General features: G+C 63.2%; 51 protein-coding genes and 1 pseudogene (2 of these 52 cut by a window edge). 23 read left to right on the forward strand and 29 right to left on the reverse strand.

Going from position 1 to position 57233, the window contains the following annotated elements:
• Positions 1–122, reverse strand: partial view of a polysaccharide biosynthesis/export family protein gene (locus tag NKI97_RS17850; protein WP_352448673.1) — the 5' end (the start) only. 1090 nt of this gene lie to the left of the window's left edge; the window shows 122 of its 1212 coding nt (coding positions 1–122); its start codon is at positions 120–122; the stop codon falls past the left edge of the window.
• Between the two features lie 207 nt (positions 123–329).
• A complete protein-coding gene (locus NKI97_RS17855) occupies positions 330–1007 on the reverse strand; it encodes a sugar transferase (RefSeq protein ID WP_352448447.1) in 678 nt (225 codons plus the stop codon).
• A gap of 558 nt (positions 1008–1565) precedes the next feature.
• Between NKI97_RS17855 and NKI97_RS17860 the strand changes: the two genes are divergently transcribed.
• Positions 1566–1886 (forward strand): exopolysaccharide production repressor protein, encoded by a 321-nt coding sequence (locus tag NKI97_RS17860; RefSeq protein WP_352454700.1) that lies wholly within the window; start codon positions 1566–1568, stop codon positions 1884–1886.
• A 43-nt stretch (positions 1887–1929) separates the two neighbouring features.
• Here the strand turns inward: NKI97_RS17860 and NKI97_RS17865 are convergent, their stop codons facing one another.
• Complete coding sequence (locus tag NKI97_RS17865; protein WP_352448448.1) at positions 1930–2070, reverse strand: hypothetical protein; 141 nt, start codon at positions 2068–2070, stop codon at positions 1930–1932.
• A gap of 272 nt (positions 2071–2342) precedes the next feature.
• On the opposite strand from NKI97_RS17865, the gene NKI97_RS17870 reads away from it, so the two are divergent.
• The 7 genes from NKI97_RS17870 to NKI97_RS17900 all read left to right on the forward strand — a co-directional run bounded on the left by NKI97_RS17870 (position 2343) and on the right by NKI97_RS17900 (position 10380).
• Positions 2343–3365 (forward strand): glycosyltransferase family 2 protein, encoded by a 1023-nt coding sequence (locus tag NKI97_RS17870; RefSeq protein WP_352448449.1) that lies wholly within the window; start codon positions 2343–2345, stop codon positions 3363–3365.
• 269 nt (positions 3366–3634) lie between these two features.
• Positions 3635–4036, forward strand: a complete 402-nt coding sequence (locus NKI97_RS17875; protein ID WP_352448450.1) for a hypothetical protein — start codon at positions 3635–3637, stop codon at positions 4034–4036.
• Positions 4037–4168: 132 nt separating this feature from the next.
• Positions 4169–5035, forward strand: coding sequence for an endo-1,3-1,4-beta-glycanase ExoK (gene exoK, locus NKI97_RS17880; protein WP_502904444.1), 867 nt, complete (start codon positions 4169–4171; stop codon positions 5033–5035).
• An 85-nt stretch (positions 5036–5120) separates the two neighbouring features.
• Positions 5121–6452, forward strand: coding sequence for a UDP-glucose dehydrogenase family protein (locus NKI97_RS17885; RefSeq protein WP_352448451.1), 1332 nt, complete (start codon positions 5121–5123; stop codon positions 6450–6452).
• A 31-nt stretch (positions 6453–6483) separates the two neighbouring features.
• Positions 6484–7563 carry a glycosyltransferase gene (locus NKI97_RS17890; RefSeq protein WP_352448452.1) on the forward strand — a complete coding sequence of 360 codons (1080 nt, stop codon included), beginning with the start codon at positions 6484–6486 and terminating at the stop codon, positions 7561–7563.
• A 70-nt stretch (positions 7564–7633) separates the two neighbouring features.
• Positions 7634–8920, forward strand: coding sequence for a glycosyltransferase (locus tag NKI97_RS17895; protein WP_352448453.1), 1287 nt, complete (start codon positions 7634–7636; stop codon positions 8918–8920).
• Entirely contained in the window at positions 8917–10380 is a 1464-nt protein-coding gene (locus NKI97_RS17900) for a lipopolysaccharide biosynthesis protein (RefSeq protein WP_352448454.1), read from the forward strand. Before NKI97_RS17895 ends, NKI97_RS17900 begins: the two co-directional genes overlap by 4 nt.
• 222 nt (positions 10381–10602) lie before the next feature.
• On the opposite strand, the pseudogene NKI97_RS17905 reads toward NKI97_RS17900, so the two are convergent.
• Positions 10603–11655 (reverse strand): annotated as a pseudogene (locus tag NKI97_RS17905) (polysaccharide pyruvyl transferase family protein); the annotation flags it as partial.
• A 304-nt stretch (positions 11656–11959) separates the two neighbouring features.
• Between NKI97_RS17905 and NKI97_RS17910 the strand changes: the two are divergent.
• The 6 genes from NKI97_RS17910 (at position 11960) to NKI97_RS17935 (ending at position 19568) form a co-directional block, all read left to right on the forward strand.
• Positions 11960–13132 (forward strand): glycosyltransferase family protein, encoded by a 1173-nt coding sequence (locus tag NKI97_RS17910; protein ID WP_352747202.1) that lies wholly within the window; start codon positions 11960–11962, stop codon positions 13130–13132.
• Between the two features lie 11 nt (positions 13133–13143).
• Positions 13144–14136 (forward strand): glycosyltransferase family 2 protein, encoded by a 993-nt coding sequence (locus NKI97_RS17915; protein ID WP_352747205.1) that lies wholly within the window; start codon positions 13144–13146, stop codon positions 14134–14136.
• Positions 14136–15086, forward strand: a complete 951-nt coding sequence (locus tag NKI97_RS17920; protein ID WP_352747207.1) for a glycosyltransferase family 2 protein — start codon at positions 14136–14138, stop codon at positions 15084–15086. Before NKI97_RS17915 ends, NKI97_RS17920 begins: the two co-directional genes overlap by 1 nt.
• Entirely contained in the window at positions 15076–16026 is a 951-nt protein-coding gene (locus tag NKI97_RS17925) for a glycosyltransferase family 2 protein (protein WP_352747210.1), read from the forward strand. Before NKI97_RS17920 ends, NKI97_RS17925 begins: the two co-directional genes overlap by 11 nt.
• Before the next feature lie 75 nt (positions 16027–16101).
• The gene (locus tag NKI97_RS17930; protein WP_023676320.1) at positions 16102–16998 is read left to right on the forward strand and encodes a UTP--glucose-1-phosphate uridylyltransferase; all 897 of its coding nucleotides are present in this window, start codon (positions 16102–16104) and stop codon (positions 16996–16998) included.
• Between the two features lie 149 nt (positions 16999–17147).
• Positions 17148–19568, forward strand: a complete 2421-nt coding sequence (locus tag NKI97_RS17935; protein WP_352835618.1) for a polysaccharide biosynthesis tyrosine autokinase — start codon at positions 17148–17150, stop codon at positions 19566–19568.
• A 15-nt stretch (positions 19569–19583) separates the two neighbouring features.
• Here the strand turns inward: NKI97_RS17935 and NKI97_RS17940 are convergent, their stop codons facing one another.
• A complete protein-coding gene (locus NKI97_RS17940; RefSeq protein ID WP_352448461.1) occupies positions 19584–20285 on the reverse strand; it encodes a metallophosphoesterase family protein in 702 nt (233 codons plus the stop codon).
• Positions 20286–20478: 193 nt separating this feature from the next.
• Entirely contained in the window at positions 20479–22386 is a 1908-nt protein-coding gene (locus tag NKI97_RS17945; RefSeq protein ID WP_352835621.1) for a propionyl-CoA synthetase, read from the reverse strand.
• A 170-nt stretch (positions 22387–22556) separates the two neighbouring features.
• Between NKI97_RS17945 and NKI97_RS17950 the strand changes: the two genes are divergently transcribed.
• Positions 22557–23348 (forward strand): DUF2259 domain-containing protein, encoded by a 792-nt coding sequence (locus NKI97_RS17950; protein WP_352835624.1) that lies wholly within the window; start codon positions 22557–22559, stop codon positions 23346–23348.
• 289 nt (positions 23349–23637) lie between these two features.
• Here the strand turns inward: NKI97_RS17950 and dhaK are convergent, their stop codons facing one another.
• The 14 genes from dhaK to NKI97_RS18020 form a co-directional block, all read right to left on the reverse strand.
• The gene (gene dhaK / locus NKI97_RS17955; protein WP_352835627.1) at positions 23638–24624 is read right to left on the reverse strand and encodes a dihydroxyacetone kinase subunit DhaK; all 987 of its coding nucleotides are present in this window, start codon (positions 24622–24624) and stop codon (positions 23638–23640) included.
• Between the two features lie 26 nt (positions 24625–24650).
• Positions 24651–25073: a hypothetical protein gene (locus NKI97_RS17960; protein WP_023676327.1), complete on the reverse strand. Its 423-nt coding sequence runs from the start codon at positions 25071–25073 to the stop codon at positions 24651–24653.
• A gap of 8 nt (positions 25074–25081) precedes the next feature.
• A complete protein-coding gene (gene ptsP, locus NKI97_RS17965; protein WP_352835629.1) occupies positions 25082–26698 on the reverse strand; it encodes a phosphoenolpyruvate--protein phosphotransferase in 1617 nt (538 codons plus the stop codon).
• On the reverse strand, positions 26682–26984 hold the full coding sequence (locus tag NKI97_RS17970; RefSeq protein WP_023676329.1) for an HPr family phosphocarrier protein: 303 nt from the start codon (positions 26982–26984) through the stop codon (positions 26682–26684). Before NKI97_RS17970 ends, ptsP begins: the two co-directional genes overlap by 17 nt.
• Positions 26985–27006: 22 nt before the next feature.
• Entirely contained in the window at positions 27007–27396 is a 390-nt protein-coding gene (gene dhaM, locus NKI97_RS17975; RefSeq protein WP_352448466.1) for a dihydroxyacetone kinase phosphoryl donor subunit DhaM, read from the reverse strand.
• Complete coding sequence (gene dhaL, locus NKI97_RS17980) at positions 27393–27995, reverse strand: dihydroxyacetone kinase subunit DhaL (protein ID WP_352448467.1); 603 nt, start codon at positions 27993–27995, stop codon at positions 27393–27395. The genes dhaM and dhaL overlap by 4 nt, the downstream gene beginning before the upstream one ends.
• Positions 27996–28076: 81 nt before the next feature.
• Positions 28077–29717, reverse strand: coding sequence for a dihydroxyacetone kinase subunit DhaK (locus NKI97_RS17985; RefSeq protein WP_352835632.1), 1641 nt, complete (start codon positions 29715–29717; stop codon positions 28077–28079).
• A 63-nt stretch (positions 29718–29780) separates the two neighbouring features.
• Positions 29781–30794, reverse strand: a complete 1014-nt coding sequence (locus NKI97_RS17990) for an ABC transporter ATP-binding protein (RefSeq protein ID WP_352448469.1) — start codon at positions 30792–30794, stop codon at positions 29781–29783.
• Positions 30787–31899 carry an ABC transporter ATP-binding protein gene (locus NKI97_RS17995; protein ID WP_352835635.1) on the reverse strand — a complete coding sequence of 371 codons (1113 nt, stop codon included), beginning with the start codon at positions 31897–31899 and terminating at the stop codon, positions 30787–30789. The genes NKI97_RS17990 and NKI97_RS17995 overlap by 8 nt, the downstream gene beginning before the upstream one ends.
• Before the next feature lie 3 nt (positions 31900–31902).
• Positions 31903–32103, reverse strand: a complete 201-nt coding sequence (locus NKI97_RS18000; RefSeq protein ID WP_352743061.1) for a hypothetical protein — start codon at positions 32101–32103, stop codon at positions 31903–31905.
• A complete protein-coding gene (locus NKI97_RS18005) occupies positions 32100–33050 on the reverse strand; it encodes a carbohydrate ABC transporter permease (RefSeq protein WP_023676335.1) in 951 nt (316 codons plus the stop codon). The genes NKI97_RS18000 and NKI97_RS18005 overlap by 4 nt, the downstream gene beginning before the upstream one ends.
• A complete protein-coding gene (locus tag NKI97_RS18010) occupies positions 33047–33994 on the reverse strand; it encodes a carbohydrate ABC transporter permease (RefSeq protein ID WP_031211681.1) in 948 nt (315 codons plus the stop codon). The genes NKI97_RS18005 and NKI97_RS18010 overlap by 4 nt, the downstream gene beginning before the upstream one ends.
• A 126-nt stretch (positions 33995–34120) precedes the next feature.
• Entirely contained in the window at positions 34121–35452 is a 1332-nt protein-coding gene (locus NKI97_RS18015; protein WP_352454682.1) for an ABC transporter substrate-binding protein, read from the reverse strand.
• Between the two features lie 212 nt (positions 35453–35664).
• On the reverse strand, positions 35665–36354 hold the full coding sequence (locus tag NKI97_RS18020) for a PIG-L deacetylase family protein (protein WP_352743063.1): 690 nt from the start codon (positions 36352–36354) through the stop codon (positions 35665–35667).
• Positions 36355–36381: 27 nt separating this feature from the next.
• On the opposite strand from NKI97_RS18020, the gene NKI97_RS18025 reads away from it, so the two are divergent.
• The 5 genes from NKI97_RS18025 (at position 36382) to nhaA (ending at position 43292) form a co-directional block, all read left to right on the forward strand.
• Positions 36382–37272 carry a DMT family transporter gene (locus NKI97_RS18025; RefSeq protein ID WP_352835638.1) on the forward strand — a complete coding sequence of 297 codons (891 nt, stop codon included), beginning with the start codon at positions 36382–36384 and terminating at the stop codon, positions 37270–37272.
• A 74-nt stretch (positions 37273–37346) separates the two neighbouring features.
• Positions 37347–39965: an ATP-dependent helicase HrpB gene (gene hrpB, locus NKI97_RS18030; protein WP_352835641.1), complete on the forward strand. Its 2619-nt coding sequence runs from the start codon at positions 37347–37349 to the stop codon at positions 39963–39965.
• Between the two features lie 89 nt (positions 39966–40054).
• Positions 40055–41380 (forward strand): ActS/PrrB/RegB family redox-sensitive histidine kinase, encoded by a 1326-nt coding sequence (locus NKI97_RS18035; RefSeq protein WP_352454678.1) that lies wholly within the window; start codon positions 40055–40057, stop codon positions 41378–41380.
• A gap of 63 nt (positions 41381–41443) precedes the next feature.
• Complete coding sequence (locus NKI97_RS18040) at positions 41444–42007, forward strand: ActR/PrrA/RegA family redox response regulator transcription factor (protein WP_023676342.1); 564 nt, start codon at positions 41444–41446, stop codon at positions 42005–42007.
• 91 nt (positions 42008–42098) lie between these two features.
• Positions 42099–43292: a Na+/H+ antiporter NhaA gene (gene nhaA / locus NKI97_RS18045; protein ID WP_352835644.1), complete on the forward strand. Its 1194-nt coding sequence runs from the start codon at positions 42099–42101 to the stop codon at positions 43290–43292.
• 17 nt (positions 43293–43309) lie between these two features.
• Here the strand turns inward: nhaA and NKI97_RS18050 are convergent, their stop codons facing one another.
• From NKI97_RS18050 to NKI97_RS18080, 7 genes are all read right to left on the reverse strand, one after another.
• On the reverse strand, positions 43310–44737 hold the full coding sequence (locus NKI97_RS18050; protein ID WP_352835647.1) for a gamma-aminobutyraldehyde dehydrogenase: 1428 nt from the start codon (positions 44735–44737) through the stop codon (positions 43310–43312).
• 25 nt (positions 44738–44762) lie between these two features.
• The gene (locus NKI97_RS18055) at positions 44763–45578 is read right to left on the reverse strand and encodes an ABC transporter permease (RefSeq protein WP_023676345.1); all 816 of its coding nucleotides are present in this window, start codon (positions 45576–45578) and stop codon (positions 44763–44765) included.
• On the reverse strand, positions 45568–46518 hold the full coding sequence (locus tag NKI97_RS18060; RefSeq protein WP_352448480.1) for an ABC transporter permease: 951 nt from the start codon (positions 46516–46518) through the stop codon (positions 45568–45570). The genes NKI97_RS18055 and NKI97_RS18060 overlap by 11 nt, the downstream gene beginning before the upstream one ends.
• A gap of 14 nt (positions 46519–46532) precedes the next feature.
• Positions 46533–47528, reverse strand: a complete 996-nt coding sequence (locus tag NKI97_RS18065) for an ABC transporter ATP-binding protein (RefSeq protein WP_352448481.1) — start codon at positions 47526–47528, stop codon at positions 46533–46535.
• A gap of 189 nt (positions 47529–47717) precedes the next feature.
• The gene (locus NKI97_RS18070; protein ID WP_352448482.1) at positions 47718–48872 is read right to left on the reverse strand and encodes an ABC transporter substrate-binding protein; all 1155 of its coding nucleotides are present in this window, start codon (positions 48870–48872) and stop codon (positions 47718–47720) included.
• Between the two features lie 255 nt (positions 48873–49127).
• Positions 49128–50054: a LysR family transcriptional regulator gene (locus NKI97_RS18075; RefSeq protein WP_023676350.1), complete on the reverse strand. Its 927-nt coding sequence runs from the start codon at positions 50052–50054 to the stop codon at positions 49128–49130.
• 79 nt (positions 50055–50133) lie between these two features.
• On the reverse strand, positions 50134–50910 hold the full coding sequence (locus NKI97_RS18080; protein ID WP_352448483.1) for a DeoR/GlpR family DNA-binding transcription regulator: 777 nt from the start codon (positions 50908–50910) through the stop codon (positions 50134–50136).
• Between the two features lie 435 nt (positions 50911–51345).
• On the opposite strand from NKI97_RS18080, the gene NKI97_RS18085 reads away from it, so the two are divergent.
• Both NKI97_RS18085 and NKI97_RS18090 read left to right on the forward strand, forming a co-directional pair.
• Positions 51346–52230, forward strand: coding sequence for a phosphotransferase (locus NKI97_RS18085; RefSeq protein ID WP_352448675.1), 885 nt, complete (start codon positions 51346–51348; stop codon positions 52228–52230).
• Positions 52227–54680: a GcvT family protein gene (locus NKI97_RS18090; RefSeq protein ID WP_352835650.1), complete on the forward strand. Its 2454-nt coding sequence runs from the start codon at positions 52227–52229 to the stop codon at positions 54678–54680. The genes NKI97_RS18085 and NKI97_RS18090 overlap by 4 nt, the downstream gene beginning before the upstream one ends.
• Before the next feature lie 18 nt (positions 54681–54698).
• On the opposite strand, the gene NKI97_RS18095 is transcribed toward NKI97_RS18090, so the two are convergent.
• Positions 54699–55331: a class I SAM-dependent DNA methyltransferase gene (locus tag NKI97_RS18095; RefSeq protein WP_352448485.1), complete on the reverse strand. Its 633-nt coding sequence runs from the start codon at positions 55329–55331 to the stop codon at positions 54699–54701.
• 103 nt (positions 55332–55434) lie between these two features.
• On the opposite strand from NKI97_RS18095, the gene NKI97_RS18100 reads away from it, so the two are divergent.
• Positions 55435–56337, forward strand: coding sequence for a phosphotransferase (locus tag NKI97_RS18100; protein WP_352835653.1), 903 nt, complete (start codon positions 55435–55437; stop codon positions 56335–56337).
• On the opposite strand, the gene NKI97_RS18105 is transcribed toward NKI97_RS18100, so the two are convergent.
• Positions 56334–57233, reverse strand: partial view of a DMT family transporter gene (locus tag NKI97_RS18105; RefSeq protein ID WP_352448486.1) — the 3' portion only. Its footprint extends 21 nt past the window's final position; 900 of the gene's 921 nt are visible here — the last part of the coding sequence; its start codon lies beyond the right edge, outside the window — the gene reads right to left on this strand; it ends in the stop codon at positions 56334–56336. The two genes, NKI97_RS18100 and NKI97_RS18105, sit on opposite strands and share 4 nt — an antisense overlap.

The following is a 57233-nucleotide window of genomic DNA, read 5'->3' on the forward strand; positions in this document are numbered from 1 at the left end:
GTGCCTTCGACGGTCTGCCATTCCGCCACGCGGATGGTCAGCTTGTCCTGTGCTCCAAGCCGATAGTCGTCGGCGAAGGCAAACTGTGGCAAGGCTAGCGACAGGGTCAGGCCGGTCGCCATTGTAAGGCAAGTCGTCAAAAGCCGTACTCGCCGCATGCGTCTGGAGAGAATGCCGGTGCAAAAGATATCGATTATATCTGCTTTCAACTGAGCGTTTCCGATCTGGTTTGCCCCGCCCGATGAGCTGCCGATGCCTGAGTTAGGGGCCTGAGTTCCGGGCCCGAATTCTGGACAGCCGCTCCTCGATGCACGGCCAGCAAGCGGCCGTCAGTAGCAGCCTCGCGACATCCAGACCGCAGGTACGGTCTTGATGATGATGCGAATGTCTTCGAACATCGACCAGTTCTCGACATAGTGCCTGTCGAATGCGACGCGGCTGTCATACGAAACATCGTTGCGTCCGCTGACCTGCCAGAGCCCGGTGAGGCCGGGGCGCGATTTCAGGTAATAGACGGCCGAATTGCCATATATCTCCAGCTCATCGCGCACCACGGGACGAGGCCCGACCAGGCTCATATCCCCCTGCAGGATGTTGATGATCTGCGGCAACTCATCGAGGCTGAGCTTCCTCAGCACCGCTCCGACGCGCGTGATCCGCGGGTCGTTCTTCAACTTGCGGGTCGCTATCCATTCGGCGTTGGCCTCCGGATTCGCGGCGAGATAGGCAGCAAGCACCCGCTCGCCGTCTGCAACCATGGTGCGGAACTTGAGGCACGGAAAAATCCGTCCTCCGCGGCCGATTCGGCTGTGACCATAGAAAATCGGCCCGCCATCGGAAAACCTGACAAGCAGCGCTATCATTACGAACAGCGGGCTGAGAGCGACCAGGCCGATCAGCGAACCGACAATATCGAAGCTGCGTTTGAGCAGGCCGCCAATCGGTGGCGGAAAATCGACGCCGGCCTGCGAAAAATCCGCATCGGCCGGCTTGGCTACGTCCCTCATGCGTAAACTCCATACGTTGAACGGATGGTTTACCGCACGATACCAAAAAAATGTTGCAGCGCAACACACAATTTCTCAGACGGCTGTAATAGTCGCGTCATGAACTGACTAAATAATAAACTCGTCCTGCACAAAATTTCCCATTTATGTCGCAAAAGAGACAGATTATGGGCAATTTTGGAAAAGCTAGTCCAATTTTTGGGCTGATTTTAGGCGAATCGCTCTTTATACCCTCCTGTGGAGCTTTGCCGTCATTTAGAATTTCAAGATAATGACTGATGTTATGATAAAATACTATTCAATATTATGAATCATACTGGAGCGAGTCGATATCCGGCAATTAGTGGTGATGCCGACGTGTGCGTTGCACCATGGCGGAGTCGATCCCGAGGATTCGTTTAAAATTTATTCCGCAGCTGCCCTTGCCGCCTATTGCGCGGCTCAATAGAGTTGCAAATTGTTTCTGTCGGACTATGGACAGATTGGGCTAGGCCGGAAGCAACCGGCCAGAAGCGGGCAACCTAAATAAGCTCGCAGAGTTTAAGGGAGGTGCTCGGGGTGGGCTTGTCGACATTTTTTCCCGAGCCGGTTGATGGGCTATCGGGTATGTCACTGCCAAAGTTCATTATCGGAATGTGTTTTGCGCTGGCGATCGTGATCGTCTGGTCCTATTTGGGCGGCGCCTCGCTCGGTACGACGCTGTTTCGTGTCATCGGCTGCGCTATAGTCATCCAACTGGGTTATTTTCTGCTGGTCTTTGCCATGGTTGCCAGAAATGCCCCGACCCCGGCCGACAAAATCCGCGACGCTGAACGAAAGCTGAGTTCGAACGAAGCGGCCGAAGGCGAGAAACTCAGCGCCAGGAGAGGCCTTCACTGATTTCGGGCCTGGTCGCGGTCTGCGATGTCCATGTGACCTGTGGTTAAGCTCGCCGGTCCTCTGACGAATTGCTCGCCTCAAACGACACCGGCAGTCGGCATTCCTGCTCTTTCAATTCCTTGACACTGCGGGCCTCGACGCGCTCGCTCCGCCCCGCCGCCGTCCGGTCGGCGAGGATCAGCAACTGGTTTCTGCCAGTCGAGCGCTCTGATGGAGCGTGTAGGAACGGCTCTGCCAAGCGGCGCATTTCTGGAGCCATCCCGATTGAGGCTCGCCGCCTGCCCAACCGGGCCATGACACCCAGCAAAATGAAAAACTGGACGGCGCCGATGATTTTGGCGATGCTTGCTTCGCACTTGCAGCATAGGCGTTTGGGCCGATGCATTTCAGAATGGGCGGTGGGGCATTGAGCGGACGGGGCGAGGAAATCCGCAACGACTTCTGCAATCGAGAGGCATGTTCATGACATCATTCCAGGTCTGCGTGATCATCGCCGCCCGCAATGCGGCGCGGACAATCCCGGCTGCCATTGCATCGGCATTACGCGAGCCTGAGGTTGCGGAAGTTGTCGTCGTCGACGACGCGTCTACCGACGATACCGCGAAAGTCGCCCACGCGGCCGGCGACGGCACGGGCCGCCTTTCCGTCATCCGCTTCGACGTCAATCGCGGCCCATCGTTTGCACGCAACGCCGCGATAGCCGGTTCCAGGTCGCCGTTCATCAGCATTCTGGACGCTGATGATTTCTTTTTCGAAGGCAGGTTTCACAGACTGTTCGCCAGCACCGATTGGGATTTCGCCGCAGACAACATCATGCTTGTCAGGGATGACGCGGCAACCGACGTTTCGAAAATCGTTGCTCCACCGTTCTCGCCCGAGCCGGAATTCCTCGATTTCGAGGGTTTCATCGACGCCAACATCTCCAGGCGCCGTGTGCAACGCGGGGAACTGGGCTTCCTCAAGCCGGTGATCAGCCGCGCCTTTCTCGATCGGCATGGGCTGCGCTACGACGAGAAGCTGCGCCTGGGTGAAGACTATGAACTCTATGCGCGCGCGGTTGCCCATGGCGCGCGCTTCAAGGTCATCAAATCCTGTGGCTACGGCGCGATCGTGCGCGCCGATTCGCTGAGCGGACGGCACAAGACCCAGGACCTGAAGCATCTGGCCGATGCCGACCTGGCGCTGCTTGCGATCGACAGTTTGCCGGAGGCATCGAAGGCTGCGCTGAGAAGGCACGAGCGGCACATCCGCGACAAATACCGGTTGCGGAAGTTTTTAGACGTGAAGGCTGAGCGTGGGCTGGCGCCGGCCGCGGCCTACGCCTTGGCCGGCTCGTCCAACCTCACAGCCGTCGTCCGCGGCGTCGCCTCCGATAAGCTGGATGCGCTGTTTCGCCGCGCCGGCCTCGCCGCGAAGCGTCAGCATGTGCCGCCGCTGCGCTTCCTCATGGCCGGAACCAGCACGGCCAGCGAAAGCTAGGCCCGTCAACGTGCGACGGCGGTAGCTACTCCCTTACCCTTCGGTCGGCTCGGACCGTTTCAACGAGATTCATGAGTTTACGATCTAGGTGGTTGCCTATCCGCGCAGGGAATGGCAATCTATGTTGCGGTGCAGCAATTTTGGACGGCCAACCGAACTGGCCCGAGACATACCCTGTCGGAGGAGCTGGACGATGCAAGAAATGTCTGTTGAATGTGGACGCGCACTAAGGCCGTTCACCAGCTCGACGATGATGGGGCGCTGACTGCATGGCCTCGATCTTTCGCTTCCGATCGAGAGATCCGGCGCGCGACACGCAGACCGACACCTCGCGCCTCGATCGGTTGGCAAAGCTGCTGGACCAGATCTCGGCCGAAGTCGAGGCGGAGAAGAGCGGCCTTGAGAACCGCTACAGGACGACGGCTACCAATGCCGCCTTTCTGGTCGAGGCCATGGAGAACGGAGCGGTCTCCTCTCGCAGGTCTTCCGAAGTCGGCGAACTGACCAGGTCGATCCTGAATTGCGAGCGGCGCATCGCAGCGCTGTCGCGCCAGATGCAGATGATGAAGGATCTCCGTCATTCGCTGGATGAAATCTTCGACGAGAAGCGGCAGAACGGTCCCGACATAAGGACCGATTTTGTGAAGCCCGCCGATTCCGGCACAGGCTGAGCGAACACCCCGGGTCGGCGCAATGGTTTTAGGCACAACACGGAGCTTGGGAGCGACAGAGGTCGAGATCAGGTTGTTTCGTCACGGTTCGAACGATCGCTTTGGGGGCGCACAGCACAAGGTGAATTTGATATGAACGCAGATCTTAAAAGCACGCCCGCCCCGGCAACCCGAGGCACCCTGTTCACGCACCCGATCCCAGGCAAGCTGCGGCGGCTCCGTTCAGACGGCGCGTTTCTGCTGATTGGTCTCGTCAGCATGGTTGCGGGCCTGGTGCCCGTGCGCGCCCAGGATCTCCCAACCGCGCCGTCCTTTGTCGATGATTTCACCAGCCTCAGTCGCGCGCGCTGGTACATTTCCGACGGCTGGACGAACGGCAAGCATCAGAACTGCACCTGGTCCAAAAGCCTGATCGGGCTTTCCGACGGCATGCTGACGCTCGGTTTCGAGAAGCGCAAGCTGAAGGATCGCGAATTCGCCTGCGCCGAGATCCAGACCAAGCAGCGCTTCGGCTACGGCACTTACGAGGCGCGGATGAAGACCGACACGGGCTCCGGCGTCAACGCGGCATTCTTCAGCTTCGTCGGCGATGCCGACAAGCAGCCGCATGATGAAATCGACTTCGAGGTGCTGACCAAGGACACGTCCAAGGTTCAAGTCAACGCCTACATAGCCGGCAAAGGCAAGAACGAGAAACTGGTCGACGTCGCTGGCGGCACCGACAAGGCCTTCAACGACTACGCCTTCGTCTGGGAAAAGGACCGGCTGCGCTGGTACGTCAACGGCAAGCTTGTCCACGAGATCACCGATCCGGCGAAGCTGCCCACCCATTCGCAAAGGATCTATTTCAGCCTGTGGGGCAGCGATACGATGAAGGGCTGGATGGGGCCGTTCTCGGATCCGGGCCGCAAGCTCACCATGCAGGTGGATCGTGTTGCATTCACCGCACTTGGCCAGCCCTGCCAATTCCCCGAATCGCTGGCATGCAAGACAAACTAGAAGCGCATCTGAATCGGCCGGGCCGAAGGTGGTCGGAAAACCGAAGCTCGAAAAGGCCCGAAACCTTGAACAGGAATGAAACCGAATGAATTTGACTGTCTTTGGAATCGGCTATGTCGGTCTTGTACAGGCGGCGGTGCTTGCCGAAGTCGGCCATCAGGTGGTCTGTGTCGACATCGATGCAAAAAAGGTCGAGCGGCTCAACCAGGGTCATGTCCCGATCTTCGAACCGGGGCTCGAAAACATGGTCAAGGAGAACCATGCCGCCGGCCGCATCAAGTTCACCACCGACGCCGCCGCGGCGATCAAGCATGGCCAGATCCAGATGATCGCCGTCGGCACGCCGCCGGGCGAGGATGGTTCGGCCGACCTCAAATATGTGCTGGCCGTCGCCGAGGCCATCGGTCGTGAGATGGACGAGCCCAAGATCGTCGTCGGCAAGTCGACCGTGCCCGTCGGCACCTGCGAAAGGATAAAGGCCAGGATCGCCGCAACGCTGAAGGCGCGCGGGCGCGAGGATCTCGCTTTCGACGTCGCCTCCAATCCGGAATTCCTCAAGGAAGGGTCTGCTGTGAGCGACTGCATGAAGCCCGACCGGATCATCGTCGGCACCAGCAACGAGGACACCGAGGCGGTGATGCGCGAGCTCTACGCGCCGTTCAACCGCAACCACGAAAAGATGATCGTGATGGATGTGCGCAGTGCCGAGTTCACCAAATACGCGGCCAATTGCATGCTGGCGACCAAGATCAGCTTCATGAATGAAATGGCCAACCTGGCCGAGCAACTGGGCGCCGACATCGAGGAGGTCCGCAAGGGCATCGGCAGCGACCCGCGGATCGGCTACCACTTCATCTATCCGGGCCTCGGCTATGGCGGCTCGTGCTTCCCGAAGGATGTGCGTGCCCTGATCAAGACCGCCGAGGCCGTCAAGTTCGACGCCAAGCTGCTGCGTGCCGTCGAGGAGCGCAACAACCAGCAGAAGTCGGTCCTGTTCGAGAAGGTGGACCGCTATTTCAAGGGCAATCTCAAAGGCAAGACATTTGCGCTGTGGGGCTTGGCCTTCAAACCCAATACCGACGACATGCGCGAGGCCCCGGCCCGCACGCTGATGGAAGCGCTCTGGGCCGCCGGTGCCAATGTGCAGGCCTACGATCCGGAGGCGATGCAGGAATGCCAGGCGATCTACGGGCTGCGCGACGACCTGCAACTGTGCGGCACCAAGGAGGCCGCGCTGCGAGGCGCCGACGCGCTCTTGATCGTGACAGAGTGGAAGAGCTTCAGCGCGCCGTCCTTCGATGCGCTGAAGAACGCGCTGACCACGCCCGTTATCTTCGACGGACGCAATCTCTACGACCCCAAGGTCATCGCCCGCCACGGCATCGAATACCACAGCATCGGTAGAATGGCGGCGTGACGCTAGGGCGGTCCAGCAAGGAGCCAGGTCAATGAAAGTTCTGTTTGCGGGCGGCAACGGCTACACGCCGCAGTTCAGCGGTGGCGTTCAGTCGAGCACGCACCATCTGGTCGAGCAGCTGCGCGAGCACGGTCATGACGCCTCGGTTCTGGCGGCGCTGTTCGGTGACGGCATGTTCGGCTTCAAGGCGCGCGCCAAGATGAAGCTGCTTCGTCAGCGAGCGGTCATCGACAGCTATCCCGGCTATCCGGTCGTGCGGGCATGGTTTCCCTGGGAGGCGGCGCGCTTCGCGGTCGAACGGCTCGATCCCGATGTCGCCGTCGTGCAGTGCCACAAATCGGTGCCGATCGGAAAGGCGCTGCAGGCACTCGGCGTGCCGCTGGTGGTCTATCTGCGGAACGTCGAATTCCACGAACTGGCCGGCGACCTGCGCGAATTGCATTCGGCGCTTTATATCGCCAACTCCGAATTCACTGCGCGCACCTATAAGGAAAGGTTCGGCATCGATTCGACCGTGATCCCGCCGACCATCAATCCCGGGCTCTACAGCACGCCGACCACCGGTGAATTCGTCACGCTGATCAATCCCTACAATGAAAAAGGGTTCGAACTCGCCGTGCGCATCGCCGGCCAATGCCCCGAAATCCCGTTCCTGTTCGTCGAAAGCTGGAAGCTCGACGACGACCATCGGGCGCAGATCGAACAGATCATCGCCCCGCTGCGCAACGTCAGGCTGGAAAGCCGTACTAGCGACATGAAGACCGTCTATGGCCGCACCAAGATTCTGCTGGCGCCCAGCAAATGGGAAGAGGCCTGGGGGCGGGTGGCATCCGAGGCCCATTGCAGCGGCATTCCAGTCGTCGGGTCCCGTCGCGGCGGCCTGCCGGAAGCGATTGGCGCCGGCGGCGTGGTGCTCGACTATGACGCACCGCTCGACGACTGGGTCGCCGCGGTCAGGCGACTATGGAGCGACAAGGCCGAGTACGATCGGCTGTCGGCGGCGGCGCAGCTGTTTTCGGAGCGGCCGCAAATGAACCCCGACAGCCAGTTCGCGACCTTCCTCCGCGTTCTCGACAACGCCAGGCAAGGCGCGCTGGAGCGTGCCGCCTGATGCATTTCGTCCAAAACCATGCACGTTGCCCAAAAGCCGGCTCTCGCGCCTGACCGGGGTGGGAGCTGCCTTGGGACAAAGACACGCACAACACCAGACGCTTGAGGCGCCTCGCACGGTGGCGACGGGCGTCATCCCTCATCCGCGCGAGCAGATCGCCGACCGGCCTCGAAAGATCGTCCATTCGATGAAGATTTGCTTCGTAGTTGATAAGTTCCCCTCTTTGTCGGAGACCTTCGTCCTCGACCAGATAGAAGGGTGCCTCGAGCGCGGCATGCAAGTCGGCGTCGTCTGCAACGAGACGTCCTTCGGCAAGGACAGCAACATCGACGATCGCCGCTGGCAGGCTCTCCCTGGCAAGGTCGTCTGCTGGTGGGGCGGGCTGGGGCGCTTTCGCCCGACGCTCAGGAGATGGTCGGGCAGGTTCTGGGATAAGCTCTCGACCGCTGTCGACATCGCTTTTGCGCGCAAATTGCAGAACGCCGATGTGATCGTCGCGCATTTCGGCAATAACGGCATGCGCGTCGCCCGCGCCATGAAACGAGGCCGGATTTCCGCTCCGCTGGTGACCATATTCCACGGCCGCGATGTCGGCGAACCGCTGCATGACAACACGCTCACGCGCTACAAGGTTGTCTTCGACAAGGGCGTTCTCCAGCTCCCGGTGAACGCGTTTTTCCGCGATGCCCTGATCGGCGTCGGAGCACCCCCGGCGCAAGTCATGGTTCACCATATGGGCGTGCGGCCCGGTGAGATCGGCTACCATTGGCGTTCCTGGGACCGGGACACGCTGTCCTTCATCTCGGTCTGCCGGCTGACCGAAAAGAAGGGCATCGAATTCGCCCTTCGCGCGCTCGCCAGCCTGCCGCGGCGCGACTGGGTCTATTCGGTGATTGGCGGCGGCGAATTGCTGGAAGAGTTGAAGAAGCTCGCCGCAAATCTCGGCGTTGCCGACCGGGTGACTTTCCTCGGGCCGCGTCCGCACGCCGAGGTCAAGCAGCGCCTGCGCAATGCCCACGTATTCCTGCTGCCTAGCGTTGCCGCGCGAGACGGCGATCTCGAGGGTATTCCGGTGGCGCTTATGGAGGCTATGGCCGCCGGGCTGATCGTCGTCAGCACCTATCACTCGGGCATTCCCGAACTGATCGAGGATCAGGAGACTGGCTTCCTCGCACCGGAGCGAGACGTTGCGGCGTTGGCCCGCAAGCTTGTCTGGGTGGCCGAGAACCCGGACAAATGCGAGCGCATCGCACGTGCGGCGCGCCGCAAGATCGAGCAGGATTTCAACGCGGACGTACTCAACGAACGTTTTGCGCAGATCGTTGCTCAACTGGCCGAAGCTAGGCAGCCGGCATGAACGCCAACCCGCCCCCCCAGTTCGGTCGCGTCGCCCTGCGCGGCGGCGTGGTGACGATCGGCGCGCAAGGCTTCAAGATGGCGATCCAGTTTCTCTCCGTCATCGTGCTTGCGCGTCTGCTCGTGCCCGAGGATTTCGGCCTGGTGGCTTCCGTCGGGCCGATCGTGGCCTTTGTCGGGCTGCTTCAAAACCTTGGCCTGCAGCAGGCCGTGGTCCAGCGCAAGGACATCAGTACCGAGCAGCTCAACCAGGTATTCTGGATCAGTGCGCTGGTGGGGCTGGGCAGTGCCGTGGTGGTTGCATGCCTGGCGCCCGCCATCGCTGCCTTCTATGGCGATCAACGCATGGTCGGGATCACCATCGGCTCTGCCTTGCCGCTGCTGCTTGGCAGCCTCGCCGCGGTGCCGCTGGCGCTGATGAACCGTCACTTGCGCTTTGGCCAGCTCGCGCTGAACGACGTGATAACCGCTGCTGCCGGACTTGCGACTACCGCAATCGCCGCCTATGCGGGGCTGGGCTACTGGTCGCTGGTCATCGGCCCTGCGGTATCGGCCGTTGTCGCGCTGGCCGCGGCATGGCAGGTGGCGCGCTGGACGCCGTCGCGGCCGGACCTGAAGGTCGATACCGACATATTGTCTTTCGGCGCCAATCTGACCGGCTTCAATCTGGCCAACTTCTTCTCGCGCAATCTCGACAACATCCTGATCGGAAAATATTCGGGCGCGATCGAGCTCGGCTATTATGACCGCGCCTACAAGCTCCTGCTGTTTCCGCTGCAGAACATCAACCAGCCGCTGACACGCGTGATGGTGCCGCTGCTGAGCCGCATCCATGAGGACAAGGCGCGGTTTCGCGACATCTATGTGCGAACCAATTGGATGCTGGCGGCCATCACTATGCCCGGCATCGCGGCGCTGACGCTGACGTCGGACCAGGTCGTCGGGCTTCTCTTCGGCGAGCGCTGGACGGCGGTGGCGCCGATCTTCGCCTGGCTGGGCATCGCCAGCCTAATCCAGTCCGTCTCGAGCACCACCGGCTGGATCTTCATCTGCCAGGGCAAGACCAAGACCATGTTCCACTGGGGCATCTACTCGTCGCTGACGACGGTCGCCGCCTTCATCATCGGCCTGCATTGGGGCGCCGTCGGTGTCGCGGCGGCCTACGCGATCAGCGGTTATATGCTGCGCGTCCCGGTACTTGCCGTTCTTGTCCACCGGGTCGGCCCGGTGACCGCAGCCGACTTCCTGGTCATGCAGGGACTTTTCATCGCGTCGTCGCTGCTTGCCTGGTCCGTGTACCGCGAGTTGCCGGCATCGCTGACCGGCCAGTCAGACCTGCTCGCGGTGGTCCTGGCGGTTGCCCTCAATTATTCGATCGGCCTGGTCCTCATGCTTGCCCTTCGCCAGTCGCGCACCGCCCTGTTCACCACGCTTTCCAGCGCCATGCGCAACGCCCGCTAGGCCGGCAATCACCGGCCTCAAAAGCTCACCTGCCGACATCGCCGACGCATGCTCCTCAAGCACTGCCTGAAGGCTCGTCCTGCGATAGAGATCGAGATTGGCGGTAAGTCTGCCGAGCTTCTCGCTCGCTTCCTCGGGCGTCACCGTGTCGATGTCGAGCAGCAGGTCGGCGACGCCGATCCGCTTGGCAAGTTCCTTGGTCTTGAATTCATAGGCGATCGGCAGCACCGGCGTGCCGACGCAGAGCGACATGATCATCATGTGCATGCGCGTTGCGACAACGAAGTCGAAGCCTTTCACCAGTGCCATCAGTTGCTCCGGCGTGTGGAACGAAGCGTCCACGCTGACATGCTTGGCGATCTCCGAATCGAGTTCGGCAACGATAGCCCGCGCCGTCTTGGAATCGTCATGGGCGTATTCCGGCACGCCCTGGCAGGTGGAGACGAAGGTGACCTCCTTGGCGTGGTCCCTGACCAGGATGGTCGCGATCGCGCGGATCGAGTCGATGTAGCGGCGCATGCCGCCCTCGCCGTCGCTGACATAGTTCCAGTGGCGGACGGAAATGGCGACGCGGCCGGTGACGGTCGCCGACTGGCCGGAGGCCAGAATTTTTCCGATCCTGTCGGTGTCGGCCAGGGCAAAGACGGCGTCGGCCACGACGTGGCATTTGCCGGGGTCTTTCACCATGTCCACAATGTGGCCTCGCGAACGTTCGTCGCGCAGCAGGATGAGCGGGCTCCGATCGAAGATTGGGCTCAACTCCTGGCGATTGTAACTTTTGTTGAACGGGCCGAGCGATTGCGTGAAGAAGACGGGGTCCTTGCCCAGAATCGCGTCGATCCGGAATTGATTGAGTCGCCGTTCCAGATTGTAAGTCTCGACAAGATAGGTTCCGCCTGTCGTGACCACGAGGTCGGCGTCTTTGTAGATCTCGAGACCACGGCGATTGCTTGAGCTGAACAAACGCCCGAGAACGCCGCGGATGCCGAACCGCCGCAGGGCCTTGAGGACGAGCCGATTGTAGATCGGCTTGAACAGGTTCTTCAGCCCGCTGCCGTATTTGTAGCGGAACAGCGATTCCGACAGCAGCTTGTGGAATTCGAGATCAGGATACTCTTTCTTCGTGTAGAGCCTCGCCGCCACCTCCGGCTGGCTGTCGAAGACGTAGAACTGGATATCGTCTTGCACGATCGTCTTGAAGACATGGCGGATCGCCAGGAGGATCGCTGCATCCCCGGTATTCAGGCAGACGGTGTTTTCAACCGCGATCTTCATGGAATGACCTCATTTCGTGAGTAGTCCCGTGCTTCCATCGACGGGTGCGAAGGGGGCGGATTGCAGGCGGGTTGGCCGAAAATGCTGCACGCCAAGGATGGTCCTCGCGTCGTGATTATTGGCGCGCAGCCCGATGGCAGGCCAGCGCGCGGTCCATGTGGGCCCAAGCAGAGCGAGATTAACCCATCGATTTTGCAGTGCAACAAAAAACGGGGATCTTTGCTACGCTGCAACCAAAAATGTTGCGATGCAGCAAGAGCTGTACTAGCATTGTCGCGGGCGGGCCAACAGCGGTCGAGTTTTCATGCTGCATGTCTTGTACTTGGTACACGACGTCTCCGACCCGGCGGTGCGCCGGCGGATCATAATGCTCAAGGCAGGCGGCGCCCAGGTTACGCTGGCGGGCTTTCGTCGTACGGCAAGCGCAGTTGCTGACGTCGAGGGCTTGCAGCCGATCGATCTCGGGCCGACTCGTGATGGCCGATTCGCCCAACGTCTGGCCGCGATCATGAAGGCAGTCGTCTCGACCGGCTCGAAGCTGGGCTCAATGCCACGGCCCGACCTCATTATCGCGCGCAATCTGGAAATGCTGGCGCTTGCCCGCCGCGCCAGGTCGGCTTTCCAGGCAACGGTGCCGATCGTCTACGAGTGCCTGGATATCCATCGCCTGCTGCTTCGCGACGATCCGCTGGGCTGGGCGATGCGCGGCGCAGAACGCTTCCTGGCCAGGGATGTGAAGCTTCTGGTGACCAGCTCTCCGGCCTTCATCGCCAACTATTTCAAGCCGTTCGGACAGATTGCCGCCCCGGTCGAACTGCTCGAAAACAAGTATTTCGAGCCAGCCGCGGCCTCGCTGGATGACCGCGCGGCGCCGGAGAACCCCGTTGCGCCGCCTTGGCGGATCGGCTGGTTCGGGGCGCTCCGCTGCCGCCGCTCCCTGGAGCTTCTGGCCGAATTTTCGCGCCGCCTCGACGGCCGCTTTGAAATCGTCCTCAGGGGCCGCCCGGCGCTGTCCGAATTTCCCGATTTCCACGGTTTCGTCGAATCGGAACCCTGGCTCTCGTTTGGCGGGCCCTACCGCAATCCCGAGGATATGGCGGCGATCTACCGCGAGGTCCACTTTTCCTGGGCCATCGACTTTTTTGAGCAGGGCCTGAACTCCGAATGGCTGCTGCCCAATCGGCTCTATGAGGGCTGCCGCTTCGGAGCCGTGCCGATTTCGATGGGAGCCACCGAAACCGGCCGGTTCCTCGACCGGCAAGGCATAGGGGTTCTTTTGCCAGAAGCCACGCCCGAGGCGCTCGAAGCCGCCGTCGGCACGATGGAGCAGCGTCGGTTCGAGACATTGAGGGCGCGTGTTCTCGCCCGCAATCCGCGCACCTGGAGCTACGACCGCGCCGATTGCCGGGCACTCGTCGAAAAGCTCCGCGGGCTGACTGCGGCTCCCGGTCCATATGCTGCCGAAGCATTGGCATAGAAGGACTGCCGATGACGCAAACCGACATTCCATCCTGCATGATCGTGGTTCCGTGCCTGAACGAAGCGGCCCATATCGGCGCGTTGCTTCGAGAGCTCCGCCCTGCGGCCGAGAGGCTGGGAGCCGTGATCATCGTTGCCGATGGCGGCAGCACGGACGGCACCAGGACGATCGTCGCGGACATCGCCGCAAAAGATCGGCGGGTGATCCTGCTGCACAATGAAAAGCGCTTGCAGAGCGCGGCAATCAATCTCGCCGTCGCCAGGTTCGGGGAAGGCGTCGACTATCTCATTCGCATCGACGCGCATGGCGGCTATCCTGCGGATTATTGCAACCGGCTGGTCGAAGAAGCGCAGGCCACCGGTGCGGATTCGGTCGTTGTCTCGATGCTGACCAGTGGCAGCGGCATGGTTCAGAAAGCAGCGGCAGCGGCGCAGAACTCCAGGCTCGGCACCGGCGGCTCCAAGCACCGGCATCTTTCGGCGGGGGAATGGGTCGATCATGGCCACCACGCACTGATACGGATATCGGCCTTCACCGCGGTCGGCGGCTATGACGAAACCTTCAGCCACAATGAGGATGCCGAACTCGACTATCGGCTCCGCCAGGCCGGCTACCGCATCTGGATGACCGGCAAGACGCAAATGGTCTACTACCCGCGCTCCTCGCTGAAGGGCCTCTATTTTCAATATCTCGGCTATGGCCGTGGCCGGGCGAAGAACGTTCTCAAGCACCGCATGATCCCGAAGATCCGGCAGATGGTGCCGCTTCTGGTGTTCCCCGTGGTTCTTCTCGCCGCCTTTTCCTTCGTCCACTGGCTGGCGGCCGTGCCGCTTTTGCTATGGGCGTCGGTCTGCCTCGGCTACGGCTTTTGGACCGCCGTCAGCCAGCGCAAAGCCGACATTGCGCTTGCCGGGGTCTCGGCAATGGTCATGCATTTCGGCTGGTCGGTCGGTTTCTGGCTGCAACTGCTCGCACCGCGACCGCAGCGCGGGGTAGCGTGATGGACCCGGTCAGGAAAAATCGAAGCATCGATATCTGCGTCTGCACATTCCGCCGGCCGGAGCTTGCCGACACGCTTCGCTCCATAGCGGCCATGGACATGCCCGCGGGGTTCGACGTCGGTATCGTCATCGCGGACAACGACGATACGCCGACGGCCGAACAGCTGGTGACGACGCTGGCTGCGGAGTTGAAGCTGCCGGTGACCTACCGGCACGCCCCGGCCCGCAACATCTCGATCGCGCGCAACGCTTGCCTCGATGCCAGTGGGGCGGATTTCGTCGCCTTTATCGACGACGACGAGACGGCCACCGCTGGCTGGCTTGCCGAACTGGTGGCGACGGCGGAAGCAACAGGTGCTGCGACGGTGCTTGGGCCGGTGCAAGCCCGTTACCTGCCGGATGCACCCGCCTGGATGCGCAAAGGCGATTTCCACTCGACCTTGCCGGTCTGGGTGAGCGGCGAAGTCCGCACCGGCTACACCTGCAACGTCCTGCTCAGGATTGGCGCTGAGAGCCTGCGCGGCCGGCGCTTCAGCCTGGCACGTGGCCAGACCGGCGGCGAAGATACGGAATTCTTCGACCAGATGGTCAAGGCCGGCGGCCGCATCGCCTTTTCGCCGGAGGCTTGGGTTGACGAAGCGGTGCCACCTGCCAGGGCGGCATTCGACTGGCTCGGCCGCCGCCGGTTCCGCGTCGGGCAGACGCACGGTCATCTTCTGGGGCGCAACGCACACGGCCTTGCCCGGCTCAAGCAGGTCGGCATTGCCGCGGCAAAGGCCGCCTACAGTTTCCTGTCGGCAATTCCGGTCGCCATCGACCCCGTACGCCGGAACCGCAGCCTGCTTCGCGGCATTATGCATGTCGGCGTCGTCAGCGGCCTCGTCGGGGTTCGTGAAATCCGCCAATACGGCCTGTCTTCGCCGCAGCAAGGGGGCAAGCGTGCAGCCTGACGTGAGCTTCGTGATTGCCGCCTACAATGCCGAGGCGACCATCGATCGGGCGATTGCCAGCGCCGTCGCCCAGCGCAATATCAGCGTCGAGGTCATCGTCGTCGACGACAAGTCGCGCGACCGGACGCTCGACCTGGCGAGATCCTACCCCGAAGACATCGTACGCGTTGTCGCGCTTGAGCAAAACCGTGGCCCCGGCGGCGCCAGGAATGCCGGCCTTGAGCTTGCACGCGGCAGGTGGGTGGCGGTCCTCGATTCCGACGACGCGGTCTATCCCGGGCGACTCTGCACCATGATCGAGCGCGCGGAGAAAGCGGGCGCCGAGATCGCGGTCGATAATCTGCAGGTCGTTCGCGAGGATGGCGTTGCCGAAGAGACGATGTTCCCGGCCGACTATCTGGAAGGCCTCGGTGAAATCTCGCTGGCGGATTTCATCAGCGGCAATGTCCTCTTCGAATCGAGGTTCAACCTCGGCTACCTCAAGCCGATCTTCCAGCGCCGGTTCCTGAACGAGAACGGGCTTCGTTACGATGAAAGCCTGATCATTGGCGAAGACTATATCCTCCTGGCCAGTGCTCTGGCTAAAGGCGGCAAATGCGTGGTCGAGCCGACGACGGGCTATATCTACCACATTCGCACCGGTTCCATCTCCCGGGTGCTCGAACTTCATCACGTCGAGGCGATGCGCAGGGCCGATGCCACCTTCGCCGCGACCCATTCCATGGATGCTGCGGCCGAGGCGGCGTTCGCCAGGCGCGCTCGCAGCCTGCGCCGGGCGGCATCATTCCTGTCGCTGGTCCAGCACATCAAGGCGCGGTCCCCGCTCAAGGCGATATGGACGGCGCTCAGCGATCCGGCGGCGGTTCGGCATATGAGCATGCCGATCGCCGTCCGGCTGCGAAGGGTAGCGGCACAGTTTGCCGTGGTGGCGGGGAGGTGAAGGGCTGCAGGTGAATGAAGACAGTTTCGCCGCCTGCGACAGGGTTGAAATCGATCTCCTCAGAAGGAACATGCAATGAAAAAAGTCAGGAAGGCAGTCATACCGGTGGCGGGGCTCGGAACGCGGTTCCTGCCGGCGACCAAGTCCATGCCGAAGGAAATGCTGCCGGTGGTCGACAGGCCTGTCGTGCAATATGCGGTTGACGAGGCGTTCGAGGCCGGCATCGAGCACATCGTCTTCGTCACCGGCCGCAACAAGGCGGTGATCGAGGACTATTTCGACCTGCATCCTGAACTGATCGGAACCCTGGAGCAGAGCGGCAAGAAGGCGCAACTCGAATCGCTTGAAAGCCTGCTTCCCGTCGCCGGCGCGACGAGCTTCATCCGCCAGCAGTCGCCGCAAGGCCTCGGCCATGCCGTCTGGTGCGCGCGCGAAGTCATCGGTGACGAGCCCTTCGCATTGCTGTTGCCGGACATGGTGTCCTTCGGCGGGCGCGGGTGTCTCGCCGAGGTCGCCGATCTTTATGCGCAGACTGGCGCAAACGTTATCGCCGTCGAGCGTTGCGATCCGACCGAGACCAGCAAATACGGCATTGTCGGGCGCGGCGCTGATGTCGGCACGGGCTTCGAGGTGACGGCCATGGTCGAAAAGCCGGCTCCTGCCAACGCGCCATCGAACTTCTACATCAACGGCCGCTACATCCTGCAGCCCGAGATATTCTCGTTGCTGGCCAGCCAGCAGCGCGGCGCCGGCAACGAGATACAACTGACCGACGCAATGGTGCGTCTCGCACAGACCCAGGCCTTCTTCGCCCAGCCTTTCGACGGCCGCATGTTCGACTGCGGTTCGAAGGAGGGCTTCATTCAGGCCAATGTCGCTTTCGCGCTGGCGCGGGAGGACATGAAGGGCCCGATCTTCGAGATGCTGCAGGAATTCGTCCGGTCGCATCAGCGTCGGGAAGAAGCCGCATAATGTCCATTTTTTCGAGGCATTGTGGGTGCGGCTGATGACGCAGGACAGGCCGTTGCGCCGCGCGCGACGCGCACTGTCCGGCGCAAGGTTTGCACCCTATGTCCCGACCTTCGAGGCGGTAGCGCCTGCAAACTAGAATTGGACCGAAGATGAACTATGCCAATTTTCCTGTCGACAAGAGGACGCCATTGCCGGCTTCTAATGCGGCAAACGCCGAAGACTTCATCGACATCGAGCGCCTGCTTGGCATGGCCGCGCGGCAGGCGAAAGTGGTTGCCGCCTGCGCCGTCATCGGTCTCTTTCTCGGCGTGCTCTATTTGCAGACGACGCCTCCTACCTATGTGGCGACGAGCAGCGTGCTGATCGACGAAGGATTGAACAAGGTCGTCGACGACATTTCGGCGGCGTCGGTCAGCATGCAGACCGACTCCGCCGTTCTGAGCCAGATCGAAATACTACAGTCGGCCAGGCTGGCTGGGGTGGTCGTCGACAAGCTGAAGCTCGATCAGAACGACGCTTTCATGAACCCTCCGACATCGGCCCTGTCGAAGGTTGCTGGCTTTGTGCGCGGTATCGTCCAGTCTGTCCGCCCCAAGCGCGCCGCTAGCACAACCGATGTCACTCAGCTTGATGCTGCGACGCGTGACGCGATCACCGCATCCTCATCGCCCCGTGACTACGCAATCTTCAAACTGCAGACCCAACTCGATGCCGAGCGGATCGGCCGGAGCTTTGTCATCAGCATCTCCTTTCAGGCGACCGATCCGGCGCTTGCGACCGCCATCACCAAGGCCTATGCCGATGCCTATCTAGCCGATCAACTTGATGCCAGCTTCGACGCGACCGAGCGGGCGGCGGTCTGGCTGCAAGGCCGGCTGACCGAGCTTCGTGAGAGCTCCCAGGCGGCTGCACTGGCGGTCGAAAAGTTCAGGGCCGAACACGGATTGGCCGTCAATGACGGCCAGCTGATCAGCGACAAGCAATTGTCCGATCTCAACACCCAGCTGATCGTCGCGCAGGCCGATACCGCACGTGCCGGCGCCCGCTATCAGCAGTACAAGTCGATCGTCGAAAGCGGCTCGGACAATGCGTTCAAGGACGCTGCGATATCGAACGACCAACCGAGCAGCTCGGTCATCACGACGCTGAAGAACCGCTATCTCACCGTATCCAAGCGGCAGCAGGATGTCGAAGCCAATTTCGGCCCGCAACATCCGCAGGCCGTCGCGCTCGCCAAGGAGAAGGCCGACATATCGGGGCAGATTTTCGGCGAGCTGAAGCAACTGACCGAAAGCTACCGCAACGAATACGAGGTCGCTCTGGCGCGCGAAACCGCGCTCCGCGCAAATGTCGCCTTGGCGGCTGGCAAGAGCTCCATCGACAACCAGTCGCAGGTCAAGCTGCGTGAGCTGGACCAAAAGGCGACGGCGCTGTCGACGCTCTACCAGACGTTCCTGAACCGCTATGAGGAGGCCGCCCAGCAGCAATCCTTCCCGGTCGGCAAGATCCGGGTCATCTCGGACGCGACGATGCCGCAGTCGGCCGCAACCCCGCGCACAGCCATCGTGCTGGGGCTTTCGCTGGCGCTTGGCATGATGCTGGGGGCAGGGGTTGGTGGCCTGAATGAATTCAGGGAACGCTTCTTCAGGACCGGCGAGGATGTCCGCGACCGTGTGGGCCTCAAATTCCTCGGCTACCTGCCGGTCATCGGCAAGGCTGGCAAGGATGACCAGCGCAATGGCGGTCAGCCTGACGTCAAAGTCGTTGAATCCAAGTCCGCCAAGTCCTCCAAATCCCAGCCCTCCAAAACATTGTCGGCAGCCGAAAAACGTGCGCGGATGCGGGTAACCGTCGATGCCCCGGCATCGATGTTCTCCGAGACGCTGCGCAACGCCAAGATCGCTTTCGACGTCGTGATGGAGGGCCAGGGCAGCCGGGTCATCGGCGTGGTCTCGGTGCTTCCCGGCGAGGGCAAGTCGACGGTGGCGGCCAATCTTGCCGGGCTGCTTGCCGTCAACGGATCGAAAACGCTGCTGATCGATGGCGACCTGCGCAATCCCGGCCTCAGCCGCAGCCTCGGTATGGAGGCCGAGCAGGGCCTGATGGAAGCTGTGGTGAGCGGGCAGACATGGCAGTCGGTCGGCAAGATCGACCGGCAGACCAAGCTGGCTATCATCCCGGCCGTCCTGCGTGGCCAGTTTTCGCATACCAGCGAGCTTCTGTCTTCAGCCGGCATGCGGCGTTTCATCGATAACGCCAAGGAAACCTTCGAATACATCATCGTCGATCTGCCGCCGCTCGGGCCTGTCGTCGACGCCAAGGCCTTCGCTCCGCTTGTCGACGGCTTCGTGCTGGTCACCGAGTGGGGACGCACGCCGCGTGCGATGGTGCAATCCATGCTCAGCTCGGAGCCCTACATCGCCAAGAAGATCATTGGCGCGGTGCTGAACAAGGTCGAACTGAAGAAGCTGGCCAAATATGGCGCGATCGGCGGCTCGGAAAAATTCTTCGACAAATATTCGAGCTACTATCTGGAAAAATCGGAAGCGCGCACCAGGGCAGCCGCCTGAGCGACGACATCGCGCTCAGGAAAATATCAACCTGGCGCGGTTGTCGACGATCCTGAGGGCGGTCAGCTGGCCGGTTTGGAAGGCGCCGGTGTCTATGCCGAGCCGGCGTCCCTCGAGCTTCGGAGTGTCGACCGGCGTATGTCCGTGCACGACATAGCGGTCGAGAAGATGCGCAGCGTCGAAGAAGTCCGAACGGATATTCAGCAGGTCGTCCTCGTCTTGCGCGGCCAGCTCGATGCCGGGCCTGATGCCGGCATGGACGAACACGAATTTCGCCGAACAGACCATGACCGGCAGCGCGCGCATGAAGCTAATGTGGTCGGCTGGAATGACTTCCCGAATGCGCTTGTCGACCTCCTCGCTTGACCCATAGAGATCGGCCATGCGCGACGGGTCGACGCCGTAGGAAAACAGCGTTTGCAGGCCGCCTATTGCCAGCCACGACTCTCTCGAAATGATCCCGTCGAGATAGTTCAGCATCACGACTTCGTGGTTACCGGCAAGGCAGATGCGCTGGAAGCCTTGGAGTGGCGGCGCCAGCAGATGATCGAGCACGCGCGCCGACTGGGGGCCACGATCGACGTAGTCGCCAAGCATGATGATGAGCTTGCGCCCTTCGAAGGGCGCCGAATCGAGCAGGATCTTCTGCTCCAGGGCGCGGAGTTCCTTGTAGCAGCCATGCACGTCGCCGATCGCATAGACGACTGCGCCCCGCATATCGATCTCCAGCCGCTGGCGTGCCGCGGCCTGGGGCTTTCTCGATCGCTGGAATAGGGTCACGTATGGCATCTCGCATGGCTGTGGGTGCGTCTCGATTCCGAAACAACATGACGACACCGCGCGTGGATACCACGTCCGGCGCCGGTCGTTCCATACCGGAGCTTCGGACGCAACTCGGCTTCGGCGCCCCTTACAGGCCGATGCCGCGCCGGTTCAGCGCGGCGGTGATCTCGTCGAGGATGGCCGGGTCGTCGATCGTTGCCGGCATGGCCCATTCCTCCTTGTCGGCGATCTTCTGCATGGTGCCGCGCAGGATCTTGCCGGAGCGCGTCTTCGGCAGGCGCTTGATCGTCACCACCGTCTTGAAGGCAGCGACCGGGCCGATCCGTTCGCGCACCAGGGTGACAACCTCATTTTCGATGATGCCGGCGTCGCGGTCGACGCCGGCATTCAGCACGACGAAGCCGAGTGGAACCTGGCCTTTCATAGCATCGGCAATACCGACGACGGCGCATTCGGCGACGTCGGGATGCGCGGCCAGAACCTCCTCCATGGCGCCGGTCGATAGCCGGTGGCCGGCGACATTGATGATGTCGTCGGTGCGAGCCATGACATAGAGATAGCCATCCTCGTCCATCATGCCGGCATCCGCGGTTTTGTAGAAGCCGGGGAACTCGTCGAGATAGGCTTGGCGAAACCGCTCGTCGGCATTCCACAGCGTCGGCAGGCAGCCGGGGGGCAACGGCAATCTCACCACGACATTGCCAAGCGTACCACGCTTGACCTCATGCCCGGCATCGTCGAGCACGCGGATGTCATAACCGGGCATCGGCACGCCGGGCGAGCCGTATTTGACCGGCAGCAGGCCCAGTCCGGCGGGGTTGATGGTCATCGGCGAGCCGGTCTCGGTCTGCCACCAATGGTCGATCACCGGCACGGTCAATTTCTGCTCCGCCCATTTGATGGTTTCCGGATCGGCGCGCTCGCCGGCGAGGAACAGCGTCCGGAATTTGGACAGGTCGTATTTCGGGACGAATTCGCCCTTCGGGTCCTGTCCCTTGATGGCGCGAAAGGCGGTTGGCGCGGTGAACAGCGCGACGACGCCATGCTCGGCGATCACACGCCAATAGGTGCCGGCATCGGGCGTGCCGACCGGCTTGCCCTCGAACAGGATCGTTGTGCAGCCATGCAGCAGCGGGCCGTAGACGATATAGGAATGGCCGACCACCCAGCCGACATCGGAAGCCGCCCAGAACACTTCGCCCGGTTTGACGCCGAACTCGTTTTCCATCGACCATTTCAGCGCGACCATATGGCCGCCATTGTCACGCACGATTCCCTTCGGCTGGCCGGTCGTGCCCGACGTGTAGATGATGTAGAGCGGATCGGTGGCAAGCACCGGAACACAGTCGACGTTGGCACCCGCGGCCCGCTCCCGCGCCACGGCGTCGGCATAGTCGATATCGTGGTTTTCCCTGAGTTCGCAGCGCAGTTGGTCGCGCTGCAGGATAAGGCAGCTTTCCGGCTTGTGCCGCGACATCTCGATCGCCTTGTCGAGCAGCGGCTTATAGGCAACGACGCGCCCTGGCTCCAGGCCGCAGGAAGCGGAGATGATCAGCTTCGGCTTGGCGTCGTCGATACGGGTGGCGAGCTCATGCGAGGCAAAGCCGCCGAAGACCACCGAATGCACGGCGCCGATCCGCGCACAGGCAAGCATGGCGAAGGCTGCTTCCGGCACCATCGGCATGTAGATGATGACGCGATCGCCTTTTTGGATGCCACGATTCTTGAGCACCGAGGTCAGCGCGATCACCTCGCGCTTCAACTCGGTATAGGTGAACTTCCTGATTGTGCCGGAAATCGCGCTGTCATGGATCAACGCGATCTGGTCGGCACGGCCGCCCGCCACATGACGATCGACGGCATTGAAGCAGGTGTTGCACGAGGCGCCAATGAACCACCTGCCATAGACGCCGGCATTGGCGTCGAACACCGTCTCAAAGGGCGAGAACCAGTCGATTGCGCCCGCGGCATCGGCCCAGAATTTTTCCGAGTCGCGTTTCCAGTCGTCATAGACCTCGTGGTAGTGTGACGCCATCCAGCTTCCTCCCCAGGAATGTTTGCTGTCCTTGAAATAGCGTATGCTGGTTTGTGTAACCATGTATTTGTGCGTTTCGTTTGCCGTCGTTCTAACTTGGCCGCAAGTGCGGGTCATGGTGGTCTGGGGGCCGGTATCGTTCGAATTTTCGGCATTAGGGGCAGGGCGCGATGAAATTGCGATATGAGCTTGGGTTTGCCGCGGTTGCGACGCTGGCGGTGGTGCTCGCTTCAGCTGCTCAGGCAGGCGACGCGGCGGCTCGGCGCGTCATCGGCTTTTCGCCAGACGGCAACTACTTCGCCTTCGAACAGTACGGCACGCTCGATGCCGGTGCTTCGGATTCGGGCTGGTCGGAGATCGACATCATCGACACGCGGACCGATGAGTTCGTCGGCGGCAAGCCGATCGTCATCGCCGACGAGACGGAGGATTCGACATTGACGCTTGCGCAGGCGAGGGCACAGGCCGCCGAACTGGCGGCGCCCTTGCTGGCCAAATATGCCATCGCGCCGCGCGGCGAGCGGACTGCCTTGGACAGGTTCACCTTTCCCGACGACATGGTCGTCTACAATGACATTGCGCGCCTCGAGCAGGTTTCGCAAAAATGGCTTTCGCCGGCCTATGACGAGCTTGGCACCATCCAGCTCGAGCAGATCCGTGCCGACAGCACGGCGGATTGTTCAGCGAGTTTCGACGCGACGCTGCAAGGCGAAACGACCGGCAAGGCGCTCGGCTTTCGCCTGACGCTGCAGGGTCAGGACGGCAAGCCGATCAAGCTGCTGCATGAGGACAAGGCGGTGCCCGGTTCGAGGAATTGCCCGACTTCCTACAGCCTGTCGGAATCTTACGCATTCGCCCCGGATGGAAAACCGGGCGTGCTTGCGGTGCTCGTGCAGCGCTTCAGCCAGGGATTTGAAGGGCGCGACCGCCGTTTCATCGCCGTGACTGGCCAGGCGCACTGAGGCAACGCGCTGAGACGTAGTCCGCTACCCGAGTTTGTTGTCCCTAGTCTAAAGCGGCAGCGCAGCGAGCATAAGTCCGACCCCGCCGACGATCAGCAAGGCGGCTGCCAGCATCTTTCCATGGCGCTCGAAACCCGTCGGCGCCCGATCCCAATTGTAACGCATGCTCGAACTCCCCAAACCCGCAGATTCTTTATCTTACGCAGGGTGAGGAGGACAACTGTCTGGCGATGCGCGGCGTTGCCGACACCGGTCTTGTCACCGACTATTTCTGGGGCATTCTCCGCCGCTACATGCCCCAGCGCAGCGCGGCCGTATGTACCGGTGCATCCCACCAAACAGCCGCCTCGTCGTCGAGCATGCTCAGCGTGATCGAACAGCCGGCCATGTCGAGCGAGGTCACATAGGACCCGACCAGCGACCGGATCACCGTCACGCCGTGCTTCTCGAAGATTTTGCGGGCGCTGTTGTACATCAGATAAAGCTCCATCAACGGTGTGCCGCCAAAGCCGTTGACGAAGAGTAGCGCCTGGCCTCTGGCACCGTCGCCCAGGTCACCCAGGATTGCGGTACAGATCTCCTCGGCGATAGCATCGGCGCTTTTCAATGTGTCGCGCCGCCTCCCAGGCTCGCCATGGATGCCGACCCCGAACTCCATCTCGCCGTCGCCGATATCGAAGGTCGGCTTGCCCGCCGCCGGCACGGTGCAACTGGTCAGCGCCACGCCCATCGAGCGCGTCGCGCCGTTGACGCGCTCGCCGAGCGCTTTCAACGGCTCCAGTGCCATGCCTTGTTCGGCCGCCGCGCCGACGATTTTCTCGACCACCAGCGTGCCGGCGACGCCGCGCCGGCCGGTGGTGTAGGACGAGTTTTCGACCGCAACGTCGTCATTGGTCACGATTTGCATCACGCCTTCCGACATTTCAGCGGCCATGTCGAAATTCATCACGTCGCCCTCGTAGTTCTTGACGATGAACAGGCAGCCGGCGCCCGTATTGACGACTTCGGCCGCCGCCATCATCTGGTCAGGCGTTGGCGAGGTGAATACCTGGCCGGGGCAGGCCGCATCCAGCATGCCGTGCCCGACGAACCCGCCATGTAGCGGCTCGTGACCCGAGCCGCCGCCGGAGATCAGCGCCACCTTGCCCGGTGTGAGCAGCTTGCGGCGGACAAATTTGTGTTCCTCGCCAAGCGCCAGGATATCGGCATGCGCGGCAACGAAGCCTTCGAGGCTCTCGGTCAGCACCGTATCGACCGAATTCAAAAATTTCTTCATGGCCGTCCTCCCGAAATAGCCCAGCGTCAGCTGCCCTTGCCGGCGATGCTGGTGATCTTCTGGATGAAATCGTTGACCGCCCGGTCGAGCGCCGCGTTCTGCTTGTCGTCGCCGAAATCGGGAACGATCAGCGAGACATGGCGTGTCTTGCGCAAGCCTGCGGCCAGCGACATCTTTCCCGGATGCGCCCGATGGTAGGCCTCAAGGAAATGATCGCGTTCGGCCGGGCTGAAATGGCAGACGGAGAAGATAGCCGGCAAATGCTTCGACGGGATCGGCGTCGAATAGGCCGGGCTGGAAATCTGCGTGACGAAGCTGCGATGCTTGCCCAGCGCATCAGCGAGGCGCTGGCGCATGCCGGACGGGCGCTGGTCGATCACCTGCGACAGGATCGTCTTGTAGGCGCGGATCGCCTCTTCGGGGCCGGATTGCGACGCCTTGTCTGCCATACCGGGGCCTAGATCGAAACGTCCGCGATGGCCGCCTTGGCCATCGCGAGTTGGGCGGGAGCGACGGAGAGGTCACGCAGGCCGGTTTCGAGCAGCGCCGGGATCGAGGCGGGGTCGCCGCCGGCATCGCCACACAGGCTGACCGGGATATTATGCTCGCGGCCGAAGGCGGCAACCGAGGCGATCAGCCGGAGCACGGCCGGGTGCCTGACGGAATTCAGATGTGCGACCGACGCATTGTCGCGCGCGGCGGCCATCACGTATTGGGTCAAATCATTCGAACCGATCGAGAAGAAGGCGGCCTTGGCGAATGCCTCCGGTGCGATGGCCACCGACGGCACCTCGACCATGATGCCAAGCGGCGGTATTTTGTGCGCGATGCCGCGCGCCAAAAGGTCAGCCTGCTCCTCAGCGAACAGCGCGGTGGCGTGTTCATACTCTTCCGGAACGGCGATCATCGGGAACATCACCTTCAGATTGCCGTGCATGGCGGCACGTAGCAAGGCGCGGATCTGCACACGAAAGACCTCCGGACGCATCAGCGACAGCCTGATCCCGCGCAGGCCAAGGAATGGATTACCTTCCTCGACGGTCAGGCCCGGCACAGGTTTGTCGCCGCCCGCATCGACAGTACGGATCGTCACCGGCCTGTCGCCTGCCCATTCCAGCACGCTACGGTAGGCGCGATATTGCGTCTCCTCGTCCGGCAGCGTCTTGCCGAACAGGAATTCGGTCCGCATCAGCCCGACACCGTCGCACGCCGCAGCATCGATGCGGTCGACATCGGACGGATCGGCAATATTCACCTGCACGTGGACCGCTATGCCGGTCTTCGTTGCTGCCGGCCTTGTCAAATAGGCTGCCGCTTTGTCGCGATGCGCCGCGAAAGACGACGACGATCGCCGGAATGCGTCGATCTCCGCTTTCGAAGGCGCCAACACGATGCCGCCATGTTCGGCATCGAGCAGTGCGATTCTGGCAAGGTGAGCCGGCGAAGCACCGGGCCCGGCTACCCCACGCGCTACGAGCCCCAACCCCACCACCATTGGCACGCCGCGTGAGCGTGCCAGCATTGCGACATGACTTGCGGCACTTCCGGCCGTAAGTGCTATGCCGCCGCCGGCACTCCAGTCGGTTTCGAGGAAGCGCGTCGGTGCGATATCCTCGCCGTAGAAGATCGCACCTGCCGGCGCGGCAATGTCGCCGCCCCCGGCAAGCGCGCGTAGCACCTGGTCGCGTATGTCGCGCATGTCGGCCGCGCGCGCCCGGAAATAGTCCTGCTCGGATGTTTCATAGCCGGCTATCTCGGCGTCGAGCGCTTTTCGCCAAGCCACATCAGCAGCCATGCCCTCGGCAATTCGCGCAAAGGCCGGGCCGGTCAGCGCGTCGTCCTCCAGCATGGCGAGCTGGAATTCGAGGATCCCGGCCGCCTCGCTGTCGCTGGTTTCGATCAATGTCGCGAGCCGGCCTGCGGCAATGGAGATGGCGGCCTCAAGCGCCGCCTTCTCGTCCGCGGCAGTCGCCTTGCGGACATAACGCACAGCAGCCTGGTCCAGATCGAACAGCGGCCCCTCGGCATAGCCGGCCGATGCCGAAATGCCCTGCAGCCTAAGCGGTTCGGGCATGGTCCTTGCCTTCGTCGAAATCGCGCCGCACCAGCTCGACCAGTGCGCCGACCGCCTCGCCGGCGCCGTCCCCTTTGGCTCTGATATGCAGGACAGTGCCTTTCGGCGCTTTCGCCGCCATCACCTTGACGATGCTCTTGGCGTCGAACCATGGCCCGTTGGCGGCGAGCGCAATCTCGACGTCGGCCGAAAACGTCTTGGCAAGCTTGGTGAACTTCACCGAAGGACGCGCATGCAGTCCCACCTCATGGGTGATCAGGACGCTGGCTTCGGCTGCTGCGGACATGCTTGTCAAAATTCCCGTTCGTTCACGACGGCGACAATTCGTGCGCCGTCGCCACCACTTCCCTGAGCGAGGCGCCGCCGGAAGCCTCGGTCGCCGCCATCACCGCGCCTTCGACGATCGGCGCATTGCAGACGATGATCTTCTGGGCGCGTGGTTCGCCGATCATCTCGACCGCCATCTCGCTATTGGTCTCGGCACCGCCGAGATCGACGAGGATCGCGACCCCCGCCTCCGACCAGGCCTTGTCGATGGCGCCCATGATCGCCTCGACATTGGTTCCCAGCCCGCCATGGCCGTTTCCGCCGCACCATGCAAGCGGCACTTCGTTGCCGACCATCTGCCGCACCATGTCGGCGGTGCCTTCGGCGACCAGCGGCGAATGCGATACGATGACGATGCCGACATTGCTCATGCGCGCCTCTCGATTGCCTCGGCTACGGCCCGCACCAGAAGCGCAGTCGAGCGTGCGCCGGCATCCATATGACCGATCGAACGGTCGCCAAGGAATGAGGCGCGTCCACGCAGCGCCTTCATCGGCACGGTCGCGTCGGCCGCGTTGTCGGCGATCTCGACGATGTCCGCTGCCGTCTTTCCCTGCAGCAGGGCCTCATGCACCGGCTGCAGCACGTCGAGCATGGTTTTTTGCCCGGCCTGCGACTTGCCTCTGGCGGCAACCGCTTCGATCGCCTTGCCGAAGGCCGCCGCCAGGTCGGCGCGACCCGGCGCGGCGGAAATCTCCTTGCCGAGCGCCATGAACAGCGTGCCGAACAAGGGACCGGAGGCTCCGCCGACGGTCATCACCAGTTTGGTGCCGATCGCCTTCAGCGCCTCGGGCAACGGCTTTGCCGCAACCGCGCCGGCCTCGGCCCGCACTGCCTCGAAGCCGCGTTTCATGTTGAGCCCATGGTCGCCGTCGCCGATGGCCTGGTCGAGACTGGTCAGCTCTTCGGCATGTGCGGCGATCGTGTTTGCCGCCGCCTCGATCAGCCTGAAAATATCCGCTGCCGCCATATCACCCATGCTCCTGGCCCCTGCGCTGCCGGCAGTACGAGAAAATTGCATATCCGGCAATTGAAGCATTCTTTTCCCCAGTCAAGCGGGTTCGAGCAACGCAGCGAGGGCAGTGAAGACCTCGGCGACGGCAAAGGCGCCGGGGTCGACCACGCCGTCGAGCTGGCTGCCAATATAGGCGGACCGCCCGGCCTTGGCCTTACGCATGGCAGCGGTGGCCTCGGCTCCGCGTTGCGCCGCGACCGCCGCATCTTCCAGACTCCCCCTATCCAGCGCCCTCAAGGCGGGTTCCAGGGCATCGATCATCGTGCGATCGCCGACCCTCGCTCCACCATAGAAGGACATCCGATCGAGGCCGGCGAGAAGCGCCTTGGGAAGCGTTTCGCCAGATTCCAGCGCCTGCGCGGCGGCGGTGAAGAAGATCGACAACAGCACGCCGCTAGAGCCGCCCATGCTGGCGCTCAGGATGTCGCCGACGACGGCGAGCGTTGCGGCAGGGTCAGCGAGCGGCAGTGTCGCAATGCGGCCAAGCACGCTGCGCGCACCGGCCGCCACAGTCGATCCGGTGTCACCGTCTCCCGCCTTGGCATCCAGTCCGTTCAACGCGCCTTCAAGCGAGATCAGCCGTTCGCAGACCGCGACAACCAACCGGTCGGTGCGTGCGTCCTGGCTGGCTTTCGACGCGTTCGGGCCGGCGGCTTTGGCCATCGGCACGACGCTGGCTTGGCGAGCGGCTCTTGCCGGCAGCCAGGCGTGAGGGCCTACCGGCGCCCGCAACGCCGCTTCGCGCGACGCATCGAGCCGGATCAGCGACAGGGAAAAGCCGTTCATGTTGAGCGCGGTCATAAGCTGCCCGGGCCCGATTGTCAGCGTCACCTTTTGTGCCAGCGGTGAAGCCAATACCGCATTGGCGACAAGCAACATTTCCAGCGGTGGCACCGAACCGAGATTATTGATCAGCAAGGCGTAGTCGCTGACCGGATCGAGCCGCGCGGCAAGGCGCTCCGACATGATCGCAACCAGCCTTTCGGCACTTTGCACCGCAATCCGCTCAACGCCCGGTTCGCCATGGATGCCGAGGCCGAGTTCAGCGTCGTTGGCGCCAAATCTTTCGTCATGGCTCTGGCCGGGGATCGAGCACGATGACAGCGATATGCCGAGTGAAATGATATCCGCCGCGGCCGCCCGCGCCGCAGCGGCAACCGTCGCCAGATCGTTGCCGGCTTCCGACAGGCGGCCGGCGATCTTGTGCACGAACAAGGTGCCGGCAACGCCACGCGGCTGGGCAATATCAGGCAGGGCAATGTCGTCCGCGACGATCACCATCTCGACGCGGAAGCCTTCGGCGCGCGCCTTCTCGGCGGCCAAGCCGAAGTTGAGGCGATCGCCGGTATAGTTCTTGACGATCAGCAGGCACCCGGCGGGACCGGTCACCGCGCGGATGGCGGCCAATACCGCTTCCACGCTCGGCGAAGCAAAGATCTCGCCCGAAACCGCCGCCGTCAGCATGCCAATGCCGACAAAGCCGGCATGGGCAGGTTCGTGCCCGGCCCCGCCGCCGGAAATGACCGCGACCTTGGTCTTATCCCAGTCCGCGCGGAGAATGACCTTGATCTCGGGATAGCCGTCGAGGCGAGCGAGATCGCCGGCGCCGGTCGTAGCGAGGAAGCCGTCCAGGGCCTCAGTTACGATCGTATCACTGCGATTGAAAAAATGCTTCATCGAATTGGGTCCGGTGCCCGAAATTGCCGGTTGAAAGGTGCCAGGAAAACACTCGCGCAGCGCTCACATCAGCCGTCGCCCATCGGGGCCGAAATACAGCGGCGAGCGATAGCGGATCATGATCTTGTCGCCCTGCGCCAGGTCGGTGTCGGGGTCGGTTAGCGTCACCAGCTTCCTGGTCCCCACCGTCACATGCAGATGGTTCTGGTCGCCGAGATGCTCGACCCAATCGACGACGCCGTCGGCATGGCCGTTCGCCGCCTTCTCGATCGAAAGATGTTCGGTACGAGCACCGATCGTCTTTGTTCCCGCCGGCGCGCCACCATCCGGCAGCAGTCCGACCGGCAACAAATTGATTGCCGGTTGGCCGAGCCTTGCGGCGACGTGAAGGTTTGCCGGCTCAGAATAGATCGCGCGCGGGGAACCGATCTGCACCAGCACGCCGTCGGCGAGAATGCCGATGCGATCGGCCATGGTCATCGCTTCGATCTGGTCGTGCGTGACGTAGAGCATTGTGGCGCCGAGTTCCGCCTGGATGCGCTTCAGCTCTAGCCTGAGATCGGCGCGTAGCTTGGCGTCGAGCGACGACAGCGGCTCGTCCATCAGGTAGATCGACGGCTTGCGCACCAAAGCGCGGCCGATGGCGACGCGCTGCATCTCGCCGCCAGAGAGTTTGGTCGAGCGATTATTCAGCTTGTGGTGGATGCGCACCATCTTGGCCACGTCCTCGACGCGGCGGCGGATCTGATCCTCCGGCATTTTCCGTGCTGGCGAGCGCAGCGGAAAGGCGAGGTTGTCGTAAACCGACAGATGCGGATAGAGCGAATATTGCTGGAATACGAAAGCGGTGTCGCGCTCGGCCGGCGACAGCGTCGTCGTGTCGTGGCCGGCAATATGGATCGAGCCCGCTTCCGGACGCTCCAACCCGGCGATCAGCCTGAGCGTCGTCGTCTTGCCGGCGCCGGTCGGCCCGAGCAGCACGACGAATTCCCCGTCGGCGATATGCAGGTCGAGATTGTCGACGGCGACATGCTCGCCAAAAGCCTTGGTCACGCTTTTGATGTGAACGTCAGCCATGATGTGCTCTCCCCTGGGAGGCCGAGTCATGGATTTCGGTGCGCACCGCACGGCCGGATCCTTTTGCGAACAGCGACAGCCGCGCGCTGCTCAGCGCCAGGCCCACATGATCGCCCGGATTGAGCCGGATTTCGGCCGGCACCCTGGCCTTGATGATGCCGTCTGCTGTCTCCACCGCCACGATCTGAGTGGTGCCGAGATATTCCGTGCCGTAAATAGCACCGCGCAGCTTCGAAGCGTCGTCGAAGCGGATGTGCTCCGGTCGGATGCCAAGCGCCATCTCGGCCGGCGCGACGTCCTCGCGGATCTCCGGCACGGCCACCTTCGCGCCTTGCACAACAATTTCCCTGGCGCCCTTTGAAAGCCCGCCGCCGAAGCCGAGGAAATTCATCGGCGGCGAGCCGATGAAGTCGGCGACGAACATCGTCGCCGGCCGGTCGTAGATCTCGCGCGGCGTGCCGAACTGCTCGATGGCGCCGTGGTTCATCACCGCGATCTTGTCGGCCATCGACATCGCTTCCATCTGGTCATGCGTGACATAGACGGTGGTGGCGTGGATGCGGTTGTGCAGTTCTCGCAATTCATGGACCATCAGGTCGCGGAATTCGGTGTCGAGCGTGCCGAGCGGCTCATCCATCAGGAAACATTTTGGCCGCCGTACGATGGCGCGGCCGAGCGCCACGCGCTGGCGATCGCCGCCGGCAAGCCCGGAGACCGATTTGTTGAGCAGATGGTCGATCCGCAAAAGCTTCGCCGTCTCCTCCACTCGGCTCCGGATTTCAGCGCCTGGCATGCCTTGCGCCAGCAGTGGAAAGCCGATGTTCTTCCGCACATTCATGTGCGGATAGAGCGCGAACAGCTGGAAGACGAAGGCGATGTCGCGCTCGCGGGCACGCCGCATGGTGACGTCCTCGCCGCCAAGCAGGATCTTGCCGCCGGTCGGCAGTTCGAGCCCGGCGATCATGCGCAACGTCGTCGTCTTGCCGCAGCCGGACGGCCCCAGCATGACGAAGAATTCGCCGTCCTCGACGACGAAGTTGGAATCCTGCACGGCGACGAAATCGCCGAATGCCTTCCTCAGATGTTCGACCCTGATCTCGGCCATCGTCTACTCCGGAAATTTCGAGACGATGATGAACATCGCCGTGCCCGCAAGCATGGTGATGAAGGAATAGGTGTAGAGCACCAGTGCGAAGGGCTGGAACAGCATCAGGAAGCCGATGGCGATGATCGCGGTGGCGACGTTTTCCATCAGCCCGCGCCTGGCCCAGACGGGCCAGCGCGATTTGCGTTTTGCGATCATGCTCATTTACGCACCGCGCCAAAGGTGATGCCGCGCAGCAATTGCTTGCGAAGCAGGATGGTGAAGACCAGGATTGGCACCAGGAAGATCGTCGTGCCGGCCGCGACCGCCGGCCAGTCCTGACCGCCTTCGCCGATGATGGTCGGGATGAAGGGCGGCGCGGTCTGCGCCGTGCCCGAGGTCAGTAGCGCAGCGAAGGCATATTCGTTCCAGGCAAAGATCAGGCAGAAGATGGCGGTTGCGGCAATACCGGTGGTCGCCTGCGGCAGTACCGTGCGCCAGAACGCCTGCAGCCTGGTGTAGCCGTCGATCATCGCCGCTTCTTCATATTCGCGCGGGATCTCGTCGATGAAGCCTTTCAGCAGCCACACCGCCAAGGACACGTTGACCGCCGTATAAAGCAGGATCATGCCGAGAGCCGTGTCCGACAGGCCAAGCTCCCGGTACATCAGGTAGATCGGGATGGCGACGGCGATCGGCGGCATCATCCGCGTCGACAGGATGAAGAACAGAAGGTCGTCGGCGAGCGGCACCTTGAAGCGCGAAAAACCATAGGCCGACAGCGTGCCGAGGAACACCGCGCAAAACGTCGAGCCGAACGCGATGATCAGCGAATTGACGAAGCGCGGCATGAAGTTGGACGGGCCGGCGATCACCATGTTGCGCTTGCGCACCGTCTCGTCGCACAGGCCCGTCGCCGGTCCCAGCGAGTTGATGTATTCCGGTGTTTGCCGAGTCCGGGTCGAGAACAGGTTGCAGTAGCCCTCGAGGCTGGGCTGGAACAGGATCTTCGGCGGATAGGCGATCGAATCCGGCGGCGTCTTGAAGCTGGTGGCGAAGATCCACAGCAGCGGCACGATCGAGATCAGCGCGTAGGCGACGATGATCGTGCCGGCGACGCGCTTCGACGTGGCCGACGGCGCGACAACGGAATGGGCTGACGTCAGGCTCATCTCTGCTTCACCTTGTTGAGCGCCTTGACGTAGATGTTTGCGAGGCCAAACACTGCGACGAACAGGATGATGGCGAAGGCCGAGGAATAGCCCGTCCGCCAGCTTTCGAAGGCCTGCCGCTTCAGCGTGATCGAGGCCACTTCGGTGGTCGATCCCGGCCCGCCGCCGGTGAGCAAATTGACCATGTCGAACATCTTGAAGTTCTCGATGCCGCGAAACAGCACCGCCAGCATGATGAAGGGCAGCGCCATCGGCAGCGTGATCGACCAGAACTGCCGCCAGTTGGAGGCGCGGTCGACCTCGGCCGCTTCGTAGATGTATTCGGGGATCGAGCGCAGGCCGGCGAGGCAGATCAGCATCACGTAAGGCGTCCACATCCAGGTGTCGACGATGATGATCGACCATGGCGCCAGTGACACGTTGGAGAGCATGCTGATTTCGGTTGCCGGAATGCCGGTGACGAACGAAACGGCATAGGCGAACAGCCCGATCTGCGGCTCGTAGAGGAAGCGCCAGAAATTACCGACCACCGCCGGCGACAGCATCATCGGCACCAGGATGATTGTCGTCCAGAAGGCGTGGCCCCGAAACTTGCGGTCGATCAGCCAAGCCAGCGTGAAGCCGATCAGCGTCTGCAGCAGGATGGTCCAGAACACGAAATGCGCCGTCGTCTGCATGGCGATCCAGATGTCCTGGTCGGCGAGGATGCGCTTGTAGTTTGCCAGCCCAAGGTTCTTCACAACCTCGTTGGGCCGATTGGCGCGAAAATTGGTGAAGGACAGATAGATTGCCCAGAACAGCGGAAAGATGTTGATAGCTAAAAGCAACAGGATCGTCGGCGAGATGAACAGCCAGGCGAGGCCCTTGTCGCTGATGCCCCGGACCTTGCGGGCCAACGGCTCGGGCGTAGCCCGGGCAACGCTGTCCGCCGTCCGATTGAGCATGGTCAGTCCTGCTTCGGTCACTTGGCTCGTCTCGACAATGGAATTTAGCTGAACTGTGTCCCGTGCCAAGTGGCACGGGACGGTTCGGTCACGGGCTCGGGAGGAGCCGGTTACATCTTGCCCCGGCTACATCTTGCCATCGTCCTGGAAGACCTCGGTCCAGTCCTTGACGAGGCCGTCGAGCGCATCCTTGGCCGAGCCTTGCCCGGCAACGACGTAGTCGTGGAAGCGCTTCTGCGATGCCTGCAACAGCGGGGCATAGCTCGGCTCGGCCCAGAAGTCCTTCACGATGGCCATCGAGTCGAGGAAGGTCTGCGCGTAGGGCTGGCTGGCCGGGAAGGCCGGGTCCTTGACGACCGCGTTGAGGCAGGAATAGCCGCCGAGCGACCACCATTTGGACTGCACGTCCTTGTTGGCGAACCATTTGATGTATTTGAGCGCGGCTTCCTGCTTGTCGGAATAGGAGACCACCGAGATGCCCTGGCCGCCGAGCTGGGCGAACTGGTCCCCGTCCGGACCTTTCGGATTGACGAAATAGCCGATCTTGTCGCCGCCGACATTCTCGTCCTTCTGCAGGCCTGGCCAGGTGAAGGCGAAGTTCATGTGCATCGCCACCTGGCCGGATTTGAAGGCATCGACGCCTTCGCCCATGTAGCTGTTCGAGGCGCCGGGAGGGGTGCAGCAATCGTAGAGGGCTTTGTAGAACTCCAGGCCCTTCACCGATTTATCGGAGTTGACGAAGCCTTCCATCTCGTAGGGCTTTTTCGGGTTTTCGTACTGGAAGCCGAAGCTGTAGAGCACGTCCATGGCGCCCATGGTGATGCCTTCCGAGCCGCGCTCGGTGTAGATCGACGCGCCATAGACGGTCTTGCCGTCGATGTCGCGCTTCTGGAAGAATTCGGCGATCTGCTTCAATTGGTCGAAGGTCGTCGGCGGGCCGAGATCCCAGCCGTACTTTTCCTTGAATTCCTTCTGCAGCTCCGGCTTGGAGAACCAGTCCTTGCGGTAAGTCCAACCGACGACGTCACCCATGGCCGGCAGCGCCCAGTAATTCGGCGAGTTCTTCGGCCATTCCGAATAGCCGACGACGGTCGCCGGCACGAAATCGTCCATGCTGATCTTCTCCTTGTCGAAGAAGTCGTTCAGCTTGACGTAATGGCCGTTCTCGGCGGCACCGCCGATCCACTGGCTGTCGCCGATGATGAGGTCGCATAGCTTGCCGTGCGAATTCAGCTCGTTGAGAAAGCGATCGGCATAGTTGGTCCACGGCACGAATTCGAATTTCATGCCGATGCCGGTTTCCTTGGTGAAGTCCTTGGACAATTCCACAAGCGCGTTGGCCGGGTCCCAGGCTGCCCAGCAAAGCGTCAGATCTTCTGCCTGCGCGACATTCGAAACGGCTGTCGACGCAAAGAGTGTCGATGCCAGTCCCAACGCCAATTTCAAGGTCGATTTCATGCCTTCCTCCCATTTGCGAAACGCGTCCGGATGACGGTTTCAAGAGCCCGCTAAACCCCTCCTCGGGGGCCCAAACACAACGACGCGGCGGCGCACCGGATGTTTAGTAATTTGTTTAGTGATGCAATTTTTACTAAACAAGGCAAGCGAATTCGTTGCTGCATCGCAGCATGCTGGATAGGAAAGCAACGTGAGAAGTTGCGGCGACCTGCCTAGGTCACCGTCTTGTTGCTGACGGCCACCGGACGGATCACGGGGGCCGGCGGCAGCAGCGCGCGGATATCGGCGAAGGGGAAGACTGGCTCGAAGCGGAAGGCCTCGGCGAACGATCCGGCTGGGCCGTTGCACTGGCCGGCGCGAAAGGCGTTCTGCGTGCGCGCCGCGTCGACGAAACGCTCGGGATCCTGCGACTGGTGCGCCCGGATCGCCTCCGCCTTGAGATCGAAATGCCTGGAGGTATCGACGTAGTGCGTTGGCGAAAACCCGGTGCCGCCGAACGTGTCGGCATGTAGCACCGGCACCGAGAATGACGCTGCGATGCGCACGCCATCCGACAGCGCGCGGTGGTCGCCATGATAGTCGTTCGGCGCATGCGTTATCACCAGATCCGGCCCTATCTCGCCGATCAGTGCTTTGAGCGCCCCGATCAGCGCGGCATCCGCGACCAGCCCGCCATCGGGAAAGTCGAGGAAGCGCGGCGTCACGCCAAGCAGGCCGGCCGCCGCCGTCGCCTCCTTGCGGCGCGTGCGGGCAAGTGCGGCCGGATCGCCATAGCCGCCCCTGGCGCCATCCGTGGCTATGGCAAAAAAGAGTTCTGCGCCTTGCGCGGCATAGGCGGCCATCGTACCGAACATGAAGATCTCGATGTCGTCCGGATGCGCGCCAAGCGCCAATATCTTCACTCTCATCTCTCCCGGAAATGGAAAAACGTGCCCAACGGAATTCTGCTCGCGCTCATCGCCTATGCAAGCTATTCGTGCAGCGACGCGGTTGTCAAAAGCCTGGGCGGGCAGTTCAACGTCTTCGAGATCGGCTTCTTCTCGACATTGTTTGCCGGCTGCTTTCTGTTCTTTGCCAGGCCGGCAGGCGAGCGCTGGCTCGATTTCTGGCGCACCAACCGGCCCTGGGCGGTACAGGCCCGGGCCTGGGCCGGCATCGCCTCGGGCGTGCTCAGCGTCTATGCCTTCACCACCATCCCGCTGGCGGAAGTCTATGCGCTCATCTTTCTGGCGCCGCTGTTCGTCACTATCCTGGCCACGCTGGTCCTCAAGGAAAAGGTCGGCCCATGGCGATGGCTGGCGGTCATCGCCGGCTTTGCCGGGGTCATGCTGGTCGTCAGGCCTGGTTTTCGCGAGTTGCAGCTTGGCCATCTGGCGGCGTTCATCATCGCCTTCCTGGCCGCCACCAATGTCATCCTGATGCGTTCGCTCGCCGCGCAGGAAAAGCGCACAACGATGCTCGGCGTGCTGATCGGCTACGGCCTGCTCTTCAACGGCGTCGGTGCGGCGGCTACCTCGTTCTCGCTGCCGGATGGCAGGCAATGGGCCTGGCTGGTGCTGGCCGGCGCCTTTACCGCCGGCGGCCAGCTGCTGCATCTGCTGGCGGTCAAATACGCGCCGGCCAACCGCATCGCGCCGACGCATTACTCGCAAATCGTCTGGGCGGTGGTTCTAGGTGCGCTGTTCTTCAGGGAATATCCGGATTTTCTGTCGCTGGTCGGCTTGGCCGTGGTCGGCGGTTCCGGCCTGCTGACGATGGTGCGCGAGGAGGTGCGGCTCGGCACGGTGCGCTGGAACCCGTTTTCGCGGACCAGGCTTTGAGTCGGCGCCGAGGTTGCGTCGCGACCGCCACCGCTGATATGCGGTCGCTGCCAACTGGCTGCACAGCATAGCACATGACGACAAAACCCTTGCCGGACCTGCCGGTCTCCGTTGTCTTGCCGGCGCTCAATGAAACACTGAGCCATGGTAACAGCGCCGTGCTGGTGGCGCCGCCCGGTGCCGGCAAGACGACGCTGGTTCCACTGGCGCTGCTCGACGCTGAATGGCTCGGCGCCGGAAAGATCATCCTGCTCGAGCCGCGCCGCCTCGCCGCCCGCGCTGCCGCCCGCCGCATGGCCGAATTGCTCGGCCAAGAGCCTGGCGAAACCGTCGGCTATGCCATGCGCATGGAAAACCGCAGTTCCGCAAAGACCAGGATTCTCGTCGTCACCGAAGGCGTGCTGTCCCGCATGATCCTCGACGACCCGGAACTGCCTGGTGTCGCGGCGGTGCTATTCGACGAGTTCCACGAACGCTCGCTCGACGGCGATTTCGGGCTGGCGCTGGCGCTCGACGTGCAGGGTGCGCTGAGGCCCGAACTCAGATTGCTGGTGATGTCGGCAACGCTCGACGGCGCGCGTGTCGCAAAATTGCTGTCCGGCGCCCCGGTGATCGAGAGCGCAGGCCGCGCCTTCCCGGTCGACATCCGCTATGACGAGCGGCCGGCCGGCGTCACCATCGAGGACGCCATGGCCAAGGCGATCCGCTCGGCGCTTGCCGGGGAGGAGGGCAGCGTGCTCGCTTTCCTGCCCGGCCAGCGCGAGATCGAGCGCACCGCCGAGCGGCTGGCGGGCAAGGTCGGCGCCGATACCGACATCGTGCCGCTCTATGGTATGCTCGACAACAAGGCGCAGGACGCGGCGATCAAGCCGGCGCCGCTCGGCCGCCGCAAGGTCGTGCTGGCGACGTCGATCGCCGAAACCTCCATCACCATCGACGGCGTGCGCGTCGTCATCGATTCCGGCCTGTCGCGGCTGCCGCGCTATGAACCGGCGAGCGGCCTGACGCGGCTGGAGACGGTACGTGCTTCCCGCGCTTCCGCCGACCAGCGCGCCGGCCGTGCCGGGCGCACGCAGCCGGGCGTCGCCATCCGGTTGTGGCGGGCCGAGCAGACGGCGGCCCTGCCGGCCTTCACGCCGCCGGAAATCCTCGAGGCCGATCTTTCCGGCCTGTTGCTCGATAGTGCGGCGTTCGGCGTCGCCGATCCGACCAGCCTGTCCTTCCTCGACCCCCCGCCGGCTCCGGCGCTCACCGAGGCGAGGGCGCTGCTACGTGCGCTCGATGCTGTCGATGCGGCAGGACGCCTGACGGATGCCGGTGCCGCGATGCGCAGGCTGGCGCTACCGGTGCGGCTCGCCCACATGGTCGCCGAGGCGGCAAGGACCGGAGAGGCGCTCGAGGCGGCGATGCTCGCCGTATTATTGACCGAGCGTGGCCTTGGCGGCGATGGTGCCGATCTCGAACGGCGGCTGCTGCGCTTTCGCGCCGAAAGATCGCCGCGCGCCACCGCCGCCCGGCAGCTGGCTGAGAGGCTGGCAAAGCAGGCTTCACCCTCCCCCTCGAGGGGAGGGTCGGCGAGCGAGCCGAGCGCAGCGAGACGAGGGAGACGGGGCGGGGTCGTCGATGGCGTGCCCGAACCGACCCCACCCCGATCCGCTACGCGGATCGACGCGCCGGGGCGAGCCACGGGTCTCGCCCGTCCTTCCGACCCGCTCAAGGGGGAGGGCAGCACAGCCGGCGCTCTCCTCATCCATGCCTGGCCGGATCGGGTCGCCAAAGCGCGCGGCGAGCGTGGCCGCTTCGTGCTTGCCAACGGCTCGGGCGCCATGCTCGACGCCTCCGATCCGCTGGCCGGCGAGACCTGGCTCGTCGTCGCCGACCTGCAGGGCAAGGCGCAGAACGCCCGCATCACCGCAGCGGCAGCCATCGATGAGGCCGACATCCGCACTGCGCTGGCGGAAAAGATCGAGACCCGCCGCGAGGTGAGCTTCGACCGCGACAGGCGCGCGGTGCGGGTGCGCGAAACGGTTCGCCTCGGCGCCATCACGCTGTCCGAACGCATGCTGCCGGCGCCGACCGGTGCCGACGCGGGTCGCGCCATCCTCGACGCCTTGCGCGAACACGGCCTGCCCCTGTTGCCGTGGAACAGGGAGGCGGAGACGTTGCGGCAGCGGCTCGGCTGGCTGCATCGCGGCCTCGGCGCGCCATGGCCCGATGTCTCCGATGCCGCGCTCGTCGAGCGCCTCGACGACTGGCTGCTGCCGTTCCTTTCCGGCGCGGCATCCTTTGCGGCAATCGATCCCAGCGTGCTTTCGCAAGGCCTGATGACGCTGGTGCCGCACGAATTGCAGCGCAAGATCGACACATTGGCGCCGACCCATTTCGACGCGCCGTCGGGCAGCCGGCTGCCGATCCGCTATGACGGCGAATGGCCGGTGCTGGCGATCCGCGTGCAGGAACTGTTCGGCTTCGACCGGCATCCGGCGATCGCCAACGGCACTGTGCCGCTGACGCTCGAATTGCTGTCGCCGGCTCACCGGCCGATCCAGACGACGCGCGACCTGCCCGGCTTCTGGCGCGGCTCCTGGGCCGATGTGCGGGCAGAGATGCGCGGCCGCTATCCCAGGCATGTCTGGCCGGAGAACCCGCTTCTCGCCGCCGCCACCAGCCGCGCCAAGCCGCGCGGTACCTGATGCTTCCAGACTGTCATCCCGAACCGAGGGCCGGCTTCGGCGGTTTTCGGAAAAGACCTCCGGCTGTTTCCCCTCTATAATCACTGGCCATGATAAACATCCTGCACGCACCCGACTTCCAGCAAAGCCAGCGGCTGCGCCTCAACACGCTGATCAGGTTGCGCTGGCTTGCCATCGTCGGCCAGAGCCTGACCGTGCTTGTCGTCGCTTACGGGCTGAAATTTCCGCTGCCGGTCAGCATGTGTTTTGCGCTGATCGCCTGTTCGGCCTGGATGAACCTTTTGCTGACCTTCCGCTATCCGGCGGCGCATCGGCTTACCCCGTTCTCGGCCTTCGCCATCCTGACCTTCGACAGCCTGCAGCTTGCCGGCCTGCTCTACATGACCGGCGGACTCACCAATCCGTTTTCGCTGCTGATGACCGTGCCCGTCGTCGTCTCGGCGACGTCGCTGCCGCTGCGGCTGACCGCCATGCTCGGCGCGCTGGTGATCGTGGCGGCGACGCTGCTGGTCTTTTACCACCTGCCGCTGCCATGGCATGAGGGCGCGCCATTGGCGATGCCGTTCATCTATGTCGCAGGCATTTGGATGGCGGTGTTCTGCTCCATCGCCTTTACCGCGATCTATGCCTTTCGGGTGGCCGAGGAGGCGCGGCTGCTTGCCAACGCGCTTGCCGCCACGGAATTGGTGTTGCAGCGAGAGCAGCATCTCTCTGCCCTCGACGGCCTCGCCGCGGCCGCCGCGCACGAGCTCGGCACACCGCTCGCCACCATCACACTTGTCGCCAAGGAAATGGAGAAGGCGCTTGGCGAAGATCCGAAATACGGCGAGGACGTGAAGCTGCTGCGTTCGCAGAGCGAGCGCTGCCGCGAAATCCTGAAGCGCCTGACCAGCCTGTCCTCCGAGAGCGAGGTGCACCTCTCGCGCCTGCCGCTGACCTCGCTGGTCGAGGAGGTGACGGCGCCGCACCGCGATTTCGGCATTTCGATCAAGCTTCGGCCGGGCGAGCGCGTCGGCCCGGAACCGGTGGGCCGGCGCAATCCCGGCGTCATTTACGGCCTCGGCAATCTGGTCGAGAACGCGGTCGACTTCGCCCGCAACAGCGTGACAGTGCGCTGGAACTGGAATGAGGCCGCCGTCAGCTTCTCGATCATCGACGACGGGCCGGGCTTTCCACCGGAGATCATCGACCGTATCGGAGAACCCTATATGTCGACGCGACAAGGCACCGAAGCCGGCGGCGGCCTCGGCCTCGGCCTATTCATCGCCAAGACCTTGCTCGAACGCTCCGGCGCGACGCTCGATTTCCGCAATTCAAGCGAGCCCGGCGAGGGCGCTATCGTGCAGATATCGTGGCCGCGCAGCGTCTTCCTCAATCCCGAGCAGGCTTCGGCCACCATGTTCGACACGGCCTAAATTGGACAATAGCGTTGCAAAACTATATTTGCGTAAAAATCAGGCAGCAGGATTTTCAGCACGATGAGTACTGACGAAACGATTGGCGCAATGGTCGAAGGCGAGGATACCTCGCTGCTGATCGTGGACGACGACAAGCCATTCCTGACGCGGCTTGCCCGCGCCATGGAAACCAGGGGTTTCGTGGTCGAGACGGCGGAGAGCGTCGAGGAGGCGGTTGCCAAGGCGCGCGCCAATCCGCCGGCCTATGCGGTGGTCGACATGCGGCTGGCCGACGGCAACGGCCTCGACGTCGTCGCCGCGATTCGCGAGAAGCGCGACGATGCCCGCGCCATCATCCTCACCGGCTACGGCAACATTGCCACCGCGGTGACGGCGGTAAAGCTCGGCGCCATCGACTATCTGTCGAAGCCGGCCGATGCCGATGATATTTTTGCCGCCCTGACCCGCACCGCGGGCGAACGCGCAGCGCCGCCAGAAAATCCAATGTCGGCCGATCGCGTGCGCTGGGAACACATCCAGCGCGTCTACGAAATGTGCGACCGCAACGTCTCGGAAACCGCACGCCGCCTGAACATGCATCGCCGCACGCTGCAACGCATCCTAGCCAAGCGCGCGCCGCGCTAAAGGGCTCTCATTACAGGCTTGCCCGGCCAGCGCTGTTTGCGCATCATCGCTTGGCGGTGTCGGACCTTGCCGCTGATACGACGGAGGCGACATGCAGGACGAAAAGCGGCTGGTCTCCATGCTGCGCGAATTCCTCGACAGCGAGGCGGCCGGTGGCCTCATCCTGATGGCTGCGGCGGCCTTGGCCCTGATCGTCGCCAATTCGCCGCTGGGCGAGGCTTATTTCTCCGCCCTCCATGCCTATCTCGGACCGCTCAGCGTCTCGCATTGGATCAATGACGGCCTGATGGCGATGTTCTTCCTGCTGGTCGGCCTCGAGATCAAGCGCGAAATGCTTGACGGCCAGCTGTCGACCTGGCCGCGCCGCGTGCTGCCCGGCATCGCCGCCGCCGGCGGCATGGCAGCGCCGGCACTGGTCTACGTCGCCATCAACCGCAACAATCCAGCCGCTCTGTCCGGCTGGGCGATCCCAACCGCCACCGATATCGCCTTTGCGCTCGGCGTGCTGTCGCTGCTCGGCAGCCGCGTCCCGGGCTCGCTGAAGATATTCCTCACGGCGCTCGCCATCATCGACGATCTCGGCGCGGTGCTCATCATCGCGGTGTTCTATACCAGCGGCCTCTCGCTCGCCTATCTCGGCGCCGCCTTCGCCGTGATCGCGCTGCTGGTGGTGCTCAACCGCATGCGGGTGCTGACGCTGCTGCCGTACATCTTGCTCGGCATCGTTCTGTGGGTTTTGGTGCTCAAATCGGGCGTCCATGCGACGCTCGCCGGCGTCGCGCTGGCCCTCACCATACCACTGAAGATATCGCCGGGCAGCGGCCATGATCTCGACCATTCGCCGCTGCACCGGCTCGAACACGGCCTGCACAAAGTCGTCGCCTTTTTCGTCATCCCGATTTTCGGCTTTGCCAACGCCGGCGTCTCGCTCGCCGGTCTCAGCGCTGCCGCCCTGGCCGAGCCGCTGACGCTCGGCGTCGCCGCCGGCCTCGTCTTGGGCAAGCTGGTCGGCGTGTTCGGGTCTTCCGCGCTTGCCATCCGGCTTGGCTTCGCCGATCTGCCGGTCAATGCCGGCTGGCTGCACATGGTCGGCATTTCGCTGCTCTGTGGCATCGGTTTCACCATGAGCCTGTTCATCGGCCTGCTCGCCTTCGCCAGCGACGCCGCCCTGCAGGACGCGGTCAAGGTCGGCATCCTCGCCGGCTCCTTCATCGCCGCGCTCCTAGGCGCCGCTGTGCTGCTGGTGGCGCCGGCCGCAGGCGAGGCGGAGGAGGCGGAAGAATAGGCGTCTCCTCGCGGGCGCTACCCGTGAGCGACCATGACGTGGCGGACGGCGGTATAGTCCTCCAGCGCGTAGAGCGACATGTCCTTGCCGTAGCCGGATTGTTTCAACCCGCCATGCGGCATCTCGTTGGTCAGCATGAAATGGGTATTGATCCAGGTGCAGCCATATTGCAGCCGGGCCGCCGTCGCCATGGCGCGCGAAACATCCTTGGTCCACACCGACGACGCCAGGCCGTAGTCAGAGTCATTGGCCCAGTTCACCGCTTCGTCGACTTCGGAAAAGCGGGTGACCGAGACCACCGGACCGAACACTTCGCGGCGCACGATCTCGTCCTCCTGCAGCGCGCCGGCGACGACGGTCGGCTGATAGAAGAAGCCGGAGCCCTCGCCCGGCTTGCCGCCCGTGGTGATCTCGATGTGCTTGAGCTCAGAGGCGCGCTCGACGAAGCTCGAGACGCGGTCGCGCTGGCGACGCGAGATCAGCGGGCCGATCTCGTTTTCGGTATCGTCAGGACGATCATACTTGATGGTCGAGACGGCAGCGGAGAGGTCGGCGACGAGCTTGTCGTAGATCTTCTTGCCGGCGTAGATGCGGCAGGCGGCGGTGCAGTCCTGGCCGGCATTGTAATAGCCGAAGGCGCGCAGGCCGTTGACCACCGCGCCGAGATCGGCGTCGTCGAAGACGATGACCGGCGCCTTGCCGCCGAGCTCGAGATGCGTGCGCTTGACCGATTTGGCGGCAGCCTGCAGCACCTTCTTGCCGGTGGCGACGTCGCCGGTGATCGAGATCATGTTGACCTTCGGGTGGTTGATCAGCGTGTTGCCGACGCTGTCGCCGCGACCGAGCACGACGCTGACGACGCCTTCCGGCAGGATCTCGGCAAGGATTTTCGCCAGCTTCAGCGCGGTCAGCGGCGTCTGTTCCGACGGCTTGAAGACGACTGTGTTGCCGCCGGCAATCGCCGGCGCCAGCTTCCAGGCCATCATCATCAGCGGATAGTTCCACGGCGCGATCGACGCGACAACGCCGATGGCGTCGCGGCGGACCATCGAGGTGTGGCCGGGAATGTATTCGCCGGCGACCTGGCCGGGCATCGAGCGGACCGCGCCGGCAAAGAAGCGGTAGCAGTCGACGATCGCCGGGATCTCGTCATTGAGCACGGCATTGATCGGCTTGCCACAGTTCAGCGCCTCGAGCGCCGCGAAATCCTGTGCAGCAGCCTCGATGCGATCGGCGATCTTCAGGAGATAGCCGGCGCGCTGCGCCGGTGTTGTGCGGGACCAGGTGACGAAGGCTTTTTCGGCAGCAAGCACGGCCGCCTCGATCTGCGCTGGGCTGGCCTCAGGCAGATTGAGGATGGTCGCCCCGGTCTTCGGGTTGAGGATCGGCTCCTCGGTTTCGGTGCCTTTTTCGAATTTCGAGCCGATCAGCATCTGCGTGTCCATGGAAGTCTCTCCCTTATGAACGAGATCATTTGCCCGAACCGGCGATCTGGTCGCCGTCGCGGGTCAGGTAATAGGCAGCGAGGATGGGGAGCAGCGTCACCAGCACTACCACCATCGCCACGACATTGGTGACCGGACGCTGGCGCGGACGGATCAATTCTTCGAGCATCCAGATCGGCACCGTCTGCTGCTGGCCGGCGGTGAAGGTGGTGACGATGACCTCGTCGAAGGACAGCGCAAAGGCAAGCATGCCGCCGGCCAGCAGCGCGGTTGCGATGTTGGGCAGCACGACATGCCGAAAGGTCTGGAAACCATCGGCGCCGAGATCCATCGACGCCTCGATCATCGAGCCGGAGGTGCGACGGAAACGGGCGACCGCATTGTTGTAGACGACGACCACGCAGAAAGTGGCGTGGCCGAGCACGATCGTCCAGAACGAGAACGGGATTTCGGCCAGCGCGAAGGCCGAGCGCAGCGCGATGCCGGTGATGATGCCGGGCAGCGCGATCGGCAGGATGACCAGCAGCGAGATGGTTTCGCGGCCGAAGAATTTTGTGCGGGACACGGCGGCTGCGCACAGCGTGCCGAGGATCAGAGCGATGGCAGTCGAGATCGCCGCGACCCGCACAGACAATGACAGCGCCTGCCAGACGTCGGGGCGGTTCCAGGTGACGGCGAACCATTGCGTGGTCAGGCCCGGCGGCGGCCAGACGAAGCTCTTCTCCTCGGTGGTGAAGGCATAGACGAAGATCAGCAGGATCGGCAGGTGCAGAAAGAGCAGGCCGCCGGTGGCAGCGAGCTTCAGGCCGATCGGCGCAGATGGGCCACGGTCAGAGCGCATCGAAAGCCCCCATGCGCTTGGCGCCCCAGAGATAGAAGCCCATGATGACGATGGGCACCACGGTAAAGGCGGCGGCGAGCGGGATGTTGCCGGCGGTGCCTTGCTGCGAATAGACGGCCTGGCCGATGAACAGCCGCGAGGTGCCGATGATCTGAGGAATGATGTAGTCGCCGAGCGTCAGCGAGAAGGTGAAGATCGAGCCGGCAACGATGCCGGGCAGCGCCAGCGGGAACAGCACGTTGCCGAAGGTCTGGCCGGGCGAGGCGCCGAGATCGGACGAAGCCTCGACCAAATTGCCCGGCACGCGCTCGAGTGCGGCCTGCACCGGCAGGATCATGAATGGCAGCCAGACATAGACGAAGACGACGAAGGTGCCGGTTGAGGAGACCGACAATGAGTTGCCGCCGACGATCGGCAGCGATAGCCAGGCATCAAGCAGCCAGAGAAGATGCAATTTGGCCAGCAGCCATGTCAGGATGCCTTCCTTGGCCAGGATCAGCTTCCAGGCATAGATCTTGACCAGGTAGCTCGACCACAGCGGCAGCATGACGCCGAGATAAAACAGCGCCTTCCAACGGCCACGCGCATAGCGCGCCGCGTAATAGGCGATGGGAAAGGCGATGACCGCCGCAGCCAGCGTCACCAGCGCCGCCATCGTCACCGTGCGCAGGATGATGTCGAGATTGGCGGCCTGCAGCAGGTCGCCATAAGTCTTCAGCGTGAACTCGCGGTTGATGAGGCCGGAGAACTCATCGATCGAAAAGAAGCTCTGCAAAAGCAGCGCAAACAGCGAGCCGATATAGACGATGCCGAGCCAAAGAACCGGGGGTAGCAGCATCAGGAGCAGCAAGAATTGCGGCCGGCGCCAGAAGAGATCGGAGAGCCCGCCGCGTACGCCGCCACTACCCGGCAGGATGGCGGGGGCCGTGGCCCGCGGCATGGCAGCGTCCAGGCTCATCCTGGCTCGTCCATCAGATGCAAATGCTCGCGGTTGAAGGTGAGCACCACCGCCTCGCCTTCCCGGGGCAAGGCAGCACCCGCCGGCACGATGGCATGCAGCCGCAAGCCCTCTGCATCGAGCGCCAGTCTTGTCGTGGCGCCGAGATAGTTGGTCGAGACCAGGCGGGCGGCAACCCCTTCGCCGTTGGCCCGGCCAATACGGATGGATTCGGGCCGCAGGCTGCCCCAGCGATGCTGGCCGGCATAGCGCTGGACGAAATCCGGCGGCAGCACGTTGGACGAGCCGACGAAATCGGCGACGAAGCGGGTCTTGGGGCGCTGGTAGATGTCTTCCGGCGTGCCGATCTGCATGATCTTGCCGTCATTGAAGACGGCCACGCGGTCGGCCATCGACAGCGCTTCGCCCTGGTCGTGGGTGACGAACACGAAGGTGATGCCGAGCGCCTTCTGCAGCGATTTCAACTCCTCCTGCATGTTTTCGCGAAGCTTGAGGTCGAGGGCGCCGAGCGGCTCGTCGAGCAACAGCACCTTGGGCTGGTTGACCAGCGCACGGGCGAGCGCGACGCGCTGGCGCTGGCCGCCGGAAAGCTGGCCAGGGCGACGGGCGCCGTAGCCGGGAAGCCGCACCAGCGCCAGCGCTTCTTCCGCCGCCTTTTGCCGCTCCGGTCTGCCGACGCCCTTGACCATCAGCCCATAGGCGACGTTGTCGAGCACGTTGAGATGCGGGAACAGCGCATAATCCTGGAACACGGTGTTGACGTTGCGGCGATAGGGCGGCACGCCCTCGGCGCGTTCGCCGAAGATCGAGATCGAGCCCGCCGTCGGCTGCTCGAAACCGGCGATGAGGCGCAGGCACGTCGTCTTGCCCGAGCCGGAAGGCCCGAGCATGGCGAAGAACTCGCCCGGCACGATGTCGAGATCGACCGCGTCGACGGCACGCACGCTGCCGAAATGGCGAGAGACGTTTTGGAAGGAAACGGCGGAGGTCATGGGGCTGTCCTGATCTGTCAGGCTCATCAAATTTCAGGCGGTAGCGCTGCCTCTCATCCGCCTGCCGGCACCTTCTCCTCGTATAGTGGACGGGGAGAAGGGAGGCGCTCCAACGCTGGCGACCCCCCGTTCTTCACGGGGAGAGGGTAAGGGTGAGGGGCAGCGCCGAGCTTCGTAGGTGAGGCGAACTCACCGCCCGCCGATGACGCCGATATAGTCCGACACCCAGCGGTAATAGGGCACGCACTGGTCGTTCTGGGTGGCGCATTTCGAGACCGGCGTCTTCCAGAACTTGATCTTGTCGAAATTGTCGTACCCGTTGGTCTTGCAGCCTTCCTCCCCGAGCAGTTCGTTGCCCTTGCAGGCGGCGGGCACAACCGGCAGCGAGCCGAACCAGGCGGAGACGTCGCCCTGCACTTTTGGCGACAGCGAATGCTCCATCCACATGTAGGCGCAGTTCGGGTGGGCAGCATCGGCCTCCATCATCGTGGTATCGGCCCAGCCGGTGACGCCCTCCTCGGGGATAGTCGAGGCGACCGGCTTCTTGGCCGCGATCAGCGTGTTGACCTGGTAGGGCCAAGAACCGGAGGCGACGACGCCTTCGTTCTGGAAATCGTCGACCTGGATGGCGGCGTCGTGCCAATAGCGTCCGACCAGCGTACGCTGGACCCGCAGCAGGTCGAGCGCCGCCTTGTACTGATCCTCGGTCAGTTCGTACGGATCCTTGATGCCGAGCTCCGGTTTGTGAGCCATCAGGTAATTGGCGGCGTCGGCGATGTGGATCGGCCCGTCATAGGCCTGGACGCGGCCCTTGTTCGACTTGCCGTCGGGAAGCTTCATTTCCTCGAAGACCACGTTCCAGCTCTTCGGCGCCTCCTTGAACACTTCGGTGTTGTACATCAGCACGTTCGGCCCCCACTGATAGGGGACGCCGTAATGGACTCCGCCGACGGTGAACCAGGGCGCATCCTTCAGCCGGTCGTCGACCGTCTTCCAGCTCGGGATGAGGTCGGTGTTGATCGGCTGGACGCGCTTGCCGGCGACCAGACGCAGCGAGGCATCGCCCGAGGCGGTGACCAGGTCGAAACCGCCCTCGTTCATCAGCGAGACCATCTCGTCGGAGGTGTTAGCGGTCTTGACGTTGACCTTGCAGCCGGTTTCCTTCTCGAAGGACGTGACCCAATCATAGCCCTTGTCGGTTTCGCCGCGCTCGATATAGCCCGGCCAGGCGACGATATTGACCTCGCCTTCGCCTTTGCCGAGCTCCTTGACCTGGGCGATGGCCTGGCCGGAGAAGCTCAGCGCGACCGTTAAGGCAGTGCATGATTTCAGCAATGAATTCATCGTCGATCTCCCATTTTGCATGACCTCGAAACCGGTTTCGGGTTTCGGAAGAAGATCATGCGCCCGTTCAAAAACGTTGGATGCGCGGCTCTGAAAGCCCGATGCGAAAACTAAAAGTCTTAGAGCGTACTATGTGCGTCCAATTGGACGCACGTCGCTCTAACGGCAGCTTTGTTCCCTGACCGAAAAGTGCTGCGAAATTTCCGGTTTCGCAAATTCATTTATCAGAAAGCCGATATCGGTTTTTCCGATACGTCAGCGGCCGATCTTCTCGGGCCGTTGGCGCACCATGCGCTGCGACTGGGCAAGTCCGATGAAGTCGCGCGCCGCCTGCGGCAGGCCGGAGCCGCGCCGCCAGACCATGCCGACCTGGACGACTGGTAACGACCCCGAAATATCGCGCGATTCGATGCGGTCGCCTTCCAGCGACCATGGCCGGTAGACGAGGTCGGGCAGCAGCGCCACGCCGGCGCCGGTAGCGACGAGGCTGCGCACCGCTTCGACCGAGCGGGTGCGGAAGGCGACATGCGGCTTGGCGCCGATTGCCGTCAGCAGCTTTCCGGTGTTCTCCTCGATCTCGTCGACGGTCAGCATGATCAGCGGTTCCGAGGCGATGTCGCCGATGCCGATGATGTCGGCACCGGCCAAGGGATGGCCGAGCGGCAGCCACAGCCGATAGGCCGAGACTTCGAGGATTTCGGACTGCAGTGCCGTGCGGTCGCGCAGGTTCGAGGTGACCATGACGGCAATGTCGAGCTTGCCGCCAATTAACAGGTGCTCGAGATAGTCGCCATTGTCCTCGATCGCCGAGACCTCGACACCCGGATAGGCGCGGCGGTAGCGGGCAAGAAGATCGGAAAGCACATAGCCGGCGACCAGCGAGGTGACGCCAAGTTGCAGCCGCCCGCTTGCCGCGGCCTGTTCGCCGAAGAAGGCGCGGCGCGCATCGGAAACGTCGGCCAGGATCTTTCTCGCATGGCGCAGGAACTGGTGGCCTTTGTGGGTGATGTTCAAGCCGCGCGGGTGGCGCTCGAACAGCTCGACGCCGAGATCGTGCTCCAGCTCCTTGATCGCCTCGGTGACCGAGGATTGCGAGATCGACAGGTTCTGGGCGGCGCCCGACACTGTGCCCTGCTCGGCGACGGCGATGAAGAACTGCAATTGGCGGATGGTGAAAGCCATGGCCGGACTAAACACGGCAGAGGCGGCGCTGGGAAGTGGGTGCTGGCGCAGATCTCCCGATGGTGCTCCCGATAAGAGCTCAGCCCTCGCTTCCGCCATCGGCAATGCTGAGTCGTGCGCCGGCCTGGGCAAGGGCGGCGGCGATGTCGTGCGGCGGCGGACGGTCGGTCGCGAGTTCGGAAAAGCCGCCGAAGCCGCAGACCTGAACAAGGCCCTGGCGGCCGAATTTGCTGTGGTCGGTGACGACAAGCGAACGCTGGCCGCGCGACAGCACCATGCGGGCGAATTCGGCCTCTTCCAGATCATAGTCCATGACGCCGGTGACGGCATCGACCGCACCGGTCGATATCACTGCATGGCTGACGGAAAAGCGGCTGACGAATTCGATGGCCGAGACGCCGAAGGCAGCACCGGAATCGCTGCGCAGCTCGCCGCCGGCCATGTAGACCTTATTGCCGTTGACGGTGGCCAGCGTGCGGGCGATGTCGGAGGAGTTGGTGACGACCGTCAGCCGCCGGTGGCCGAGCAGTTCCCGGGCCAGGAAAGAGGTGGTGGTGCCGGTGTCGAGCATGATCGATTCGCCGTCGCGGATGGTGGCGGCGACCATGCGCGCTATTGCCCGCTTGGCATCGGCGTTCTCGCGCATGCGCCGCTCGAACGGCGCTTCGCCGGCAATCGACGGCAGGCCGACGGCGCCGTGCATCTTGAGGATGGAACCGTCGCTGGTCAGTGGCTTGACGTCGCGGCGTACTGTCTCCAGCGAGACGCCCAGCCGGTCGGCCAGGCTCGCAATGGTCACGGTGCCTTCCTCCTTGAGGAGGCGCAGGATTTCGCCATGCCGCTTCGAGTGGACCATCGGTTCCATCCGGTCGGATTGTTGCACCGCTGACCGTTTCTACGGCATAAATGCCACTAACTCCAAGGAATTTAGCAAAATTCGGGCAAAAAACCAGAAAATACCACAATTTCGCGTTGACAACGCCTCCAGCGTGGCGCGACATTATCGCTGTGACAGGCTCGGAACGGAGGACGGAGGCTGAGCCGCACGAAAAATCGCTTGCCCGAACGCCCGGGAGATCGTCGGGTGCAAGGGTACCGAAATTCAGGATCCGCGGGGGCGGATGCCGGTGTCGAAGAACCCGGCACAAAGGGGCTCGTCGGTGCGGTGCGGGATACCGATCCCGAGATCTGCACCGACGAGATCTTCGCGTTGCCTCCATTCCTCCGTCCGATTGTCATCGCTGGCCAGCCGTGACATGCGTGGAAAATTGACCCAATGTTGGACGAGATCGTGACTGTCGAAGACCGCATCCGTGCGCTGCCTTGCTGGACCGGCAGCATCGACATCGCGCCGCTGCCGGGCGGGCTGAGCAATGCCAATTATCTGGTCAAGGACGCGGCCGGGCGGCACGTCGTGCGGCTCGGCCAGGACTATCCGTTCCACCATGTCTTTCGCGAGCGCGAGATGATGACGGCGCGGGCAGCGCACGCGGCAGGCTTCGCTCCGGCCGTCCACTTCACTGGACCCGGCGTCATGGTGACGGAGTATCTCGGCGCCAAGGCCTACGTCGCGCAGGACGTGCGCGCCGATCTCGGCCGCGTTGCCGCGTTGCTGCGCGGTTTCCACCGGGAGATGCCCGGTCATGTCTCCGGCGCCGGCTTCATGTTCTGGGTATTCCATGTCATTCGCGACTATGCGCGCACGCTGGAGGAAGGCCGCAGCCGCAAGTTGGGCGAACTGCCGCGCCTGCTGACGCTGGCGGACGAGCTCGAGCGCGCGCAAAAGCTGCTGCCGATCGTCTTCGGCCATAATGACCTCTTGCCGGCTAACATAATCGATGACGGTCACAGGCTGTGGCTCATCGATTTCGAATATGCAGGCTTCAACACCGCGATGTTCGACCTTGCCGGCGCGGCGTCGAATGCAGGCATGAGCGACGAGGAGTCCTTCGCCTTCCTGACCGCCTATTTCATGAAGGAGCCGGACCCGGCGATACGGCGCTCGCACGCCGCCATGCAATGCGCGTCGCTGCTGCGTGAGGCGATGTGGGGCATGGTTTCCGAGCTTTACCTCGACGCGCCCGGTGTCGACTACGCCGCCTACGCTGACGAAAACCTGGCGCGGCTCGAAGCCGCCCTGGAAAACTACAAGACAAAATACGGGACGCGGACATGACCTTGCCCGCCCAGGCCGGGATCGTCGTCATCGGCGGTGGCATCATCGGCTGTTCGACGGCCTATCATCTGGCGCGCGACCACAAGGCCGAAATCGTGCTGCTCGAACAGGGCAAACTGACCTCGGGTTCGACCTGGCATGCTGCCGGGCTGGTCGGCCAGCTGCGCTCGTCGGCGTCGATCACGCGCGTGCTCAAATATTCCGTCGATCTCTACAAGGGGCTGGAAGCCGAAACCGGCCTCGCCACCGGCTGGAAGATGACTGGCTGCCTGCGCCTCGCCACCAATGCCGACCGCTGGACCGAGTATAAGCGGCTGGCAACGACGGCTAAGAGCTTCGGCATGGACATGCATCTGCTGTCGCCGGCCGAGGTCAAGGAAATGTGGCCGCTGCTGGAAACCGGCGACCTCGTCGGCGCGTCCTGGCTGCCGACCGACGGTCAGGCAAGCCCTTCCGACATCACCCAGTCGCTGGCCAAGGGTGCGCGCATGCATGGCGCAAAATTGTTCGAGGAGGTGCGGGTCACCGGCTTCGAAATGAGAGACGGCCGGATCACCGCGGTAAAGACCAGCAAGGGCGATATCGCCTGCGACAAGGTAGTGAACTGCGCCGGGCAATGGGCGCGGCAGGTGGGTGCGCTCGCCGGCATAAACGTGCCGCTGCAGCCGGTGAAGCACCAGTACATCATCACCGAAAAGATCGATGGCCTGCCGACCGACGCGCCGACAATTCGCGACCCCGATCGCCGCACTTATTTCAAGGAGGAGGTCGGCGGGTTGGTGATGGGCGGTTACGAGCCGAACCCGCAGGCGTGGACGACCGGTCTGCCGGGCGGCGATGTGCCGGACGATTGGGAGTTCCGGCTGTTCGACGATGATTACGATCATTTCGAGCAGCATATGAGCCAGGCGATCGAGCGTGTCCCGGCGCTCGCCAATGCCGGCGTCAAGCAGATGATCAACGGGCCGGAGAGCTTTACGCCGGATGGCAATTTCATCCTCGGTGTGGCGCCGGACTGCGCCAATATGTTCGTCGGCGCCGGCTTCAATGCCTTCGGCATCGCGTCCGGCGGCGGCGCCGGCTGGGTGCTGGCGCAATGGGTCGTCGACGGCGAGGCGCCGCTCGATCTGTGGGTGGTCGACATCCGCCGCTTCTCCGATCTCCACCGCGACCGGCAATGGGTCCGCGACCGCACGCTGGAAGCCTATGGCAAGCACTACACGATCGGCTTCCCGCATGAGGAATATGTCAGCGGCCGGCCGCGCATCGTCTCGCCTTTGTACGAGCGGCTGCAAAAACATCGCGCCGTGTTCGGCTCGAAACTTGGCTGGGAGCGGCCGAACTGGTTCGCGCCGGAAGGCATCGAGCCGAAGGACGTCTATTCGATGGGCCGGCAGAACTGGTTCCCGGCGGTTGGCGACGAGCACCGCCACGTGCGCGAAAAGATCGGTATTTTCGACCAGTCGTCTTTCGCCAAATACGAAATGACCGGAGCCGACGCGCTGAAGGCGCTGGACTGGATCTGCGCCAACGACGTCGCCAAGCCGGTCGGCCGGCTGACCTACACGCAGCTCCTCAATACGCGCGGCGGCATCGAGGCCGATTTGACCGTGGCGAGGCTCGGTGAGGAAAAATTCTACGTGGTCACCGGCACCGGTTTCCGCACGCATGATTTCTCCTGGATTGCCGATCATATCGGCCGGGAGTTCGACGTGACGCTGACCGACGTCACCGAGGATTTCGGCACATTGTCGCTGATGGGGCCGCGCGCCCGTGACGTGCTGTCAGCGGTGACCGATGCCGACGTCTCGAATGCCGCCTTTCCATTCGGCCATGTTCGCGAGATCGCCATTGCCGGTCATGCCATCCGGGCACTGCGCGTCACCTATGTCGGCGAACTCGGCTGGGAACTGCATGCGCCGATCGCGGCGACGGGCGAGGTTTTCGACGCGCTGATGACGGCGGGCGCTGTCCACGACATTCGCCCGGTCGGCTATCGGGCGCTGGAATCGCTGCGGCTGGAAAAGGGCTACCGCGCCTGGGGCGCCGACATCACGCCCAACGACACGCCGCAGGAGGCCGGCCTCGGCTGGGCGGTGAAGCTCAGGAAGAACACCGATTTCCTCGGCCGGCGGGCTTTGGAAAAGCTCGACGGCGCGGCGCTCGGGAAACGCTTTGCCGGCTTCACTGTCGATGATCCGGACGTCGTGCTGCTCGGGCGCGAGACCATCCTGCGCAACGGCGAGGCGGTCGGTTATCTCACCAGCGGCGGCTATGGCTACACCATCGGCAAGAACATCGGCTACGGCTATGTGCGCAATGCCGATGGCGTCAACGATGATTTCCTCACTTCCGGCAACTACGAGCTGGTGGTGGCAATGGAACGGACGCCGGCTAAGATACACCTCGAGCCGCTTTACGATCCGGCAGGAGCAAAGGTGAAGGCGTAGAGCCTTTCGGTTTCAGCCTCAGTTCACGATGAGCACCAGCCCCCGGCTCGGCACGGTATCGGCCTCGCCTGGCATCGAAACATAGGACGGCGTCTCTTCGGCGCGCGTGACGGTGCCTTGCGCCTCGAGATCGGCGATCCGCGCGGCAAACCCGGCATCCCACAGCGTGTTCTTCACTGTCAGCACGATCACCCCGCCCGGCCGGCAGATGCGGATCAGCTCGTCCAGACCCTCGGCCCCGACATGGCCGGACGTGAAGACGCCGGCTGAGATGATCCCGGCATAGGCGTCGTCCACGAAGGGCAGCGGTCCGCCAAGCGCCAGGCAGTGCAGCGCCGAATAGACGCCCTTGCGCGCGGCTTGCGCCAGCATGCCTTCCGAGATGTCGAGCGCCTCGACCTGCGGATAACCGGTAATGGCAAGCCATTCGCCGATGAGCCCGGTGCCGGCGCCGGCATCGAGCAGAGGAGCGGCGCCGCGCGGCAGATGGCGGGCCAGCAAGGCAAGGCAGATGGTGGGATGGCGATAGCCAGCCGCCGACATGTCGGCGTCATAGGTGCCTGCCCAACTGTCGTAGAGCGCCGCGACGTCTTCCGGCCGCTTCGCCGCATAGGCTGCGGCGAGTGCGCTCTGCTGATTGCTGTCCGTCATCGCTTTCCGTCGCCTGGTATCGATCCGCAACGCGATCATAGCCAAACGGCGAAAACTGTGGAACCGTCGTCGTCCCAATAACACGGGGAAAGGAGCGAAATCCATGGCGGACGACCGGGCGCGCGCCGCACTTGCGGCCATTCCGATGCTGGCCGGCTATGACGGCCCTCTGGAACGGCTCGGCGGTCTCACCAACCTCGTCTTCAGGGGTAAGGATTTCTGCCTGCGTATCCCCGGCAAGGGCACCGAGGAATACATCAACCGCGCCAACGAGGCAGTGGCGGCGCGGGAAGCGGCGAAGGCCGGCGTCAGTCCCGAAGTGCTGCATGTCGATGCCGAGACCGGCGTGTTGGTGACCCGCTTCGTTGCCGGTGCCGAGACGATGTCACCGGAAAAGTTCAAGACTCGGCCGGGCAGCCCGGCACGCGCCGGCAAGGCCTTTCGCAAACTGCACACATCCGGCGCGGTGTTCCCCTTCCGCTTCGAGCTGTTTGCGATGATCGACGATTATCTGAAAGTGCTGTCAACCAAGGACGTCGCCCTGCCTGCCGGCTACCACGATGTGGTCCGCGAGGCGGAGGCAGTGCGCTCAGCACTTGCGGCTCAACCTCTGCCGATCGTCGCCTGCCACTGCGACCCGCTCTGCGAAAACTTTCTCGATACGGGCGACAGGATGTGGATCGTCGACTGGGAATATTCCGGCATGAACGATCCGCTCTGGGATCTCGGCGACCTCAGCGTGGAAGGGCAATTCGACGCCGCGCAGGACGAGGAGATGATGCTGGCCTATTTCGGCGGCGAGCCGAGACCGGCGGAGCGCGCCCGCATCGTCATCTACAAGGCGATGTGCGACCTGCTGTGGACGCTGTGGGGACTGATCCAGCTTGCCAACAAAAATCCGGCCGACGACTTTCGCGCCTATGCCGACGGCCGGTTTGCGCGCTGCAAGGCACTGATGGAGATGCCGGAATTTTCGCGGCATCTCGCAGTGGTGCGCCGGGGTTAATTCACACCCTTCGGAACGTTTTCGGGCGGTACCGTGTCGACCACCTTCTGGCGGTGGAAGATGAACAGGCCGGCCAGCACGACGATGGCCGAGCCGATCAGGATGCGCGGCCCAGGCACATCGCCGAAGAAGGCCAATCCGAAGACCACTGCCCACAAAAGCAGGCTGTAATGCAGCGGCGCCAAGGTCGAGGCAGGGGCAAGCTTCAACGCCCGGGTGATCATCAGGTGCGCGCCGCAGGAGACGACGCCGAGAAGCAGCATGGCGCCGAAATCGAGCGATGACGGCGTCTTCCAACTGCCTATGGTCAACGCAGCGCCGACCAGCAGCGTGCCGATGGTTTGCCAGGTGACCAGCGAGGTGTCGCTGGTGCCGCGCAGCCGCCGATTGAGGATGATGGCGAAGGCAAAGGAAATGCTGCCGGCGAGCGCGAACATCGACGACAGCGAGAACGCGGCCGAGGACGGCTTCAGCATGATCAGCACGCCGCAGAAACCGACCAGGATAGCCGCCCAGCGGCGCCAGCCGACCCTTTCGCCGAGCAGGAAGTGCGACAGCGCCGCGACATAGATCGGCCCGGCCATGTAAAAGCTCATCACATCGGCGAGCGGCAGATAGACGACCGCCGCGTAGAACAGCGCCGTGTCGAGCGTCGTCATCACCACGCGCAGCAGCTGCAGCTCCGGCCGCTCCATGCGAAACAGCTTGGCCGGGCCCTGATGTGCAATCATCGGCCCGAGTATGAAAAAGGCGCCGATCGAGCGGATCAGCACGACCTGGCCGACGGAAAAACTGGCGACCAGCCACTTGCCCATCGCATCGTTCAACGCAAACAAGAAATCGCCGGCGAGCATCAGCAGGATGCCCGCCAGCAGCACGTTCATGATCGTTGAGTA

The sequence above is a fragment of the Mesorhizobium sp. M0296 genome (genome assembly GCF_040321675.1).
GTDB lineage: Bacteria > Pseudomonadota > Alphaproteobacteria > Rhizobiales > Rhizobiaceae > Mesorhizobium.

Excerpts from the sequence above, each read along its gene's own strand:
- nhaA (WP_352835644.1), top strand. The coding sequence starts at position 42,099 with ATGCAGGACGAAAAGCGGCTGGTCTCCATGCTGCGCGAATTCCTCGAC.
- NKI97_RS17930 (WP_023676320.1), top strand. The coding sequence starts at position 16,102 with ATGAAAAAAGTCAGGAAGGCAGTCATACCGGTGGCGGGGCTCGGAACG.
- dhaK (WP_352835627.1), bottom strand. The coding sequence starts at position 24,624 with ATGAAGAAATTTTTGAATTCGGTCGATACGGTGCTGACCGAGAGCCTC.
- NKI97_RS17890 (WP_352448452.1), top strand. The coding sequence starts at position 6,484 with ATGAAAGTTCTGTTTGCGGGCGGCAACGGCTACACGCCGCAGTTCAGC.
- NKI97_RS17870 (WP_352448449.1), top strand. The coding sequence starts at position 2,343 with ATGTTCATGACATCATTCCAGGTCTGCGTGATCATCGCCGCCCGCAAT.
- hrpB (WP_352835641.1), top strand. The coding sequence starts at position 37,347 with ATGACGACAAAACCCTTGCCGGACCTGCCGGTCTCCGTTGTCTTGCCG.
- NKI97_RS18065 (WP_352448481.1), bottom strand. The coding sequence starts at position 47,528 with ATGACCTCCGCCGTTTCCTTCCAAAACGTCTCTCGCCATTTCGGCAGC.
- NKI97_RS17875 (WP_352448450.1), top strand. The coding sequence starts at position 3,635 with ATGGCCTCGATCTTTCGCTTCCGATCGAGAGATCCGGCGCGCGACACG.
- NKI97_RS17915 (WP_352747205.1), top strand. The coding sequence starts at position 13,144 with ATGACGCAAACCGACATTCCATCCTGCATGATCGTGGTTCCGTGCCTG.
- NKI97_RS18070 (WP_352448482.1), bottom strand. The coding sequence starts at position 48,872 with ATGAATTCATTGCTGAAATCATGCACTGCCTTAACGGTCGCGCTGAGC.
- dhaM (WP_352448466.1), bottom strand. The coding sequence starts at position 27,396 with ATGAGCAATGTCGGCATCGTCATCGTATCGCATTCGCCGCTGGTCGCC.
- NKI97_RS18095 (WP_352448485.1), bottom strand. The coding sequence starts at position 55,331 with ATGACGGACAGCAATCAGCAGAGCGCACTCGCCGCAGCCTATGCGGCG.
- NKI97_RS18000 (WP_352743061.1), bottom strand. The coding sequence starts at position 32,103 with ATGAGCATGATCGCAAAACGCAAATCGCGCTGGCCCGTCTGGGCCAGG.
- NKI97_RS18035 (WP_352454678.1), top strand. The coding sequence starts at position 40,055 with ATGATAAACATCCTGCACGCACCCGACTTCCAGCAAAGCCAGCGGCTG.
- NKI97_RS17985 (WP_352835632.1), bottom strand. The coding sequence starts at position 29,717 with ATGAAGCATTTTTTCAATCGCAGTGATACGATCGTAACTGAGGCCCTG.
- NKI97_RS18040 (WP_023676342.1), top strand. The coding sequence starts at position 41,444 with ATGAGTACTGACGAAACGATTGGCGCAATGGTCGAAGGCGAGGATACC.
- NKI97_RS17950 (WP_352835624.1), top strand. The coding sequence starts at position 22,557 with ATGAAATTGCGATATGAGCTTGGGTTTGCCGCGGTTGCGACGCTGGCG.
- NKI97_RS17940 (WP_352448461.1), bottom strand. The coding sequence starts at position 20,285 with ATGCGGGGCGCAGTCGTCTATGCGATCGGCGACGTGCATGGCTGCTAC.
- NKI97_RS17900 (WP_352448454.1), top strand. The coding sequence starts at position 8,917 with ATGAACGCCAACCCGCCCCCCCAGTTCGGTCGCGTCGCCCTGCGCGGC.
- NKI97_RS17935 (WP_352835618.1), top strand. The coding sequence starts at position 17,148 with ATGAACTATGCCAATTTTCCTGTCGACAAGAGGACGCCATTGCCGGCT.
- NKI97_RS17970 (WP_023676329.1), bottom strand. The coding sequence starts at position 26,984 with ATGTCCGCAGCAGCCGAAGCCAGCGTCCTGATCACCCATGAGGTGGGA.
- NKI97_RS18005 (WP_023676335.1), bottom strand. The coding sequence starts at position 33,050 with ATGAGCCTGACGTCAGCCCATTCCGTTGTCGCGCCGTCGGCCACGTCG.
- ptsP (WP_352835629.1), bottom strand. The coding sequence starts at position 26,698 with ATGCCCGAACCGCTTAGGCTGCAGGGCATTTCGGCATCGGCCGGCTAT.
- exoK (WP_502904444.1), top strand. The coding sequence starts at position 4,169 with ATGAACGCAGATCTTAAAAGCACGCCCGCCCCGGCAACCCGAGGCACC.
- NKI97_RS17910 (WP_352747202.1), top strand. The coding sequence starts at position 11,960 with ATGCTGCATGTCTTGTACTTGGTACACGACGTCTCCGACCCGGCGGTG.
- NKI97_RS17995 (WP_352835635.1), bottom strand. The coding sequence starts at position 31,899 with ATGGCCGAGATCAGGGTCGAACATCTGAGGAAGGCATTCGGCGATTTC.
- NKI97_RS18050 (WP_352835647.1), bottom strand. The coding sequence starts at position 44,737 with ATGGACACGCAGATGCTGATCGGCTCGAAATTCGAAAAAGGCACCGAA.
- NKI97_RS18015 (WP_352454682.1), bottom strand. The coding sequence starts at position 35,452 with ATGAAATCGACCTTGAAATTGGCGTTGGGACTGGCATCGACACTCTTT.
- NKI97_RS18075 (WP_023676350.1), bottom strand. The coding sequence starts at position 50,054 with ATGGCTTTCACCATCCGCCAATTGCAGTTCTTCATCGCCGTCGCCGAG.
- NKI97_RS17855 (WP_352448447.1), bottom strand. The coding sequence starts at position 1,007 with ATGAGGGACGTAGCCAAGCCGGCCGATGCGGATTTTTCGCAGGCCGGC.
- NKI97_RS17920 (WP_352747207.1), top strand. The coding sequence starts at position 14,136 with ATGGACCCGGTCAGGAAAAATCGAAGCATCGATATCTGCGTCTGCACA.
- NKI97_RS18090 (WP_352835650.1), top strand. The coding sequence starts at position 52,227 with ATGACCTTGCCCGCCCAGGCCGGGATCGTCGTCATCGGCGGTGGCATC.
- NKI97_RS18080 (WP_352448483.1), bottom strand. The coding sequence starts at position 50,910 with ATGGTCCACTCGAAGCGGCATGGCGAAATCCTGCGCCTCCTCAAGGAG.
- NKI97_RS17945 (WP_352835621.1), bottom strand. The coding sequence starts at position 22,386 with ATGGCGTCACACTACCACGAGGTCTATGACGACTGGAAACGCGACTCG.
- NKI97_RS17885 (WP_352448451.1), top strand. The coding sequence starts at position 5,121 with ATGAATTTGACTGTCTTTGGAATCGGCTATGTCGGTCTTGTACAGGCG.
- NKI97_RS18055 (WP_023676345.1), bottom strand. The coding sequence starts at position 45,578 with ATGCGCTCTGACCGTGGCCCATCTGCGCCGATCGGCCTGAAGCTCGCT.
- dhaL (WP_352448467.1), bottom strand. The coding sequence starts at position 27,995 with ATGGCGGCAGCGGATATTTTCAGGCTGATCGAGGCGGCGGCAAACACG.
- NKI97_RS18060 (WP_352448480.1), bottom strand. The coding sequence starts at position 46,518 with ATGCCGCGGGCCACGGCCCCCGCCATCCTGCCGGGTAGTGGCGGCGTA.
- NKI97_RS17960 (WP_023676327.1), bottom strand. The coding sequence starts at position 25,073 with ATGGCAGACAAGGCGTCGCAATCCGGCCCCGAAGAGGCGATCCGCGCC.
- NKI97_RS17990 (WP_352448469.1), bottom strand. The coding sequence starts at position 30,794 with ATGGCTGACGTTCACATCAAAAGCGTGACCAAGGCTTTTGGCGAGCAT.
- NKI97_RS18100 (WP_352835653.1), top strand. The coding sequence starts at position 55,435 with ATGGCGGACGACCGGGCGCGCGCCGCACTTGCGGCCATTCCGATGCTG.
- NKI97_RS18010 (WP_031211681.1), bottom strand. The coding sequence starts at position 33,994 with ATGCTCAATCGGACGGCGGACAGCGTTGCCCGGGCTACGCCCGAGCCG.